This window comes from Streptomyces sp. NPDC051183, from assembly GCF_040682455.1.
Taxonomy (GTDB): domain Bacteria; phylum Actinomycetota; class Actinomycetes; order Streptomycetales; family Streptomycetaceae; genus Streptomyces.
Genome location: NZ_JBFBBA010000002.1, coordinates 57,672 through 113,889, shown reverse-complemented (window position 1 = coordinate 113,889; position 56,218 = coordinate 57,672). Strand labels below are relative to the sequence as shown.

The following is a 56,218-nucleotide window of genomic DNA, read 5'->3' as shown; positions in this document are numbered from 1 at the left end:
GGCCGAGGTAGTGCACGTCGAGCGTCCAGCCGTCGGGGGAGACGAGGGTGGGGTCGGCGACGCCGGTCTCGTACTGGAAGCGGGTGCCCTCCTCGGTGAAGAGGCCGCGGACCTGCTCCTCGTTGCCGGGCACCTCGCGCCGCAGGGCGGTGAACTCGCGGGCGACGTCGGACAGTCCCTCCTCGTACGCGTTGCCGTTCTGCACGATCAGGCCCGTCACCCGCCCGGGCCGCCGCTCGGCGAGGCGCAGGCCGACGGGGGCGCCGAAGTCGAAGACGTACAGCGCGAAGCGGTCCAGGCCGAGGGCGTCCGTGAACCCCTCCACGATGTCCGCGAGCCGGTCGAAGGTGTACGTGAACCCCTCGGGGGCGCGGGTCCGGCCGAAGCCGGGGTAGTCGGGGGCGATCAGTCGGTACGGGGTGCCGCCGAGGGTGTCCATCAGGCGGGCGAACTGGTGCGAGGACGTCGGGAAGCCGTGCAGGAGGAGCAGGACCGGGGCGTCGGCCGGGCCGCTCTCGCGGTAGGCGACGCTGACGCCGGCCACGTCGACGGTGCGGTGGCGGACGGCGGTGGGGGTGAGGGTGCGCGGAGCGGTCATCACATGCCTCCAGTGGCTTCGTTGGCATTAGTCTTGCGGTGGATCGCTAACGGGTCAAGTGGTGGATGTAGCATTAGTGTCGTGACTGTGATCGAATTTCCGCTCACCGGTGAGCACCTGGCCCTGGACCTGCTGAACACCCGTCCCGCGGGCTGGGACCTCATCTCCGACCCGGCGGGGCTCGGCGCGTGGGTCGCCGTGCAGGCGGGGCGGGTGACCCCGGTCGCGGAGGTGGGCGGGGCGGAGGTGGCCGCCGTGCATGCCGTACGGGATGCCGCGGGGCCGGCGCTCGAAGCCGCACGGAGCGGCGAGCGGCCGCCGGCGGGTGCGCTGCGGGTGCTGAACGACGCGCTCCGCGCGGGGCCGTCGCACCGCGAGCTGACCTGGACCGCCGATGGCCGCCTGTCGGTCGCGGCGCGGCGGGAGTGCGCCCCCGCGCGGCGGCTCGCGGCGGAGCTCGCCGAGGCGGTGGCGGAGCTGCTGACGGACCCCCGGGTGGGGGAGGTCCGCCGGTGCGAGGGGGTGGAGTGCGTGATGCTCTTCCTCCCGGCGAACCCCAGGCGCCGGTGGTGTGTGGCGTCCCTCTGCGGCAACCGGGCCCGCGTGGCCCGCTACTACGCCCGCCACAAGCCGGACCCGGCCTGACCCGGTGACTCGCCCGGCCCGGCCCGGCCCAGCTCGCCCGCTCGCCGCCCGGCCCGCTCGCCCTGCGCGGCCCGGCCCGCCCGGTCGGTGTTGCTGCCGGGGCGGCGGTCAGGTCTGGGTCGTCGGCTGCTGGGCGGGGACGGGGGTGGGTGTGTGGTCCGGGAGGGGGTAGGGGTCGCTGCGGAGGCCGCGGGTGGTGACCGATACCGCGAGCGGTGGGGCGGCGGCGCCGAGCGGGGCCGTCAGTGTGCCCGTGGCCGCGTGGAACGCCGTCGGCAGGGGCGTGCCGTCGGCCTCGACGCGCGCCGCCTCGCCGAAGCCGCCGCCCTCGACGGTCAGGGCCCCGCCCACCAGCGTGACCCGCGTGATCACCGGGTTCGCCCGGGTGGCCATTTTGTTCACCAGGTACGCCCCCGCCGGAGCACCCGTCAGCGCCCAGATCTCGGCGGGCAGCCTCGGCAGCCCGCCTCCCACGTCGGCCAGGAAGAACGCGACCACGTACAGCATCGTGACCGCGCTCAGGGCCACGTACTGGAGGTCCACCAGGTCGGTCCGTCCGCCGTCGTTGGCGATCAGCTCCCGCAGCGGCCGCCGTCCCGACCGCGTCGGTTTCGGGGCCGGCTTGGCCATGGAGCCGTGCTCCAGCCGCAGGCCCACGACCGCCTTCGCGCCGATCAGGGCCACGTACGGGCCTCCGAGCAGCGGCAGGTAGACGCTCGTCAGGGAAGACAGCGGGCTGTGGCCCCCGTCCTCCCCGCCCCGGAACCAGTCGACGCCGCCGCCCGCGGTGAGCCCGTAGCCCAGGATCGCGAGCAGCAGCCAGACCAGGATCAGCGTCCACGCCAGGGCCAGGGCGGTCGAGGTGGAGAGCCGGCCGTCGCGGCCGGTGATGAAGGCGGGGTGGCGGCGCAGCCGCCATCCGAGCGGGCCGGCCAGGGCGGCCAGTAACGCCAGTGCGCAGAGTGCTGAAGCCATGTCGTCCCCCCGGAGAATGTGCCTCCGCAGAGACTTACCCACTCGGTACGGGCATGACAACTCCCCACGTCCCGCTCAGTCTTCCGGCAGCACCGGGAACCTCCGTGGCGCCAGCAACAGCAGCACCAGCACGGCCGCCACCGCGGCCACCGTCGCGCAGACGAAGACATGGTCCACGGCGGCGTCCACCGCCCGCCGCAGGTACTCGGCGGCCCCCGGCGCGAGCTGCGCCGGCCGGTCCAGCGCTCCGGCCACGTCGTTCACGTGCCGCGGCAGCCCCGCCGCCGGGGCGTCCGCCAGCCGCCCGGCCAGCGTCGCGTTGGCGACGGCCCCCATCAGTGCGGCCCCGACGCTCATGCCGACCTGGCGGCAGAACAGCACCGAGGCGGTCGTGGTCCCCCGCTCCTGCCACACGACCGTGGACTGGACCGCCATGATCAGCGGGAGCTGGAAGAGGCCGAGGGCCGCGCCCAGCAGCAGCATGATCAGGGCGGGCTGCCACGGCGCGGCCGGGTACGGGAGCAGGGTGAAGGCGCACAGGATCACGGCGGCGATCCCGACCCCGATGACCGCGCTGTCGCGGAAGCCGACGCGCCGGTAGACGTGCTGGACGTACATCGCGCTGATCGGCCAGGTCAGCGTCATCGCGGAGGTGATCAGGCCGGCCTCGACGGCGCTCAGGCGCAGCACGGTCTGGGCGTACATCGGCATGAACACCATCGGGGCGACCATCAGCAGGCCGAGCGCACCCATGGCGAGGTTGACGGCGGCGATGGGGCGCCGGCGCCACACCCAGCCCGGCAGGATCGGTTCCGCGGCCCGGCGCTCCACCCGGACGACCAGCAGGCCCAGCGCCGCCGTCGCGCCCAGCAGCGTCACCGAGGGCGCGGACAGCCAGGGCCAGGCGACCCCGCCCTGGACGAGGGCGAAGAGCAGCAGCCCGCCGCAGGCGAAGATGCCGAGGGCTCCGGCCCAGTCGATCCGGCCCCGGCGCCCCGGGGCCCGTACCGGCTCGACCAGATGGCGGCCGATGATCCACAGGGCGGCCAGGGCCAGCGGCAGGTTGATGAGGAAGATCCAGCGCCAGTCCGCGTACGAGGCGATCAGCCCGCCGAGCGCTGGCCCGGCCAGCGCCGAGCCGGCCCAGACCACGGACATCCGCGCCTGGATCCGGGGCCGTTCCCTCAGCGGGTACAGATCGGCGGCCAGCGTCTGGACCGTGCCCTGCAGTGCGCCGCCGCCCAGGCCCTGGAGGATCCGGAAGGCGACCAGGGCCGCCATGTTCCAGGCGGCCGCGCACAGCAGCGAGCCGAGCAGGAACACGCTGATGCCGAGGAGCAGTACGGGCTTGCGGCCCAGGGTGTCGGACAGCTTCCCGTAGACGGGCAGGGTGACGGTGCTCGCCAGCATGTAGCCGGAGAAGATCCAGGAGAAGACGGAGAAGCCGCCGACGTCGCCGACGATCTGCGGGACCGCGGTGGAGACGATGGCTCCGTCGAGGGCGACGAGGCCCATGGTCAGCATCAGCGCGGCGACGACGGCCCGCCGCGGCCGGCCCGGTGGCCGGACCTCGCCACTGCCGGACTCCGGGCCGTCGTCGCCGCTGTCCGTGCGGCCTGCGTCACGGGTGTTTCCGGTGGTGCCGGAATCGGCGCAAACGCGCCTGTCGGACGGCCCGCGGTGCCCACCCGGCTCGCCCGGTATGCCGTCCTGTTCGCCGACGTCCCCTGAGCTCATGTCCACCCCTCCGATGCCGCGCCCACCTTCTCATTCGGTCGGACATCCCCGAGGAAGTGTCCACCGGAGGGTGGAGAACCCCTAGGGGTTCGTCCTCACAAAGGGCCAGGGGTCTTTCGTCCCGCCGTAGGAGGTACAAGGTCCCGCCCTGTCCTTAACTGGTTCCTACGGACAGGGGCAGGGACCGGGGGTGGGGATAACCCCCGGCCGGATACGGCGACGGGCACCAGCGCGCCGGAGGCCACTGGCCGGAAGACTTCCACAGGTCGGAACCAACGAGGGGAAACACCGTGACAACGGCTATGACCGAAACCAGGCACGGGGGTACTGGAGGGCATGAAGCCGTCGCGGCGCGGGCGCGCCAGGTCGTCAAGGCCTACGGCTCCGGGGAGACGCGCGTCGTCGCCCTCGACTCGGTCGACGTGGACATCAGGCGGGGCCAGTTCACCGCGATCATGGGTCCTTCGGGTTCCGGCAAGTCCACGCTGATGCACTGCCTCGCCGGTCTGGACACGGTGACCAGCGGTCAGATCCACCTGGACGACGTCGAGATCACCGGCCTCAAGGACAAGAAGCTCACGCAGCTGCGCCGCGACCGGATCGGCTTCATCTTCCAGGCGTTCAACCTGCTGCCGACGCTCAACGCCCTGGAGAACATCACGCTCCCCATGGACATAGCCGGCCGCAAGCCCGACGCGGAGTGGCTGAACCGGGTCGTGGAGACGGTGGGCCTCGCGGGCCGCCTCAAGCACCGCCCGACCGAGCTCTCCGGCGGTCAGCAGCAGCGCGTGGCCGTGGCCCGCGCCCTCGCGGCCCGCCCCCAGATCATCTTCGGCGACGAGCCGACCGGAAACCTCGACTCCCGGGCCGGCGCCGAGGTCCTCGGCTTCCTGCGCCGCTCGGTGGACGAGCTCGGCCAGACCATCGTCATGGTCACCCACGACCCGGTCGCAGCGTCCTACGCGGACCGCGTCATCTTCCTCGCCGACGGCCGGATCGTGGACGAGATGTACGGGCCCAGTGCGGACCAGGTCCTGGACCGGATGAAGGACTTCGACGCGCGCGGGCGGACGTCATGAGCACCGTCCTGAAGACCTCGCGGCGCAACTTCGTCGCGCACAAGGGCAGGATGGCGCTGTCCGCCATCGCGGTCCTGCTCTCCGTCGCCTTCGTCTGCGGCACGCTGGTGTTCACCGACACGATGAACACCACCTTCGAGAAGCTCTTCGCGACCACCGGCGCGGACGTCACCGTCTCCGCCAAGGCGACGCCCGGGGCCGACGACGACGTGGAGAACCCGCGCAACGGCCGCCCGGCGACCATCCCCGGCGACGCGGTCCAGAAGGTGTCCGCGGCGCAGGGCGTCCAGAGCGCCCAGGGCAGCGTCATCTCGTTGTCCGTCACGATCGTCAACGCCGAGAACAAGAACGTCGGCCCCACCTCCGGCGCCCCGACGATCGCCGCGAGCTGGAACGACAACGAGCTCAAGTCGATGGCGGTCACCTCCGGCCACGAGCCGCGCGGACCCACCGAGGTCCTCGTCGACGCCGACACGGCGAAGAAGCACAAGCTGAAGATCGGCGACGAGCTGCGCACCATCGCCGTCACCGGCGACTTCCGCGCGAAGATCTCCGGCATCGCCACCTTCAAGGTGACCAACCCGGGCGCCACCGTCGTCTACTTCGACACGGACACCGCGCAGCGCGAACTGCTGGGCGGACCCGGCCTGTTCACCAACATCAACGTCACCGCCAAGGACGGCGTCAGTGACGATCAGCTCAAGCAGAGCATCGCCACCGCCGTCGGCGCCGACACGTACAAGCTCCAGACCGCCAAGGAATCCGCGGACCAGGGCCGCAAGGACGTCGGCGCGTTCCTCGACGTCATGAAGTACGTGATGCTCGGCTTCGCCTTCATCGCGTTCCTCGTCGGCATCTTCCTGATCTTCAACACCTTCTCGATGCTGGTCGCCCAGCGGACCCGCGAAATCGGTCTGATGCGCGCCATCGGCGCCGACAGCGGCCAGGTCCTGCGGTCCGTCGTCGTCGAGGCCTTCCTCCTCGGCCTCGTCGGCTCGATCCTCGGCGTCGGCGCGGGTGTGGGGCTGGCCGTCGGACTCATGAAGATCATGGGCTCGATGGGCATGCACCTGTCCACCGACGACCTGACGGTCGCCTGGACCACCCCGGTCATCGGCATCTTCCTCGGCATCGTCGTCACCATCGTCTCCGCCTTCATCCCGGCCCGCCGGGCCGGCAAGGTCTCCCCGATGGCGGCCCTGCGCGAGTCGGGTTCGCCCGGCGACAAGAAGGCGGGCCGGATCCGCGCCGCCCTCGGCCTGGTCCTCACCGGCCTCGGCGCCGCGGCCCTGTACCTCTCCGCGGCCGCCGAGAAGGCCGCCCCCGGATCCCTGTGGCTGGGCCTGGGCGTGGTGCTCACGCTCATCGGCTTCATCGTGATCGGCCCGCTCCTCGCGGGGGTCGTGGTCCGGGTGCTCTCCGGCGCGGTCCTGCGGCCCTTCGGGTCCGTCGGCCGGCTCGCCGAGCGCAACGCGCTGCGCAACCCGCGCCGTACCGGTGCCACCGCCGCCGCGCTGATGATCGGCCTGGCGCTGGTCGCCTGCCTGTCGGTGGTCGGCTCCTCGATGGTGGCCTCCGCCACCGACGAGCTCGACAAGTCGGTCGGCGCCGACTACATCGTCCAGTCCCAGACCGGGCAGCCGGTCATGCCGCAGGCCGAGCAGAAGCTGCGGGCCACCGAGGACCTGGACCACGTCACCGCGTACCGGGAGATCAAGGCCAAGATCACCGCCCCCGACGGGACCACCGAAGAGGACGGGCTCGGCGCCCAGGACCCCACGTATGCCAAGGACATCCGCCGCAAGATGACCGCCGGCGAGCACGCGGCGGCGTACGGGGCGAACTCGATGTCGGTCGGCTCGCTCTACGCCACCAAGCACAACATCAAGCTCGGTGACGAGATGACGGTCGCCTTCGCCGGCGGCAACACCGTCAAGCTCAAGGTCGCGGCGATCACCAGTGACGAGGGCAACCTCGACAAGGGCATGAAGTACACGAGCACCGCCGTCGCCGAGGCGAACGTGCCGGCCGACAAGCTGCCGCGGCCGTTCATGCTGCTGGCCACCGCCAAGGACGGCCAGGAGGACTCCGCGTACACCGCGGTCAAGGCGGCGCTGGCCGAGTACCCGCAGTACAAGGTGCTCAACCAGACCGACTACAAGCAGGCGCTGAAGGACCAGGTCGGCCAGCTGCTGAACATGGTCTACGGGCTCCTCGGCCTCGCGATCATCGTCGCGGTCCTGGGTGTCGTGAACACCCTCGCCCTCTCGGTGGTCGAGCGGACCCGCGAGATCGGCCTGATGCGCGCCATCGGCCTCTCGCGCCGCCAGCTGCGCCGCATGATCCGCCTGGAGTCGGTGGTCATCGCGCTCTTCGGCGCCCTGCTCGGCCTCGGCCTGGGCATGGGCTGGGGAGCCACCGCCCAGCAGCTCCTCGCCCTCCAGGGCCTGAAGGTGCTGGAGATCCCGTGGCCGACGATCATCGGCGTCTTCGCCGGGTCGGCCCTGGTGGGCCTGTTCGCCGCGCTGGTCCCGGCCTTCCGGGCGGGGCGGATGAACGTACTGAACGCGATCGCCAGCGACTAGCCCGGCGGTCGTCACGGGGGAAGCACTGGCCCCGGCCGAGCCCGCAAGGGCCGGCCGGGGCCGGTGTCGTTTCAGACCGCCAGTACGGGAACGTCGTAGAGCGGGATGGACTTGTCGCGCGTGACGAGGGTCAGCCCTTCGCTCTGCGCCTGGGCGATCAGTATCCGGTCGAAGGGGTCCCGGTGGTGGAGGGGGAGCTGTCCGGCCCGGATGCCGTGCAGCGCGGTGACGGGCAGCGGCCGGAGCTGGCAGTCCCTCGCGCGTTCCGGCAGGTCCTCCGGGCCGTCCAGCTTGCCTAGCGCCTGCTTCACGGCGAGTTCCCAGGGCGTGACGGCGCTGACGTATGCGAGCCGCTCCGTGTCGAGCAGGTCTTTGACCTCGTCGGACAGCTGAGGCGAGTCGGTGAGCCACCACACGACGACGTGGGTGTCGGCCAGGAGCTTCACCCGTTCGCCTCCGGGTGGGGCAGCAGGCCGAAGGCTTCCGCGAAACCGGGGTCGTCGGACATGTCGTCGAAGTCCTCGCGGAAGATCACGGGCTCCCGGAGGGAGCCGCGGGAGGTCCGCAGGACCTTGCCGGAAAGCGGGATCACTTTCGCGACCGGCTCGCCGGCCTTGCTGATGATCACCTCCTCGCCGGTGGCGACCGCCTCCAGGATCTTGGAGAAGTTGGTCTTCGCCTCGTGGACGTTGTACTGCCGGGCCGCTTCCATCGCGCACTCCAGGGCATGGGGTGGACTAACCGCCGGACCAAGCGTAATCAGATCGGCCCAGTGCACGCCAGCTCCGTCACTCCCGCGGGTGACCCGAATCCCGCGCGCGGGGGGCAGGGCGGCGTCGTAGGGTGGGAACCCCCGGCCCGTGCGACGTGTCGGGTCCTTCGCGTTGCCCCCTCACCGGACGGAATGCCGCCTTCATGAGCCTGCACGGACTGCTCGACGCCGTCACCCGGGACCCCGCCCTCGCCGAGGCGGTCACCGCGGCCGGGGACGGCAACCGCATGTACGTGGACCTCGTCGGCCCGGCCGCCGCGCGGCCCTTCGCCATCGCCGCGCTGGCCGCGCGGACCGGGCGGACCGTGCTCGCGGTCACCGCCACCGGGCGGGAGGCCGAGGACCTGGCCGCCGCGCTGCGCTCGATGATGCCGCCAGGCCGTCAGGACGAGGTGGTGGACTACCCGTCCTGGGAGACGCTGCCGCACGAGCGGCTCAGCCCGCGCAGCGACACCGTCGGCCGGCGGATCGCCGTACTGCGCCGGCTCGCGCACCCGAGCAAGGACGACGCGGCCGCGGGACCCGTCAGCGTGGTCGTCGCCCCCATCCGCTCCGTGCTCCAGCCGCAGGTCAAGGGGCTCGGGGACCTCGTACCCGTGAGCCTGCGCCAGGGGCAGGGCGCCGACCTCGGGGAGATCGTCGAGGCGCTCGCCGCAGCCGCGTACGCGCGCGTCGAACTCGTCGAGAAGCGCGGTGAGTTCGCCGTCCGCGGCGGCATCCTCGACGTGTTCCCGCCCACCGAGGAACACCCGCTGCGCGTCGAGTTCTGGGGCGACGACGTCGAGGAGATCCGCTACTTCAAGGTCGCCGACCAGCGGTCCCTGGAGATCGCCGAGCACGGCCTGTGGGCGCCGCCCTGCCGCGAGCTGCTGCTGACCGACGAGGTACGGGAGCGGGCCGCGGCCCTCGCCGAGGCCCACCCCGAGCTCGGCGAGCTGCTGAACAAGATCGCCGAGGGGATCGCCGTCGAGGGCATGGAGTCTCTCGCGCCGGTCCTGGTCGACGACATGGAAATGCTGATCGACGTCCTGCCCGCCGGCGCCATGGCCGTGGTCTGCGACCCGGAGCGGGTGCGCACCCGGGCCGCCGACCTCGTGGCGACCTCGCAGGAGTTCCTCATGGCCTCCTGGGCCGCCACCGCCGGCGGCGGCGAGGCCCCCATCGACGTCGGCGCCGCCTCCCTGCGGGGCATCGCCGACGTCCGCGACCACGCCCGCGAGCTCGGGATGATGTGGTGGTCGGTCTCCCCCTTCGCGGCCGACGCGGAATCCGGCGGCGACACCCTCACGCTCGGCATGCACGCCCCCGAGGCCTACCGCGGCGACACCGCCCGCGCGCTCGCCGACACCAAGGGCTGGATCGCCGACGGCTGGCACACCGTCTACCTCACCGAGGGCCACGGACCCGCCGCCCGCACCGTCGAGGTCCTCGGCGGCGAGGGCATCCCGGCCCGCCTGGAGGCCGACCTGGGGACCCTGGAGCCCAGCCTCGTCCACGTGTCCTGCGGCTCCCTCGACAACGGCTTCGTCGACCCGGCCCTCAAGCTCGCCGTCCTCACCGAGACCGACCTGACCGGGCAGCGCACCGCGACGAAGGACCTCGGCCGGATGCCGACCCGGCGCCGCAAGACCATCGACCCCCTCACCCTGGAGGTCGGCGACTACATCGTCCACGAGCAGCACGGCGTCGGCCGCTACATCGAGATGGTGCAGCGCACCGTCCAGGGCGCCACCCGCGAGTACCTGCTCGTCGAGTACGCGCCCGCCAAGCGCGGCCAGCCCGGCGACCGGCTGTACATCCCCACCGACCAGCTGGAGCAGGTCACCAAGTACGTCGGCGGCGAGGCCCCGACCCTGCACCGGCTCGGCGGCGCCGACTGGACCAAGACCAAGGCGCGGGCGAAGAAGGCGGTCAAGGAGATCGCCGCCGACCTGATCAAGCTGTACAGCGCGCGCATGGCCGCCCCCGGACACACCTTCGGCCCCGACACCCCCTGGCAGCGCGAGCTGGAGGACGCCTTCCCGTACGCGGAGACGCCCGACCAGCTCACCACCATCGCCGAGGTCAAGGAGGACATGGAGAAGTCGGTCCCCATGGACCGCCTGATCTGCGGCGACGTCGGCTACGGCAAGACCGAGATCGCCGTGCGCGCGGCCTTCAAGGCGGTCCAGGACGGCAAGCAGGTCGCCGTCCTGGTGCCGACCACCCTGCTCGTTCAGCAGCACTTCGGGACCTTCTCCGAGCGGTACGCGCAGTTCCCGGTCGTCACGAGGGCGCTGTCCCGCTTCCAGAGCGACTCGGAGTCCAAGGCCACCCTGGAGGGCCTGCGCGAGGGCTCCGTCGACATCGTCATCGGCACCCACCGGCTCTTCTCGCAGGAGACGAAGTTCAAGGACCTGGGCCTGGTCATCGTCGACGAGGAGCAGCGGTTCGGCGTCGAGCACAAGGAGCAGCTGAAGAAGCTGCGCGCCAACGTCGACGTGCTGACGATGTCCGCGACGCCGATCCCGCGCACCCTGGAGATGGCGGTGACCGGCATCCGCGAGATGTCGACGATCACCACCCCGCCCGAGGAGCGCCATCCGGTCCTCACCTTCGTCGGCCCGTACGAGGAGAAGCAGATCGGCGCGGCCGTCCGCCGCGAACTGCTGCGCGAGGGCCAGTGCTTCTACATCCACAACCGCGTCGAGTCCATCGACCGGGCGGCAGCCAAGCTGCGCGAGATCGTGCCCGAGGCGCGGATCGCGACCGCGCACGGCCAGATGTCGGAGCAGGCCCTGGAGCAGGTCGTCGTGGACTTCTGGGAGAAGAAGTTCGACGTCCTCGTCTCGACGACGATCGTCGAGTCCGGCATCGACATCTCCAACGCCAACACCCTCATCGTGGAGCGCGGCGACAACTTCGGCCTCTCCCAGCTGCACCAGCTGCGCGGCCGCGTGGGCCGCGGCCGCGAGCGCGGGTACGCGTACTTCCTCTACCCGCCGGAGAAGCCGCTGACCGAGACCGCGCACGAGCGGCTCGCGACGATCGCCCAGCACACCGAGATGGGCGCCGGCATGTACGTGGCGATGAAGGACCTGGAGATCCGCGGCGCGGGCAACCTGCTCGGCGGCGAGCAGTCCGGGCACATCGCGGGCGTCGGCTTCGACCTGTACATCCGCATGGTCGGCGAGGCGGTGGCGGACTACCGGGCGGCCGTGGAGGGCGGGGCGGAGGAGGAGCCGCCGCTGGAGGTCAAGATCGAGCTGCCGGTCGACGCGCACGTCCCGCACGACTACGCGCCGGGCGAGCGGCTGCGCCTGCAGGCGTACCGCTCGATCGCCTCGGCCAACTCCGAGGCCGACGTCAAGGCGGTGCGCGAGGAGCTCACCGACCGCTACGGCAAGCTGCCGGAGCCGGTGGAGAACCTGCTGCTGGTGGCCGGACTGCGGATGCTCGCCCGCGCCTGCGGGGTCGGCGACATCACCCTTCAGGGGACCAACATCCGCTTCGGGCCGGTGGAGTTGCGTGAATCGCAGGAGCTGCGGCTCAAGCGGCTCTACCCGGGGTCGGTGCTCAAGCCCGCCACCTCGCAGGTGCTGATCCCGCGCCCGAAGACCGCCCGGGTCGGCGGGAAGCCGCTGGTCGGCCGGGAACTGCTGGCCTGGACCGGGGAGTTCCTCGCCACCATCCTCGGGTCGTAGCGCCACGCCGGCACGGCGGCGGCGCAGCCGCACGGCGACGGCCGCGGCGGGGGGACCTTTCCGGTCTCCCGGCCGCGGCCGTTCGCGTTCCCGTGCGGCACCCGGCTACTTCTTGGGGTCGTCGTCGATGCCCAGTCGCTGTTCCATCTGCTGCTGGGCCTGGTCGACCTTGCCGGAGTACTTGCCGCCGGTCTTCTCGTTGACCTCTTCTTCGAGGTTGTCGGAGATGTCCTTGGCCTTGTCCTTCGCCTGGTCCTTGAACCTGTCGAAGATCCCCATCTCACGGGCTCCTTCCGGTATCCCGTTTGTGACGGTACGCCCGTTCGGGGTGATCCGCTCGCCGAGCGGGGCGGGTCAGACGGCCTCGCCCTTCTTCAGCTTCGCCAGGTCGAGCACGTCCCCGGTGGGGGAGGCGGTGTCGACGGGGACGTTGTACGCGGAGAGGTGAAGCTCTCCCTGCTCCTCCCCGGCGACGGTGGCCTTCAGGATGTACGGGGTGCCCTCGGTGGCCACCCAGTCGGTCTCCATGCCCGCCTTGACCGGTCCGGTGACCGCCACGACCTGCTTGCCGTCGACGGTGGTCGTCTCGCCCTTGCGGGCCAGCGGGCTGGCCTTGTCGAAGTCCGCGGTCAGCTCCTTCATGTCGCACATGTGGGCCATGTCCTTGGTCTCCTCGTCGGAGGAGGACGTCTTCACCCAGCGGTCGGCGAGCAGCGTGACCATGGCGTCCACCTGCTTCTTGGGGGTCTTCGTCCCCGCGACCGAGTTGCGCCAGAAGTCGGCGTCGGCCTTGAGGTGCAGGAGGTCGGCGGACCTGATGACGGCGACCGTGCCCATGCCCTCCTGGCGGATGGTGCCGTTGCAGTTGCCCTTCTTGTCCATGGACATGTCCAGGTGCACGGTCTTCCCGTCGACCGGCATCGTGGCGACGACGTGCATCGAATCGGCGCCTCGCGTCGCCTCGTAGCCCTTGTTCATGATCTCCTCGCCCGACAGGCCGTCGAGTACGCCGGCCGGCTTGGACGGGCTGGGAGAGGGCGCCGCCGAGGACGGGGCGGTGCTCGGCCTGTCGGTCGCGGCGGTCTTGCCGGACGGCGAGCACGCGGTGAGGGCGAGCAGGACGGTGGCGCCGAGCGCCGTGGCGGCGGTCGCGTGGTTTCGCATGTGGATTCCCCCCTGGAACAAATGGCGGTGTAGAGGGTAGCCGGGGAGCCGACGGCCGGTGTGCCGGTACGGCTGCAGCCGTACAACGGTTGCGTGCATCCCCTCACCCGCGGCTGGAAACGCTGTATACGCTCAGACCCGAAACTTCGTCCGCACCCAGCCGAACGGCTCGTCAGGAGCAAGCGATGCACGGCCCCGGCATCCCGCCGCAGCACGGTCACCAGCCCAGCACCGGGGGTGTGGTGGCGCTGCGCGTGCTGTTCACGCTGCTGCCCATCCTGAGCTGCGGCTTCCTGGCGTGGGGCTCGATGCTCCGGCTCGCGGTCCTCACCCGCAAGACCCGCGACTGGTGGCTGCTCGCGGCGTCGGCCGCGGCCGAGGTCGCCGCGGTGGGGCTGATCGGCGCCGACCCGACGCCCGACACCAGCGGCTGGCAGGGCAACGCCGGTGCGCTCGGGACCATCAGCACCGGGCTCGCGGTCTGCGTGTACTTCCTCGTCTCCGACATCCGGCACCACGAGCGGGCCGGGGCCCGGCCCGCGCCCTGGTACCCGGCGCAGGGCGCGCCGTACGCGCCGCCGCAGCAGACCCTGGGGGCGGCGGGGGCGGGCCACCAGACCCGGCCGTCGTACGGGTACCCGCCCGTGGCCCCGGAACAGCCGCAGCCCCACCTGCCGCACACGCCCCACCAGCCGCAGCCGCCGGTCCCCGGTCCGGCCGCGCCGCCGCGCATCGGGCAGGTCCGCGCCGAGCTCGACGAGCTGAGCGAACTCCTGCGCCGCGAGACCCCGCCCCGCAACGAGGGCCCGACCCAGTGACCGACCGGCTCATCGGCGACCGCTACCAGCTCGCCACCATCCTGGGCCAGGGCGGCATGGGCCAGGTCTGGACGGCCTACGACCGCCGCCTGGACCGCCGCGTCGCGGTCAAGCTGCTGCGCCCGGACAAGGTCGCGGGCCCCGGCAGCGTGGCCGAGGAGCTGCGCCGCCGCTTCGTGCGCGAATGCCGGGTCACCGCGCAGGTGGACCACCCGGGGCTGGTCACCGTCCACGACGCCGGCAGCGACGGCGACGAGCTGTACCTCGTCATGCAGCACGTCGAGGGCACCGACCTCGCCGACCACCTCGCGCGGCACGACCCGTACCCCTGGCCCTGGGCGGTCTCGGTGGTCGCGCAGCTGTGCTCGGTGCTCTCGGCCGTGCACGCGGTGCCGATCGTCCACCGGGACCTCAAGCCGCGCAACGTGATGGTCCGCCCGGACGGGACGCTCAGCGTCCTGGACCTCGGCGTCGCCTCGGTGATGGAAACCGACACCACCCGCCTCACCAGCACCGGTTCGCCGATCGGCAGCCCCGCCTACATGGCGCCCGAACAGGCCATGGGCGGTGCGGTCGGCCCGTACACCGACCTGTACGCACTCGGCGTGGTGCTGTACGAACTCCTCAGCGGCAACGTCCCCTTCGCCGGATCCACGGCGCTCGGGGTGCTCCACCGCCACCTGTACGAGCCCCCGGTCCCGGTACGCCGGCTGCGCCCCGAGGTCCCGCACCAGCTGGAAGCCGTACTCCTGCACCTCCTGGCGAAGGACCCGCAGGACCGCCCCGCCTCCGCCCAGGAGGTGTACGAGGCCCTCGCCCCGCTGCTGCCCAAGCACGGCACCCCCGCGGGCCCGCTCGACCCCACCCGCCCCTTCCTGCGCCCGCAGGCCCCCTGGCCCGACCGGGCACAGGTCGTCCCGCCGCAGCCGACCGCCCCGCCGGCGCCGGCCCGCCCGGACGTCCCGGCAGCGGTGGAGGAGGCCAAGAAGCTCCTCGACCAGGGCCTGCTCACCCAGGCCGTGGACATCCTCGGCGGGATCCTCCCGGCGGCCGCCGCGCAGCACGGCGAGCACTCCCCGGTGGTGCGCTCCCTGCGCAAGCAGTACGCGGCCACGCTGATGGACGACGGCCAGTACCGCCGGGCCCTGCCCGAACTGCGCCGTCTCGCCGACGAGTTCCCGGCCGGCGACCCCCAGTCCCTGCGTTTCCGCTACGACGCGGCGCAGTGCCTGGAGCAGCTCGACGCGCCGGGGGCCGCACTGGCCGAATACCGCTCACTGCTGCCGCTGTTCGAGAACCACTACGCCAACCCGGACCCCGGCCTCCCGCTGGAGGTCCGCCGCCGCATAGCGCACCTGCTGCTCTCGCTCGGCGACCGTCCGGCGGCCCACGACACCCTGGCCCGCCTCCTCTTCGACGCGGAGCGCCTGCACGGCCCGGCCCACCCGTTCCCGGCGGAGGTGCGCCGCACCCTCCAGTGGCTCGGTCAGGTGCGCTGACCCCGTAGGCGGCCCCGGCGGCCCCACCCGAGGACCCCGAGCAGGACCGCGAGCGCCACCCCCGCCACGGCCGCGCCCGCCCACAGCCCCGGGGGCCGGAACGCGCAGTCCAGGGTGGTGGTGCGGCCGTCCAGCGGGACCGCGACCAGGCCCAGGTACGCCGAGGCCGGGCGGTCGTTGCAGGTCCAGCCCGCGATGGCGGGGACGGAGAGGACCGCCGTGCCCGTGCTGCCCTCCGGGAGCGTCGCGCGCACCCCCGCGGAGGAGACCCGCAGGGAGGGCGCCGCCGTGGCGCGCAGCCGCGAGACCGCCGCCGCCAGCCGCTCGCGGTCCAGGCAGGCCAGGGTCCACTCGGGCGGCGCGGGCCGGTCGAAGACCAGCGCGGAGGCCGGGCCGTGGGAGGGCCCCATCGGCTGGAGCGCCGCCCTGTTGCGCGGGGGGTTCGCGTTCAGCCGGAAGGCCGGCCCGTCCGCGAGGCGGGCCGTCGCGTTGTACTCCGGGGCCCACAGATAGGCCTCCGTGCCCGCGCGGCAGACCCCGGGGGAGACCGGGTCCTCGTACACCTTCGCGCCGAGCAGCAGCTCCTGGTTCGCGAAGGGGGAGGGGCCGTACGCCGGGTCCGGGCCCGGCGGGCGGGTGGTGACGAGCGGCGGGACCTCGGCGCGTGCGACCGTGCCGTCGGGGCGCAGCCGGGCGCCGACCGCGAAGACGGCGTCCGTGACCGGGTTGTCGAGGCTCTGGACGTTGCGGCCCCGGGAGGTCCAGCCCGCGCCGAGGGCCACCATCGTGCGGGTGAAGACGTCCGGGGTGTGGCTGCTGTAGTACGAGCCGCCCTCGCCTCCCAGCAGCAGCGGGTCGTTGCCCGACAGCGCGGGCCGGCTCGGGTCGGTGCGGTACGCGGGCCAGCCCTCGGCGCCCGCCAGGGCCTCGGCGCGCGCCGTGTGGGCCGCGCCCCACGAGGGGTAGTCGTCCAGGCCGGCGAGCTTGCCGCGCTGGCCGTAGGCGGTCGTGGCCGCGGCCTGGGCCACCAGGACCAGGACCAGCAGGCCCGCCGCGGGCAGCAGCCCGCGGCGGTGGCGCAGCGCCCACCAGGCCGCGCCCGCGAGCGCGAGGCCGCCGAGGAAGAGCCCGTAGCCCCATCCGGTGGTCAGGGGGCTGCCGCTCGCCCACAGGGCGGCCGCCGCCAGCACGCCGGCCCCCGCGCCCAGTGCCCGCGGCCCGGGCAGGCCCGCGGCCAGGCCGGTCCAGGCGGCGATCACGAGGATCCCGGCCAGTACGAAGGTCTGCCGGTACGGGCTGCCGTTCGGGGTCGCGAAGACGTGCCAGGCCAGGTGCGTCGGCGTCCACTGGAAGGAGAGCAGCACGGCCACCGCCAGCCCCGCCCACCACAGCCGGGTGCGGGCCGCCACCCCCCGGTGGAACGGCAGCGCCGCCACCAGCAGCAGCGTCCCGGTCCCGACGAACAGCGCGGGTGAGGAGAAGGAGTACGTGGCGGGCAGCAGCCGCGCGAACAGGTCGGACCAGGGGACCGGCCGGAACGGCTTGAACCACCCCGGGTAGGCCTGCTTCGAGCTCAGGAACAGGGGCACGAGGACCGGCGCCGACAGGGCGATGCCCAGCAGCGTGGTCCCGGCCGCCCGGCCGAGCACCCGTACCCGCTCGCCCGCGCCCTCCCGCGTCAGCACGACCCGTACGAGCAGGACCAGCGCGGCGCCGAGCGTCGCCATGTAGGCGGTGTAGAAGTTCGCGGTCCAGCCGACGGCCACGATCGCCACCGCCGGAGCCAACCGCCGCTGCCGCAGTGCCCATTCGCCGGTCAGGCACAGCAGTGGGAAGGAGAGCAGCCCGTCCAGCCACATCGGGTTGTAGGAGGCCTCGATCACCGACCAGCCGCACAGCGCGTACGAGGCCCCGAGCAGCCCCGCCGCCCACCACGGTCCGCGCCGCTGGGTGCGCAGCAGCCAGGCCATCGCCGCCGCGGCGGCCGCCGTCTTCAGCACGGTGACGACGTACACGGCGAGGTCTATGTCCGCCCGCGGGAAGAGCCCCACCAGCACCGCGAAGGGGCTGGTCAGGTACGTTCCGAAGTCGGGCAGGAAGCTCGTGCCGTACCCGGACTGCCAGTTGAGCAGCAGCCCGCCCTCCGCACGCCCGTGCAGGAGGTCCCACAGATGGGCGTGGAAGGGCACGAACTGGTTGCCGAGGTCGTTGATGCTGCGGTGGCGCGGCCCGTACGGGAAGACCCGGGCGACGGCGTCCCCGGAGCACACGGCCACCGTCGTGATCAGGGCGGCGAGCGCCGAGCCGAGCAGGCTCCGGCGCCGGGGCGTGGATTGCGGAGTCGACATGGTGGGCCGACCCTGGCAGCGCCGGTGGACCGAAGGGTGGCCGCAGGGTGGCCCCGACACGAACAGCGCGCACCCCGACAGCCCGGGAATCGTTGGTCGAACCAGTGGCTCGGATCACCCTGCCTTGCATAACATCGATCACCGCACGGCCCTTGTGCACTGACGCACAATCTCCCGGCCCTGGAGGCTCCTTTGCACCGTCGCACTGCGCTCTCCGTCTCCGCCGCCCTGCTCGCGGCGGCCCCCCTGCTGTCCGCCTGCTCGGGCGAGACCCGCCCCGGCACCGCGGCCGTGGTCGGCGGCGAACGGATCACCACCTCCGCACTCCAGGCCCAGGTGAAGGACGTCCGCACCGCGCAGAACCGCTCCGAGAACGCCGCCGAGCTGATCCAGGCGACCCCCGGACTCGACCGCACCAAGCTCAACCGCATGATCCAGAGCGCCGTCCTGGAGCGCGCCGCCAAGTCCGCCGGGGTGAGCGTGAGCACCAAGGAGATCGAGGACTTCCGCAAGGCGCAGCTCCAGCAGGCGGGCACGCCCGCCGCGCTGGAGGCGGCGGCCCTCCAGCAGGCCCAGCTCGCGCCGGGCCAGATGGACGCGAACACCCGCTTCAACCTGCTGCGCGACAAGCTCTTCGACCACTACGGCAGCCAGGAGAAGGCCCTCACGGAGCTCTCCGCGGCCGCCAAGGCCCTGCACGTGGAGGTGAACCCGCGCTACGGGACCTGGGACGCCCAGCAGATCGTGCTCGGCGATTCGCAGACCCCGTGGATCACCCAGGTGACCCGGCCCGAGCAGCCCCCCGCCGGAGCCTGACGCCCGCGCCCGGAGGTAGGTTCGGAGGGTGACCGACCAAGCGCCCGCCGAGCCCACCGGCCGTATCGTCCTGCTGACCACCAGCCACCGCGTCGCTCCCGGCGTGCTGTCCTGGCCGGCGTGGCAGACCCTGCACGCCGCGGACCGGGTGCTGTGCGCCGACCCGGGCCACCCGCAGCTGCCGTACCTGCGCGAGGCCGGTGTCGGGGTGGAGTTCGGGACCCCGGACGCGCACGAGCTGGTCGAGGCCTGCGCCGGCGGCCGCACGGTCGTGGTCATCCCGGGCGGCGAGGGCGACCAGCGGCTCACCGACGGGCTCGCGCGCCTGGCCGGCTCGGGCCGCGTCAGCATGCCCGACCTGGAGCTGCTGCCCGGCTCGTACGACCTGCCGGGCGCGCGGCTGCTCGACCTGGTCCAGGTCATGGACCGGGTCCGCCGCGAATGCCCCTGGACCTCCCGCCAGACCCACCAGGGCCTGGTGAAGTACGCCATCGAGGAGGCGTACGAGCTGGTCGAGGCCATCGAGGACGGCGATCGCGAGGAACTGCGCGAGGAACTGGGTGACGTGCTGCTCCAGGTGGTCTTCCACGCGCGCATCGCGGAGGAGGATGGCGAGGAGCCGTTCTCCATCGACGACGTGGCCGGCGGCCTCGTCGAGAAGCTGATCCGGCGCCACCCGCACGTCTTCGGCGACGCGCAGGCCCACACCCCCGAGGACGTCAACGCGCACTGGCAGCGCACCAAGGCGGACGAGAAGCAGCGGGAGTCGGTGACCGACGGGATCCCGCTGGGACAGCCGGGTCTCGCGCTCGCGGCCAAGCTGGCGGGCCGCGCCCGTGCGGGGGCGGTGCCCGTGGAGCTGCCCCGCGGCGAGGGCATCGGGTACGAACTGCTGGAGCTGGCGGCACGCGCCGAGGCGGCGGGGATCGACCCCGAGACCGCGCTGCGCGCGGCGGCCCGCGTCTACCGGGACGCGATCCGTGCGGCCGAGGGCGTCGGCGAGTAGCCCCCAGCTGCGGTACGCGGGTCAGTACTCCCGGGGCGCGCGGCCCGAGGGGTTGTGCCAGTGCGGCGACGGGCGGTTCAGGAACCACTCGCCGAAGCCCAGCGGGCGGCCGCCGGGGCCGTGGCCCCGGCCGGCGGCGGGTGCGGAGTCGTAGAAGATCCGGCCGGGCCGGGCGCCGAGTTCTTCCAGGAGGTACGAGGTCTCGTCGACGAACAGCGGCGGACCGCTCAGGTAGACGTCCTGGTCGGGCCAGAGCCCGCGGTTGCTGAGCGCGGTCGCGAGCCGGTCGGTGGCCTGGTTGCGGTGCTGCCCCGGGGCCGGGGTGATGTAGGTGACGCCGAGCCAGCGGAAGGCCGCGGCGTACTCGTCGATGAGCGGGCGGTCGTAGAGGTGGGCGGCGTCCCGGGCCACCACGAAGAGCCGTACGTCCTGATCGGGAGGGTGCTGCGCGAGGTCCTCCAGCATGGCGCGGATCGGCGCCCAGCCGGTGCCGGCGGCTATGAGGCTGACCGGGCGGTCCGCGCGGCGGAAGGTCAGCTGCCCGCCGGCCGCGCCGAGCCGCAGCATCTCGCCGGGCTGCACGTCGCGGACCAGGGCGGGGCTGAGCCGCCCCTGCTCGATGCGGCTGACGTGCAGGTCGAGGGTGTGGTCGGCGCGGGGCGCGTTGCCGATGGAGTACGTGCGCCAGGTCGTCGGGACCCGGTCGCTGCTCACGCTGACGTACTGGCCGGGCAGATGGGGGAGCGGGGCGTGCGGCCGCAGGGTCAGCACGCCGATGTCCTGCCCGTACTGGAGGTGGCGTACGACCTCGGCGTCCCACCACGGCGGGTCCTCGCTCGCACCGGCGCCGGCCGTCATCGCGTCGGCCATCACCTGGTAGGCCTCGGACCAGGCCTTCTCCACCTGCGGGGTCCAGGCGCCCGCGGAGGCCTCGGCGAGCGCGGCCAGCAGGCTGGAGCCGACGGCGGCGTAGTGCTCGGGGCCGACCAGGAACTTGCGGTGGTCGCGGCCCAGGTCGCGCAGGTAGGGGAGAAGGCTCTCGTTCTCCAGATGGGCGATCACATGGGTGAGCGCGGCGAAGAGCCGGTCCCGCTGCCGTTCCATGTCCTCGAAGGAGACGGGGAAGAGCGCACGGATCCCGGGGTTGTGCCAGAACAGGTGGGAGTAGAAGAACTTGACCGCGTGCTCGGCCCGTCTCTCCACCACCGCGAAGCTGCTTTTCAAGATCCTCACATCCACAGGACCGAAAGTAGGAATGCCGGACATGGCCAGGTCAAGCGATGGCGGATCTGCGGACAGCCGCGACGAACCACCCATATGGGGTGCGGGTCTACCCAGGGGATACCGTCGACGGGTGCATCAGCAGACCCCCGCAGACCCCGCCGACGCTCCCTCCGCCCAGGGCCCGACCCTGTTCGACTGGGAGTTCGCGACCGACCCGTACCCCGCCTACGCCTGGCTGCGCGAGCACTCGCCCGTGCACCGCACCAAGCTCCCCAGCGGGGTCGAGGCCTGGCTGGTGACCCGGTACGCAGATGCCCGCCAGGCCCTCGCCGACCAGCGGCTCAGCAAGAATCCGGCGCACCACGCGGAGCCCGCGCACGCCAAGGGCAAGACGGGCATCCCGGGCGAGCGCAAGGCGGAGCTGATGACGCACCTGCTCAACATCGACCCGCCGGACCACACCCGGCTGCGGCGGCTGGTGTCGAAGGCGTTCACCCCGCGCCGCGTCGCCGAGTTCACCCCGCGGGTGCAGGAGCTGACCGACCACCTCATCGACCGGTTCGCGAGCAAGGGGGAAGCGGACCTCATCCACGAGTTCGCCTTCCCGCTCCCCATCTACGCCATCTGCGAGATGCTCGGCGTACCGCGCGAGGACCAGGACGACTTCCGCGACTGGGCCGGGATGATGATCCGGCACGGCGGCGGCCCGCGGGGCGGGGTCGCCCGCTCGGTCAAGCAGATGCGGACCTACCTCGGTGAACTCATCCACCGCAAAAGGGATGATCTGGGCAATGACCTGATCTCCGACCTGATCCGGGCCAGTGACCACGGCGACCACCTGACGGAGGCCGAGGCCACGGCCATGGCCTTCATCCTGCTCTTCGCCGGCTTCGAGACGACCGTGAACCTCATCGGCAACGGAGTCCACTCCCTCTTCATGAATCCGGACCAGCGCGAGCGCCTCCAGGCCTCCCTCGCGGCCGGCGAGACCGGCCTGCTGGAGACGGGCGTGGAGGAGCTGCTGCGCTACGACGGCCCCGTGGAGCTGGCCACCTGGCGGTTCGCCACCGAGGCGCTGACCCTCGGCGGCCGGGACATCGCGGCGGGCGATCCGGTGCTGGTGGTCCTGGCGGCCGCCGACCGGGACCCCGAGCGGTTCGCCGAACCGGACACGCTCGACCTCTCCCGGACGGACAACCAGCACCTCGGATACGGGCACGGGATCCACTACTGCCTGGGCGCACCGCTGGCCCGGCTCGAAGGGCAGACGGCGCTTGCGACTTTGCTGACGCGTCTGCCGGATCTGGAACTTGCCGCTCCGCCCGAGGACCTGCGCTGGCGCGGCGGACTGATCATGCGTGGCCTGCGCACCCTTCCCGTCCGCTTCACACCCCGCAACGAGTGAAGGCACACTGACCCGCAGTCAGTTTCCGTCGAAACTTGTGACAAGCGTTCGATGGCCGCTAGGTTCTGCCGTTACCCCGCCGTTATGCGAAAGGTGCACCCTCATGCGTTCCGGGAACGGCCGCCACAGACGCCCCCGCCAGGTCCCCGCGATTGTCGTCACCGCAGGAGTCACAGGCTCCGCGCTGGCCCTGCCGCTGCTCGCCGCCACGGGCGCGAGCGCGGCCGAGACCTCCACGTGGGACAAGGTCGCCGAATGCGAGAGCGGCGGCACCTGGAGCGCCAACTTCGGCAGCGGTGCGTACGGCGGGCTCCAGTTCACCGAGGATCAGTGGAAGGGTGCCGGCGGGCTCGACTTCGCGCCCCGCGCCGACCTGGCCAGCCGTTCGCAGCAGATCGCCGTCGCCGAACGCGTGCTGGCGGCCCAGGGGCCCCAGGCGTGGCCGATGTGCGCGGCGTCGGCCGGTCTGACCCAGCAGGCGCCGGCCGCGGACGTGGACCCGGGCACGCCCGGCAGCCGCGCCTCCGTCGCCCCGTCCCCGTCCCGCCCGGACGACTCCGTACCGGTCGGCGGGTCCGGCGACCGGGCCACGGACTTCGGGGCTCCCACGCAGACCTCCCCGAGCCCGTCGGGCACGCCGTCCTTCCTGCTGCCCGACGTCCCGCTCGGGCCGCCCAGCGGACTGCCCGTCATGCCGGACCCGGTCCCGGACCTGCCGACGACGGCCCCGACGACCCCGGTCGCCCCGGTCGACCCGGCGGCGCCCTCCACGGGCCCCTCGGCGCCCACGACGGCTCCCGTGGCCCCCACGACGCCGGCCGCCCCGGGCGCGCCCTCCGCGGACCCGAGCGCCCCTGCGACCCCCGGAGCCCCGGGCACCCCCGGCGCTCCGGCCGAGGGCGGCGGCAAGCACCGCGGGGAGCCCGCGGTCGAGGCTCCCGTCGCATCTGATGCCGCGTCGGAACCGAAATACACCGTGAAGGAGGGCGACAGCCTGGCCGCCATCGCGGACGCCAACGACCTCAAGGGCGGCTGGAACGCGCTCTATGCGGCCAATGAGCAGGTCATCGGCGAGGACGCCAACTTGATCAAGCCCGGCCAGAATCTGGATCTAACCCAGAAATAGGGGCACTTAGGACACCCGAAAACAGCTGATTGTCTGTTTTGGGCAAGTGAGACATGTGTCTCTTCCGGTCAACTGGCGTGTCTGGTCCGGAGGCTTCCGCAAACCCCGTCCTCACCTGCGCAAACGCTGGTCCGGAGAGCGCAAGTAGGCCCCGTTTCTCCCCGATGGCGCTCGTTGAACATCGGGGAGAGACCTGCCTACCTTCTGAATCGCTCGCCACCGCGGGCTCCTTCGACCGCATCGCCGAATCCTGCCGGCGGACGGGGGGAACAGTCGTCGCGCAAGCGCCGAAGGCAGGAGCGGGGGAACCAAGGTAGGCGCCGGGAGCGGCCGTTGAGAGACGGTCACGCCACCGGCTAGGGGTTAAGCGGTGCGCTAGGTCGCACCGCCGGGCAACTCACTCGCCCGAACCCGACAGCTCACCTCGTAGGCGTCGGTGAGGAGAAACCTCATGCTGCTTTCCGGCAAGGGCAAGCACCGTCGCGGCTCCAAGGCCGTCCGCATCGCAACGCTCGCCGGTGTCGCCGGTGTCGCCGTCGCCGCCCCCCTGATGGCCGCGGGCACCGCCTCGGCCGCCACCGCCTCCCAGTGGGACAAGGTCGCGCAGTGCGAGGCCGGCGGCAACTGGGCCATCAACACGGGCAACGGCTACTACGGCGGCCTGCAGTTCTCGTCCTCCACCTGGGCCGCCTACGGCGGCAAGGCGTACGCCGCGCAGGCCAACCAGGCCACCAAGGCCCAGCAGATAGCCATCGCCGAGAAGGTCCTCAAGGGCCAGGGCAAGGGCGCATGGCCGTCCTGTGGCGTGGGCCTGACCAACGCCGCGTACAACGGCGGCGCGGCCGAGACCCCGGCCAAGCCCAAGGCCGAGCCCAAGAAGGAGCAGAAGGCCGCGCCGAAGAAGGAGACCAAGCGCTCCGAGACCCCGGCGCCGGCCAAGCCGAAGGCGGAGACCCCGGCCAAGCCGAAGACCGAGGCCCCGAAGACCGGCAACGGCTCGTACGAGGTCAAGTCCGGCGACACCCTGGGCACCATCGCCGACGCCAACGGCGTCAAGGGCGGCTGGGAGAAGCTCTACGAGCTCAACAAGGACATCGTCTCCGACGCCGACCTGATCTTCCCGGGCCAGAAGCTGAAGCTCAGCTGAATCCTGCGGTAACACCCCACCGCCCGGCGCGTCCCCCGATGCGCCGGGCGGTGGTGTGCGCCGGGCGTCCTGGCCGGTGAGAGCCCGATGATCAAGAGACCTATGTCCCGGAAGAGGGGTATTCGGACCCTTTTTCGTCCCAGGACCCGGGCGGTCGGCCGGCCGAGTGCCCGGAGCCGGTTAGGCTCTAGTCGGCAAAGGCCATCCCACGGCCTGACGCCACCGCACACCCAGCGTCACATCCCAGAAGGAGATGCTCGTGCCGTCCATCGACGTCGTCGTAGCCCGGGAAATCCTGGACTCCCGAGGCAACCCCACGGTCGAGGTCGAGGTGGGCCTCGACGATGGCAGCACCGGCCGTGCTGCAGTTCCGTCCGGCGCCTCCACCGGTGCCTTCGAGGCCATCGAGCTCCGTGACGGTGACCCCAACCGTTACATGGGCAAGGGCGTCGAGAAGGCCGTCCTGGCCGTCATCGAACAGATCGGCCCGGAGCTCGTCGGCTACGACGCCACCGAGCAGCGCCTGATCGACCAGGCCATGTTCGACCTGGACGCCACCGACAACAAGGGCTCGCTCGGCGCCAACGCCATCCTCGGCGTGTCCCTCGCCGTCGCGCACGCCGCGTCCGAGGCCTCGGACCTCCCGCTCTTCCGCTACCTCGGCGGTCCGAACGCGCACCTGCTGCCCGTTCCGATGATGAACATCCTCAACGGTGGGTCGCACGCCGACTCCAACGTCGACATCCAGGAGTTCATGATCGCCCCCATCGGCGCGGAGTCCTTCTCCGAGGCGCTGCGCTGGGGTGCCGAGGTCTACCACACCCTGAAGAAGGTCCTGCACACCAAGGGCCTCTCCACCGGTCTGGGCGACGAGGGCGGCTTCGCCCCGAACCTGGAGTCCAACCGCGCCGCGCTCGACCTCATCATCGAGGCCATCAAGCAGGCCGGCTACACCCCGGGCAAGGACATCGCGCTCGCGCTCGACGTCGCCGCGTCCGAGTTCTACAAGGACGGCAAGTACGAGTTCGAGGGCCAGTCCCGCTCGGCCGCCGAGATGACCGACTACTACGCCGAGCTCGTCGAGGCGTACCCGCTGGTCTCCATCGAGGACCCGCTGTTCGAGGACGACTGGGACGGCTGGAAGACCATCACCGACCGCCTCGGTGCCAAGGTCCAGATCGTCGGCGACGACCTGTTCGTCACCAACCCCGAGCGCCTGGCCCGCGGCATCGAGGAGGGCTCCGCGAACGCCCTGCTCGTGAAGGTGAACCAGATCGGTTCGCTGACCGAGACCCTGGACGCCGTCGAGATGGCCCAGCGCAACGGCTTCAAGTGCATGATGTCGCACCGCTCCGGCGAGACCGAGGACGTCACCATCGCCGACCTCGCCGTCGCCGTGAACTGCGGCCAGATCAAGACCGGCGCCCCGGCCCGCTCGGACCGCGTCGCCAAGTACAACCAGCTGCTGCGCATCGAGGAGATCCTCGACGACGCCGCGGTGTACGCGGGCCGCAGCGCCTTCCCGCGCTTCAAGGGCTGATCACCGCCCCACGGCGCTGGCTGGCCTCCGTACGTCCCCGCACTCGGTCCCGTACCGTGTGCGGGGACGTATTGCGTAGTGCGTATATAGGGGAGGCGGAAACATGGCCGGGAACCGGGATCGGTTCTCCACCTTCTCGACCGCGACCAGACTCAAGCAGCTCGGCGAGCGGACCGCCGCCCACGTCTACCGCTCGCAGTCGCGCCGGCAGGTCCGCCGCAGCCGGCTCACCGGCCGGGCCGCCCTGCTCGTGCTCGTCCTCTGTACGCTGGTCGTCGCCCTCGCGTATCCGATGCGCCAGTACGTCTCCCAGCGCTCGGAGATCACGAAGCAGCGGAAGGCGGCAGTCTCCGCGCGCGACCGGCTGGAACGGCTGCGCGACGAGAAGGCCCGCTGGCAGGACAACGCGTACGCGGAGCAACAGGCGCGCAAGCACCTGCACTTCGTGCGCCCGGGCGAGATCAGCTACATCATGACCGACCCGGGGGCCGCGGCCCCCGAGCACCGCCGCGACGGACAGTCCGCGACCGACCGCCCCTGGTACTCGAACGTCTGGGACGGCGTCGACAAGGCCGACCGCCCCGGCGACTGACCCACCCACACCCAGCACAACCGAACGAAGAGACTTCCTCCAGGCATGCAGACGCCCCCGCCCCAGACCGACCGGACCGAGCCGACCGACGCGGACATCGAGGCGTTCGAGCAGCAGCTCGGCCGCCCGCCGCGCGGGCTGCGCGCCATCGCGCACCGCTGCCCCTGCGGCCAGCCGGACGTGGTGGAGACCGCCCCGCGGCTCCCCGACGGCACCCCCTTCCCGACGCTGTACTACCTGACGTGCCCCCGCGCCGCCGGTGCCATCGGCACGCTGGAGGCCAACGGCGTGATGAAGGAGATGCAGGCCCGGCTCGCCGAGGACCCGGAGCTCGCCGCCGCCTACCGGGCCGCGCACGAGGACTACATCACCCGCCGCGACGCCATCGAGGTGCTCCAGGGCTTCCCGAGCGCCGGCGGGATGCCGGACCGGGTGAAGTGCCTGCACGTGCTGGTGGGCCACTCGCTGGCCGCCGGCCCCGGTGTGAACCCGTTCGGTGACGAGGCCCTGGCGATGCTGCCGGAGTGGTGGACCAAGGGTCCGTGCGTCACCCCGTGCGGTGAGAAGAAGGCCGAGGAGTCCCGGTGACCCGGGTCGCGGGCGTCGACTGCGGTACGAACTCCATCCGCCTGCTGGTCGCCGACTGCGACCCTGCCACGGGCGAGCTGGTCGAGCTGGACCGGCGGATGACGGTCGTCCGGCTCGGCCAGGGCGTGGACAAGACCGGCCGGCTCGCCCCCGAGGCGCTGGAGCGCACCTTCGCGGCCTGCCGCGAGTACGCGGCCGTCATCAAGGAGCTCGGGGCGCAGCGGGTCCGGTTCGTGGCCACCTCGGCCTCGCGGGACGCCGAGAACCGGGACGAGTTCGTCCGGGGCGTCCTGGACATCCTGGGCGTCGAGCCCGAGGTGATCTCCGGCGAGCAGGAGGCCGAGTTCTCCTTCACCGGCGCCACCATGGAGCTGACCGGCACCGACCACCTGGAGAAGCCGTTCCTGGTGGTGGACATCGGAGGCGGCTCGACGGAGTTCGTGGTCGGCGAGGAGCACGTGCGGGCCGCCCGGTCCGTGGACGTGGGCTGCGTACGGATGACCGAGCGCCACCTGGTCGTGGACGGCGTCGTCACCGACCCGCCGACCGAGGCGCAGATCGCCGCGATACGGGCCGACATCGAGGCGGCGCTGGACCTGGCCGAGCAGACCGTCCCGCTGTCGCAGGCGCGCACCCTGGTGGGTCTGGCCGGCTCGGTGACCACGGTCGCCGCCATCGCGCTGGGACTGCCGGAGTACGAGTCGGCGGCCATCCACCACTCCCGGATCCCGTACGAGAAGGTCCGCGAGATCAGCGAGCGGATGCTGACGGCGACGCACGCCGAACGCGCCGCGATCCCGGTGATGCACCCCGGCCGGGTGGACGTCATCGGCGCGGGCGCGCTGGTACTGCTGGCGATCATGGAGCGCACCGGCGCCTCGGAGGTCGTGGTCTCGGAGCACGACATCCTCGACGGAATCGCCTGGTCGGTGGCCTGAGCGGGCCTGAAAGGCGGTGTTCCGGCCGGCTGGCCGGAGCACCGCCGTCGTCGTGCCGGACTCAGACGTTGCGGTAGACGTCGCGCCGGTCGCCGACCTTGACGACGAGGATGACGAGCTCACCGTCCAGGACTTGATAGGCGATCCGGTAGCTGCCGACCCGGAGCCGGTAGAGGCCGGACGGTCCGGTGAGCTTCTTGACGTCGGCGTCCTCGCGGTACGGATCGTCTCCCAGCGCGGTCAGGGCGGCGAGGATGCGCATCGCGGCCGGCTTGTCGATCGCCCGGAGCTGCCGTTGCGCCGCGGTGGTGAACCGGAACGCGTACTTCACGCCGCTCCGTCCCCCCGCTCGCTGAACAGGTCGGCCAGCAGCTCGGCCATGGTCACGGTCGGACCGCCTTCGGCCAGCACGGCCTGCGCCTCGCGTGCGAGCAGTTCGTCGGCCGCCTCTTCGAGCGCGTTGAAGTCCGCGATGGGGACCAGGGCGGCCACCGGAGCGCCGTTCCGGGTGATTATGGTCGGCGAGCCCTGCTCCGCACGGTTGATGTGGTCCGCGAGATGGGCACGGGCTTCGCGCACGGTCACAGCGTTCTCACTCATGACGACAGTGTACGCGCGGATGTGTACACCGGCCCGTCCGGCGCCAAATCGGTCCGGGCCCACCGGAGATGCTCGATGGAATCGCCTGGTCCGTGGCCTGAGCGGGCCTTGACCGGGTCTGGACGGGACCTGGACGGAGCCTGGACGGGGGCCTTCGAGGGGTCCGTCGGGGGTCGAAAGTCCCGTGATCCACATGAACTTCGTGAAGTTCTTCACAAGGAAAAGGGGCCTGTTGGGCCACCGAGAGGGTCCTTTGAGGCGTTCCGGAGGCCCACGGGCCCCTTTTCGTGCGAGCGTTCGTGCGATTCGGGGCCGCGGTCGGGTGGTGGCCGTAGGTACCGACGAAGCCGGTGGTCTACTCCGGTTACAGGCCTGGAGCCCAGTTCAGGACGGGTAAACAACGACTCCCGTTACACCCTGGTTCCCCGTTTGCGCCATGACCTCGGTCACGTGGGCGGCGGAGTGTAGCAGAGGCCTTCCAGCACCTTGTGAAGGGGCTCACGAGCGTCCCCCTATCGGGTGCTGGATACTCGTTCCATGAGCACCACGGAGCGTCCCAGGATCCTCGTTGTAGGAGGTGGGTACGTAGGCCTGTACGCAGCCAAGCGCATCATGAAGAAGATGCGCTACGGCGAGGCGACCGTCACGGTCGTCGACCCGCGCTCGTACATGACCTACCAGCCCTTCCTCCCTGAAGTGGCCGCAGGCAGCATCTCGCCTCGGCACGTCGTCGTCCCGCTGCGACGCGTGCTGCCCAAGGCAGAGGTTCTTACCGGCCGGGTCACCAGCATCGACCAGGACCGCAAGGTCGCCGTCGTCACGCCGCTCGTCGGCGAGGCGTACGAGCTGCCCTTCGACTACCTGGTGATCGCGCTCGGCGCCATCTCCCGCACCTTCCCGATCCCCGGCCTCGCCGAACAGGGCATCGGCATGAAGGGCGTCGAAGAGGGCATCGGCCTGCGCAACCACGTCCTTGAGCAGCTCGACAAGGCCGAGTCCACGACGGACGAGAACGTCCGCCGCAAGGCCCTCACCTTCGTCTTCGTCGGCGGCGGCTTCGCCGGTGCGGAGACCATCGGCGAGGTCGAGGACATGGCCCGCGACGCCGCGAAGTACTACACCAACGTCAAGCGCGAGGACATGCGCTTCATCCTGGTGGACGCGGCCGACAAGATCCTTCCCGAGGTCGGGCCCAAGCTCGGCACCTGGGGCAAGGAGCACCTCGAGTCGCGCGGCATCGAGATCTACCTCAACACCTCCATGGACTCCTGCGTGGACGGCCACGTGGTGCTGAAGAACGGCCTCGAGGTCGACTCCAACACCCTCGTGTGGACCGCGGGCGTCAAGCCCAACCCGGTGCTGGCCCGCTACGGCCTGCCGCTGGGCCCGCGCGGCCACGTGGACACCGCCCCGACCCTCCAGGTCCAGGGCAGCGACTACATCTGGGCCGCGGGCGACAACGCCCAGGTCCCGGACGTCGCGGCCCGCAAGGCCGGCGTCGAGAACGCCTGGTGCCCGCCGAACGCCCAGCACGCGCTGCGCCAGGCCAAGGTCCTCGGCGACAACGTGATCTCCGGCATGCGGGGCTTCCCGCAGAAGGAGTACGCGCACTCCAACAAGGGTGCGGTGGCGGGCCTCGGCCTCCACAAGGGCGTCGCGATGATCGTCATGGGCAAGATGAAGATCAAGCTCAAGGGCCGGCTCGCCTGGTACATGCACCGTGGCTACCACGGTCTGGCCATGCCGACCTGGAACCGCAAGATCCGCGTCTTCGCCGACTGGACCCTCGGCATGTTCCTCAAGCGCGAGGTCGTCTCCCTCGGTGCGCTGGAGACCCCCCGCGAGGAGTTCTACGAGGCCGCCAAGCCGGCGCCGGCTCCGGCCGCCGCCGCGGCACCGGCCCAGAAGGCCAAGGCCTCCTGACCCGGCTCGCCCGGTAGGACCCAGCAGGACCGAACGACCCGAAGGGGCCGCCCGCCATCCGTGGTGCGGGGGGCCCCTTCGGCGTGCCCCGGTGCCTTCGGGGCGCCTCCGCGGTGCCTCCCCGCGCCTGCTTACGCGGACCGCGGTCGGGGTAGAGCCTTGTGGCGGAGCTCTTCTGGAGGTGCGCCATGAACGACGCCGCGCCGCGGCTGGCCGCTCTTGCCGAGACCCTGCTGGGCGCCCCCCTGCCCGTCCGCGTCCGCGCGTGGGACGGCACCGAGGCGGGCCCGCCGACCGGCCCCGTGCTCGTCATCCGGCACCGCCGCGCCCTGCGCCGGATGCTGTGGAAGCCGGGCGAACTGGGGCTGGCCCGGGCCTGGGTCGCCGGCGACCTGACGGTCGAGGGGGACCTGTTCGAACTGCTCGACCGGGTGGCCGGCCTCCTGTGGGAGCGGCCCCCACGGAGCGGCCCGCCGCCCGCCGCCGTGCCGGGGGCGGCCAGGCTGCTGCGCGATCCGGCGCACCGGGCCGCCGTGCGCGATCTGGTCGCGCTCGCCCGGCCGCTGCCGCCGCCCGCGCCCCCCGCCGAGGAAGCCGTCCGCCGCGGCGGCCCCCGCCACTCCAAGGGCCGCGACCGCGCCGCCATCGGCCACCACTACGACGTCGGCAACGAGTTCTACGGCCACGTCCTCGGCCCCACGATGGTGTACTCCTGCGCCTACTGGAGCCCCGGCGGGACCCTGGAGCAGGCCCAGCACGACAAGCTCGACCTCGTGTGCCGCAAGCTCGCCCTGCGGCCGGGGGACCGGCTCCTGGACGTCGGCTGCGGCTGGGGCTCCATGGCCCTGCACGCCGCCCGCGAGTACGGCGCCCGGGTCACCGGCATCACGCTCTCCGGCGAGCAGGCCGCGTACGCCCGCAAGCGCGTCGCGGAGGAGGGGCTGGCCGACCTGGTCGAGATCCGGGTCCAGGACTACCGGGACGTCAAGGACGGCCCGTACGAGGCGATTTCCTCCGTCGGCATGGCCGAGCACGTCGGCGCCGACCGGTACCGCGAGTACGCCCGCACCCTGCACAAGCTGCTGCGGCCCGGCGGACGGCTGCTGAACCACCAGATCGCCCGGCCCCCCCAGCCGGACGAGGAGACGTACCGGATCGACGAGTTCATCGACGCCTACGTCTTCCCCGACGGGGAGCTCTCCCCGCTCGGCACGACCGTCGGCGAGCTGGAGCGGGCCGGCTTCGAGGTCCGGGACGTGGAGGCCCTGCGCGAGCACTACGCGCTCACCCTGCGGGCCTGGGTGGCCCGGCTGGAGGAGCGCTGGGAGGAGGCGGTACGGCTGACGTCGCCCGGGCGCGCCAGGGTCTGGCTGCTGTACATGGCGGCCTCGGCGCTCGGCTTCGAGCACGGCAGGCTCGGGGTCAACCAGGTCCTCGCGGTCAAACCCGTACCGCGGGGCGAGGCGGGGCTGCCGCTGCGGCTGCGCACCTGGGGCGCGTAGCCCGCGCCCGGACCGCGCAGGGCGCCCGTACGAACGCGAAGGGCCCCGGGGCGTGTGCCCCGGGGCCCTTCGCGTCGTCCCTGCGCCGTTACTCGGTCTTGATGGCGGTGAGCATGTTCAGCCGGGCAGCGCTGCGGGCGGGCCACATGGCCGCCAGGACGCCGACCACACCGGCGAGCAGGAGGAAGATCCCGATCCGGTCGTACGGGAGCACCAGCTCGTAGTTCGGGATCGACTTGCTGAAGGTGGTGCCGACGGCCCAGGCGAGGAAGATGCCGACGCCGATGCCGAGGATCGCGCCGAAGAGCGAGATGACCACGGCCTCCAGGCGGATCATGTTCTTGACCCGGCTGCGGTCGAGACCGATCGCCCGCAGCATGCCGATCTCCTGCTTGCGCTCGAAGACGGACATCGCCAGCGTGTTGACCACGCCGAGCACCGAGATGATCAGCGCCATGCCGAGCAGGCCGTACATGATGTTCAGGGCGAGGTTGACGATGCCGCCCATCTCGTTGCGCATGTCCTGCTGGGTGGCGATGCCGATCGCCGGGTTGTTGCCGAGCGCGTCCAGGATGGCCTTCTCGCCGGCCTTGGAGCCGCCGCCGGTGTTGACGTACACCTCGGGGATGTACTGGTCCTCGGTGTGCGCGGCGAGGACCTTGTCGTCGATGACGTACGGGGAGAGCAGGCCCTCCAGCTCCTTGTAGACGGCGCCGACCTTGAGCGTGGCCCGCTGGCCGTCGTCGAACATGACGTCGAGGGTGGAGCCGACCGAGAGCTTGGCCTTGGCCGCGGTCTTGTCCGCGACGGCGACCTCGCCCTTGCCCAGGCTGCTCAGCGAACCGCTGACGACGTCGATGTTGAGCATCTCGCCGATGGCGGCCGGGTTGACGCCCGACGCCGACATGTACTCATCACCGATCTTGAACGAACCGGCCGTCTGCGGGGAGACCGCCTTGATGCCGGGGGCCTTCGCCAGGGCCTCGGCGACGGACTTGTCGAGGCTGCCGATGCCGCCGTTCATGGAGATCTTGTAGTCGGCCTTGATCTTGTCCGTGCTCATCCGGTCCACGGCCTTGCCCATGGTGATGCCGACGACCGAGAGCGCGGTGACCAGGGTCAGGCCGATGGCCAGCGAGGCGGCCGTGACGGCCGTACGGCGCGGGTTGCGCAGGGCGTTCTGCGCGGCCAGCTTGCCGGGGACCCCGAAGACCTTCTGCAGCGGCGGCCGCAGGGCCGAGATGACCGGCCGCGACAGCAGCGGCAGCAGCACGATCAGACCGAGGAGCAGGAAGAACGCTCCGCCGCCGATGACCATCCGGCCGTCGCTGCTGCCCATGGACACGCCGAGCATGACCAGGCCGACGCCGATCAGGCCGAGGACGCTGCCGATGACGTTGCGCAGGACCAGGGACTTAGCCGTGGCCGGCAGGTGGGCGCTGCCCATGGCCGCGACCGGGGCGATCCGGCCGGTGCGCCAGGCGGGCACCAGCGCGGCGAGCACGGTGACCAGGACGCCGATGACCAGGGCCGCGACGATCGTGGTCGGGGCGATCACGAGGTCGCCGGCCGGGATCTTGGCACCGAGGGAGTCCATCAGGGACCGCATGCCGACCGCGAGGCCGATACCGGTGGCGAGGCCGATCGCGGCGGAGATGACGCCGACGACCGTGGCCTCGGCGAGCACCGAGCGGACGACCTGGCCGCGGTTGGCGCCGACGGCGCGCAGCAGGGCCAGCTCCTTGGTGCGCTGGGTGACCAGCATGGTGAACGTGTTGTAGATCAGGAAGACGCCGACGAAGAGCGAGATGAAGGCGAACATCAGCAGCATGGTGTTCATGCCGCTCATGCCCTTCTCGATGCCCTTGGCCTGGTCGGCGGCCAGCTGGGCGCCGGTCTGGGCCTTGGTGTTGTCGCTGTCGAGCAGCGGCTTGATCTCGGAGAGCAGCTGGTCGGCGCTGGTGCCGGCCTTGGCGCTGACGGAGAGCTCCTGGAAGTAGCCGGGCTTCACGTACAGCTGCTGCGCGACGGCGGTGTCGAAGAGCACCAGGCTGCCGCCGGCGTTGACCGAGCCGTCCTCGGTGGTGAAGACGCCGGTGAGGGCGTACTCCTTGACCGGGCCGTTGGTGGCGACGCGGACCTTGTCGCCGACCTTGTACTTGCCCTTGGACGCGGTCTCCTTGTCGAGGGCGATCTGGTCGTCCTTGGCCGGGCCGGTGCCGTCGGTGAAGGTGTAGCGGGGGTCCTTGCCGTCCTTGACGGGGGCGAAGTTGGAGCCCTTGTTCGCCCAGCCCTGGCCGATCAGCTTGCCGTTCTCGTCGCCGACGCCGGCGAAGCCGGAGACCCGGCCGCTCACGAGGTCGACGCCCTTGACGGCCCGGACCTTGTCGAGGGTCTGCTGGCTGATGCCCGGCTCGCCCTGCTTCTGGCCGTTCTCGTCGCGGGTCTGGCCGTACGAGGTGACGGAGACGGCGACGCCTTCGTAGCTCTTCGCGGACTGGTTGCTGAGGGACTTGCCGAGGGTGTCGGTGAAGACGAGGGTGCCGGAGACGAAGGCGACGCCGAGGACGACGGCGAGCACCGTCATCAGCAGTCTGGCCTTGTGCGCGAGCACGTTGCGCAGGGCGGTACGGAACATGGTGGAGGAGTCCAGGATGTCGGGGGGTCAGCGGAGGACTGGCGGAGGGGCAGTCCCTCAGCTGGTGCGGCCCTTGGCGTCGAAGGCCTTCATGCGGTCGAGCACGCCGTCGGCGGTGGGGCTGAGCACCTCGTCGACGATGCGGCCGTCCGCGAGGAAGATGACGCGGTCCGCGTAGGACGCGGCGACCGGGTCGTGGGTGACCATCACGACGGTCTGGCCGAGCTCGCGGACGGAGTTGCGCAGGAAGCCGAGGACCTCGGCGCCGGAGCGGGAGTCGAGGTTTCCGGTGGGCTCGTCGCCGAAGATGATCTCGGGGCGGGAGGCCAGGGCGCGGGCCACGGCCACGCGCTGCTGCTGGCCGCCGGAGAGCTGGGTGGGACGGTGGGAGAGCCGGTCGGAGAGGCCGACCATGGCGATCACCTTGTCCAGCCACTGCTTGTCGGGCTTGCGGCCGGCGATGTCCATGGGGAGCGTGATGTTCTCCAGGGCCGTCAGCGTCGGCAGCAGGTTGAAGGCCTGGAAGATGAAGCCGATCTTGTCCCGGCGCAGCTGGGTCAGCTGCTTGTCCTTCAGCGTGCCGAGCTCGGTGTCGCCTATGCGCACGGAGCCCGCGGAGAAGGTGTCCAGGCCGGCGACGCAGTGCATCAGCGTGGACTTGCCGGAGCCCGAGGGGCCCATGATCGCGGTGAACTGGCCCTGGGCGAAGTCGACGGAGACGTTGTCGAGCGCGACCACCTGGGTCTCGCCCTGGCCGTACACCTTGGAGAGCTGCGTGGCGCGGGCGGCCACGGCCTGGGCGGTGTGCTGGGGGGCGTAGTTCATGGTGGTCACGGAGGGACTCCTGTCGAGCGGCTGCTGCGGTGGGGCGGTACCCCTCAATCCTCGCCGTGGCCACCCCCGCTCGGGATCAGCCGGTGTGCCCGTTCCACAGTCCACTGGAGTCTGACCGGAGGGGGTGCCCGTCTCCTCCTCTGGTATGACAGACCCTGATGCGGCTCGGGGTGCGCGGCCGGCGGGCGGAGCCGCCCGAGGGGTGTCCGGAGGTCACCGGGAGCCGTCCGGGGACCGTCCGCGGATCCTCCGGGGGGCCCGGGAATCGTCCGAGGTCGCCCCAGGTGCGCCGGGGTGGCGTGGAGGGTGGCGGGCGGGGTGGCGCGGGCCATCGAAATCCCGTCATTCCCACAGCGTCGATCATCGCCGTCCGGAGCGGTCCGACCGTGCGTTCTCGGCCCTGACGACCCATCAAGCGCCAATAAAATCAGACAACATCGGAATGCCGGCCGCCTGGCGATCAAGGCGTTCCGGATAGGCTCGGCACAGCGTTCAAGGCTTTTCTGCACGGGAGTCGCCAGCCTGCCCGGATGGTGGAATGGCAGACACGGCGAGCTTAAACCTCGCTGACCTTCGGGTCGTGCCGGTTCAAGTCCGGCTCCGGGCACTCTCGCGACTCTTGCGCGGCTTCGCAGGGGATCTCCTCATTCATCCTCTGCGCTTTGCCATGCCTTCTCCTAAGATCCTCCTCCAGCAGTAGGGTGCTTTCTTTGCGAACGCATTACTCTTGACGCTAAGGCCGCGCACCGTGGCCATGGAGGAGTGAGATGAGGAGCAGTAACCCGGTCTTCTCGCGACGGGGGTTCAGCCGCGACAACGGTGGCTACGCGGGCTTCGGTACGCAGCAGCACGAACAGGCCGGGACCGCCGCCAACCCGTACGCGACCAACCCTTATGCGACCGACCCCGCAACGGGTATGCCGCAGGCGCCGGCGCGCACCAACGCGATGACCATCGACGACGTCGTGAGCCGTACGGCCATGACGCTCGGCACCGTCGTCCTGACGGCCGTCATCTCCTGGATCGTGCTCCCGGTCGACCCGGGCAACGTCAACAAGTCGTACATGATCGCCGTCGGCGCGGCGCTCGTCGCGTTCGTCTTCGCGATGATCCAGTCCTTCAAGGCCAAGCCGGTTCCGGCGCTGATCCTGGCCTACGCGGCCTTCGAGGGCGTCTTCCTCGGCGTCATCAGTTCCGCGGTCAGCACCTACATCGGTGCGGGCGTGGTGGTCCAGGCCGTCCTGGGCACGATGTGCGTCTTCGCGGGCGTGCTCTTCGCCTACAAGATGCGCTGGATCCGCGTGACCCGCCGCTTCTACGGCTTCGTGATGGCCGCGGCCATGGGCTTCGTCCTGCTCATGGTCGTCAACATGCTGTTCTCGATCTTCGCGGGCGGCGACGGCCTCGGCTTCCGCAGCGGCGGCCTCGGCATCCTGTTCGGTGTCATCGGCATCATCCTCGGCGCCTGCTTCCTGGCCCTCGACTTCAAGCAGGTCGAGGACGGTCTGGCGTACGGCGCTCCGCGTGAGGAGTCCTGGCTGGCGGCCTTCGGCCTCACCATGACCCTGGTGTGGATCTACCTGGAGATGCTGCGCCTGCTGTCGATCCTCCGGGGCGACTAGCAGGAGGTGCCGCCCGGCACCGCATGACGTCAGCACGGCGAAGGCCCCGCGAGCGCACCGCTCGCGGGGCCTTCGCGTGTCTGAGTGGGGTACGGGGGTCGGGGGCTTCGGAAGGGGGCAGGGGCTCAGCCGAGTCTGCGGGCGGCCCTGCGCAGGTCGTACTCGTGGATGATCGCCTTGGCCTGGCCGTACGACAGCTCGTGCGCGCCGAGGAGCCAGCTGACCTTCTCCTCGAACCGGACGAGGGAGGGGCCGTCGTCCACGGCGCGGAGCCAGTCGGAGACCTCACGACCGGTCGACTGCGGGATTCTGTCGATCATGTTGCGGTGCGTCTGCTCGGAGAACTCTACGGACATGGGCGCCTCCGGAAGGTTTGCCGTGCTGTTCTCTTCACGCCACCGTGCCGGAGAGTTCGCCCGTTGGCAATGGCGCCCGCGCGGCGCGTAAGGTCGGCCGGGTGCTTGATACTTCGCCCCTGACCGCCGCCGTGGAACGTTTCTCCGACCGGCTGCGGGCCGCGCCCCAGAGCCGGCTCCAGCGCGGGGCCGCCGCCGAGGCGCTGGAGCTGGCCCGGGAGCTCGCCGTACGGGCACAGCGCCTGGAGGACCCCGCGGGGGCGGCTCCGGCGCGCCTGATGCCGGACGCCGGGGTGTTCGTCGTCGGGGACCAGCTGGCGGTGGCCGGGCAGGACCTCGCCGAGGCGCTGCGCGGCGCACGCGAAGGGGAAAGCGCGACGGCCCCGTCCGAGGTGCTGGACGAGGCCGTGCGGCTGGTGGAGCAGGCGGAAGTCAGAGCGATGCGATGACGCGGTCCGCGAGGATGTAGACGTTGCTGTCCGGGTCCTCGGCGTCGCCGCAGGAGAAGGTCAGGGCGTAGGCGCCCGAGATGCCCGAGCCGCCCAGCAGGACCGGCGCGGTGCCCGAGCGCAGGGCCTCGGCGAGGCGCTCCGCGGTCTCCCGGTGGCCGGGGGTCATGCAGAGCGTGGTGCCGTCCGTGAAGACGTACACGTCCAGGGTGCCCAGCGGACCCGGGCGGACGTCCGCGAGGGCCGTACGGGCCTGCGCGAGCTCCTCCAGGCGGCTGACCGTGCGCTCGTGGTCGGCGCCGGGGTGCGGGGCCTGCACGGGCACGAAGTCGGGGTGCGAGGGGTGGCGCCGGCGGGCGGCCGCCAGCTCGGCGGAGTCCTCCGGGTAGTCGTCGAGGTCGTCACCGAGCACGGGCTCCAGCCCGACCATGTCGGCCTGCCGGGGGAGGAAGACCGGGCCGTCCTCGCCGCCCAGGCCGGGCAGGCCGCCCAGCAGGGAGGGAGCGTCGGCGGCGTCGCGGGCCTCCTGGGCGGCCCAGAAGGCGCGCGCCTCGGCGAGCTCGCGCTCGCGCTCCTCGGCGAGGGCCTCGGCGACGGCGGCTCGTATCTCGGCGGCGGGGGATTCCACGGCGCTGCGGGCGTGCGGGACGGTCGTACCGCGGGGGTGGGCCGACACGACCAGCTCACTGCGCAGGGCCGTGACCTGCTTGCGCAGGCCGTGGACGGCGTGCAGCGCAGCAGCGCCCACGGCCGTGGCAGCGGCCGTGGTCAGCAGCAGGGCAAGAGACATGGCGCTCACTGACTAACTCCTGATTGATTCGATCCCCCGACTTCCTACATCAGCTTGTCCTGACCTGGGAATGGCGTGCAGTGCATTACGTCACGAATTGGACAGGGCTTTCGTCCCGGAGCCCCTCCCCGAACACGGCCTGACCTGGGTAAATGCCGATCCCCCAGGACATAGGTCACATCCTGGGGGAGATTCGGTCACAGGTCGGCCGCGACGGGGTTAGATTCCGCGTCAGCAGGGAGAGGCGGATCCCGCGGATCCCTTGGGGGGACTGGGGGGACCGGCCGGTCGAGCCGATTTCCCCCTCCTCCGGGCCGATCTTCGCCCTAGCGGTGGGTAGTTGCCGCCTCACGCGGCTGCGGGCAGGTGCCGTCCTCGTTCCTCGGACGACCCCTACCCTCCGCTCCGGCTCAGCGGACGACCCCTACCCTCCGCTCCGGCTCAGCTCAGACGCTCGATGACCATGGCCATGCCCTGGCCGCCGCCCACGCACATCGTCTCCAGGCCGAACTGCTTGTCGTGGAACTGCAGGCTGTTGATCAGCGTGCCGGTGATGCGCGCACCGGTCATCCCGAAGGGGTGACCGACGGCGATGGCCCCGCCGTTGACGTTCAGCTTGTCCAGCGGGATCTCCAGGTCCCGGTAGGACGGGATGACCTGGGCCGCGAAGGCCTCGTTGATCTCGAACAGGTCGATGTCGCCGACGGTCAGGCCCGCCCGCTTCAGCGCCTGCTTCGACGCCTCGACCGGGCCCAGGCCCATGATCTCGGGAGAGAGGCCGGTGACACCGGTGGAGACGATCCGGGCCAGCGGGGTCAGGCCCAGCTCCCGCGCCTTGGTGTCGCTCATGATGACGAGCGCGGCGGCGCCGTCGTTGAGCGGGCAGCAGTTGCCGGCCGTGACCAGGCCGTCGGGGCGGAAGACGGGCTTGAGGCCCGAGACGCCCTCCAGGGTGACCCCGGCGCGCGGGCCGTCGTCGGTGGAGACGACGGTGCCGTCCGGGGTCGTGACCGGGGTGATCTCGCGGGCCCAGAAGCCGTTCTTGATGGCTTCCTCGGCCAGGTTCTGGGAGCGGACGCCGAACTCGTCCATGTCCTGGCGGGTCACGCCCTTGAGGCGGGCCAGGTTCTCGGCGGTCTGGCCCATGGAGATGTAGGCGTCCGGGATCAGGCCGTCCTCGCGCGGGTCGTGCCAGGAGGAGCCGGTGCTCTGCGAGACGGCGGTCGTACGGGCCTCCGCGTCGGCGAAGAGCGGGTTGTGCGTGTCCGGCAGGCCGTCCGAGGAGCCCTTCATGAACCGGGAGACCGTCTCGACGCCCGCGGAGATGAAGACGTCGCCCTCGCCGGCCTTGATGGCGTGCAGCGCCATGCGGGAGGTCTGGAGCGAGGAGGAGCAGTAGCGGGTGATCGTGGTGCCCGGCAGGTAGTCCATGCCCATCTGCACGGCCACGATGCGGGCCAGGTTGTGGCCCTGCTCGCCGCCGGGGAGGCCGCAGCCGAGCATCAGGTCGTCGATCTGGCGCGGGTCCAGCTCGGGGACCTTGGCGAGGGCGGCCTGGATGATCGTCGCGGTCAGGTCGTCGGGGCGGACGTCCTTGAGGGACCCCTTGCCGGCGCGCCCGATCGGGGAGCGGGCGGCGGAAACGATGACTGCTTCGGGCATCGGGGCTCCAAGGGGGTGAGTTGCGGCTCGTTGCGGGACCGCATGCGAAGTTACCGGCCCGTACGGTCCAGGTCACGGCCCCTGTGATGTGATGCGGGCCGCACTCGTGGGCGGGCGCGGGGCCGGGGCCGCGGCCGGGCCCCGGCGGGGGCGGCGGACCGGGCTCGTGACCGGCCCGGGATCAGGACACCGGTGTCTCCGGCGCCCCGGCCCCGGCCCCGGCCTCGGCTCCGGCGTGGGCCGGGTCCGGGTCCGTGGCCGGTACCCGCCGGCGGCGGCGGTGCTTGAGCAGGACCCAGGGCCCGCGGGCCGCGGTGACCTCCGTGCCGGCCTGGCCCGCGGCGGCGGATGCGGCCTTGGCCACCGGGAGCATGTCCTCGTTGCGGGACACGTCCAGCCGGTCGGACTCCGGCCACAGCGCCAGGGCCGCGCAGAGGGTGGGCAGGACGGCCATCGCGGCGGTCGCGTAGCCCTCCGCCGAGGGGTGGTAGGAGTCCGGGCCGAACATCTCGCGCGGGTTGGCGGCGAACTCGGGGCCCAGCAGGTCCCCCATGGAGACCGTACGGGCGCCCAGCGCGACCACTCCTATGGTCTGGGCGGCGGCCAGCTGGCGCGAGACCCGGCGGGCCAGCCAGCGCAGCGGCTGGTACACCGGCTCGATGGTGCCCAGGTCCGGGCAGGTGCCGACCACGACCTCGGAGCCCGCGAGCCGCAGCCGGCGTACGGCCGAGGTCAGCAGCCGCACCGACTGGGTCGGCGGCATCCGGCGGGTCACGTCATTGGCGCCGATCATGATCACGCAGACGTCCGGGGGCGGCTCGTCCCCGTCGAGCAGCAGGCCCGTCTGGCGGTCCAGGTCGTCCGACATGGCACCGGACAGCGCGACGTTGCGCAGTTGCACCGGCCGCTCGGCCACGGCGGCCAGCCCCGAGGCCAGCAGGGCCCCCGGGGTCTGTCTCGCCCTGCGCACGCCGAGGCCCGCGGCCGTGGAGTCGCCCAGCATGCCCAGCCGCAGCGGGCCCGGGCTCAGCTCGGGTCCGCCGAACTCGCTCCCGTACAGCCCGTCCGCGCGCGGCGGATCGGGCAGGCCGGTGCCGACCGTCCGCTTGGCGAACTGCATCTCCGCCACCACCAGTCCGACCGCGGCGGCCCCGACCAGCCCGAGCCCGCCGCCGCCGTACGCCGCACCCGCCGCGATCCGGCGGGCCGTCCTCGCCCTGGACACCCTTCGAGCCACCTCGCTTTCGTGCCTGGCCCCGTTGACCTACCTGCCCCGTACTGCCGGTCGGCCAATCCCTTTACGCATACTCTGGCCGGACCTCCCGGAGAACCCGTGGAGTCCCCTCCTTGGAGAACATGGTGCAATTCCACGACTCGATGATCAGCCTCGTCGGCAACACCCCGCTGGTGAAGCTCAACCGTGTGACCGAAGGCCTCCAGGCCACCGTCCTTGCGAAGGTCGAGTACTTCAACCCGGGCGGGTCCGTGAAGGACCGGATCGCCGTCCGGATGATCGAGGCCGCCGAGCAGAGCGGAGCCCTCAAGCCCGGTGGCACCATCGTGGAGCCCACGAGCGGCAACACGGGTGTCGGACTCGCCATCGTGGCCCAGCAGAAGGGCTACAAGTGCATCTTCGTCTGCCCTGACAAGGTGTCCATGGACAAGATCAACGTGATGCGCGCGTACGGCGCCGAGGTCGTGGTCTGCCCGACCGCCGTCGACCCCGAGCACCCGGACTCGTACTACAACGTGTCCGACCGCCTCGCGCGCGAGCCCGGCGCCTGGAAGCCCGACCAGTACAGCAACCCGAACAACCCCCGTTCGCACTACGAGACCACCGGTCCCGAGCTGTGGGAGCAGACGGACGGGAAGATCACCCACTTCGTCGCGGGCGTCGGCACGGGCGGCACGATCTCCGGCACCGGCAACTACCTCAAGGAGGTCAGCGGCGGGAAGGTCAAGGTCATCGGCGCCGACCCCGAGGGCTCGGTCTACTCCGGCGGCACGGGCCGCCCGTACCTCGTCGAGGGCGTCGGCGAGGACTTCTGGCCGACCGCCTACGACCCGAACGTGACCGACGAGATCATCGCGGTGTCCGACAAGGACTCCTTCCAGATGACCCGCCGCCTCGCGAAGGAGGAGGGCCTGCTGGTCGGCGGCTCCTGCGGCATGGCGGTCGTCGCGGCGCTGCGGGCGGCCGAGGGCCTGGGCCCGGACGACGTGGTCGTCGTCCTGCTGCCGGACAGCGGCCGGGGCTACCTCAGCAAGATCTTCAGCGACGAGTGGATGGCCGGTCACGGCTTCCTGGAGGAGGCGGGCCCCGCCGCCCGCATCGGCGAGGTGCTGAACGACAAGGAGGGCGGCATTCCGTCCCTCGTCCACATGCACCCCGAGGAGACCGTCGGCGAGGCCATCGAGGTCCTGCGCGAGTACGGCGTCTCGCAGATGCCGATCGTCAAGCCGGGCGCCGGCCACCCCGACGTGATGGCCGCCGAGGTCATCGGCTCGGTCGTGGAGAAGGAACTGCTGGCTGCGCTGTTCGCCAAGCAGGCCTCGCTGAGCGACCCGCTGGAGAAGCACATGAGCGCGCCGCTGCCGCAGGTCGGCTCCGGCGAGCCGGTCTCCGAGCTGATGGCCGTGCTGGGCGAGGCGGACGCGGCGATCGTGCTGGTCGAGGGCAAGCCGACCGGTGTGGTGAGCCGTCAGGACCTGCTGGCGTTCCTCGCGAAGGGCAGCAAGTAGCCGTTACGGGAGCGGGTGCGTCCGTCGCGCAAACGGTACGGGCCCGTCACGCAACGGCAGCACCCGCTTAACAAGGCTCCGGCACAGTGGTGGTTGTCGGCAGGGAAGCCCGGGGAACCGGGAACCCGGCCGACACCACGAACGACGTCGGCGCGACTCCGGAGCGGCTCCCGGACGGCGCGGGCGTCACGGACGCGCGGACGGCCCTGACCCGGCCCGTGTCCTTCGCGGGGACCGCCGTCGTCCCGCCCCCGGGCAACCGGGGTGCGGCGGTCCCCGCGCTGTCCGTTTCCGGGCTTCCTAGTCCTGCGGTTCGCGGTCGCGGCGGCCCAGGCCCAGGGTCTTCCTGGCGTGGATGAAGTTCACGCCGAGGATCCCCGCCCAGGCCACCAGCAGGCCGTTCAGGTTCGCGTGGGCCGCGCCGATGGCGGACAGCGGGATCGCCAGGACCAGCGTGACGATGGCGAAGCCGAAGCGCTCGCCGAAGTTCCCCTCCGCCGGGTCGGGGCGGCCGGAGCCGCCGCGGGCGGCGAGCAGGCGGTCCTCCGCGAGCCGGCGCCGGACCTGGGTGTCGACCTTTTCGACGAAGGAGTCCACCAGCGCGGACTCGTACTCCGGGCCCAGTTCCCGCCGGGCCTCCAGCGTGGCGTCGAGTTCCTTCTTCAGCTCTTGAGGCTCCATCCCGCCAGCCTAGGAACCGGCGGGCGCACCGGCACTGGTGCTAGCCCCCGTCTCGGGGAGCGGTCCGCGGCTTGCCGTCCTGCATAACCGCATGCAGAGTGCTGGGTGACTGAATATTCACGGGACTGAGGGGGACGGGATGGGCGAGAACCCGGCCGCGCGGCTGCAGAAGCTGTTCGAGGGGCACCGGCTCACGCCGACCCAGCGGCGGATCGCGCACTGCATGGTGCGCGGGGCGGCGGAGGTGCCCTTCCTGTCGAGCGTGGAGCTCGCCGAGCTGGCCGGGGTGAGCCAGCCCTCGGTGACCCGCTTCGCGGTGGCGCTCGGCTTCGACGGATACCCGGCGCTGCGGCGCCACCTGCGGGAGGTGGCCCCCGCCGAGCGGGTCGCCACCGTGCAGGAGGACTCGTACAACGAGTACCAGCAGGCCGTGCAGGGGGAGATCGAGAACCTGCGGCAGCTCGCGGCCGTGCTCGCCGATCCCTCGCCCGTGCAGGAGGCCGGCCGGCTGCTCGCCGCGTCGGCGCCGCTGCCGGTGCTGGGTCTGCGGGCGGCGTCCTCGCAGGCGCGCGGGTTCGCGTACTTCGCCGCGAAGGTGCACCCGGACGTACGGCTGCTCGACGAGGGCGGCTCGATGCTCGTGGACCGGATCGATGCCGCCGTGGCGGCCGGGGCCTCGGCGCTGCTGTGCTTCGCGCTGCCCCGGCACCCCAAGGAGGTGTCGGAGGCCCTGGAGCACGCCCGGGCGGCCGGGCTGACCGTGGTGACGGTCGCCGACTCCGCCTTCGCCCCCGTGGCCGCGTACTCGGACCTGCTGATCCCGGCCCCGGTCGGGACCGGGCTGGCCTTCGACACGGCGTGCGCGCCGATGCTGCTGGGGCGGGTGCTGCTGGAGGCGATGGCGGACGCCCTGCCGGACGCGCAGGCGAGGCTGGAGGCGTTCGACGCGCGGGCCGCGGCGCGCGGGCTGTTCGTGGAGTGACCCCGGGGCGGTGGCCCGCCGCAAGCTGACCCGCGAAGGCACCCTGTTTCTGGACAGTGAGGGCTTGTCGAAGTTGCGTCCGCCGGGTCACCCTGACGCCCGGGCCACCGGATCGGCCGGCCCCGGTGCCACCACCGAGGCCCACACCGTCTTGCCGGGCACCCTCGGCGACACGCCCCAGTCGCGCGCCAGCGCCCGTACGACCGCCAGCCCGCGCCCGCCCTCCGCGACCCACGGCACGGCGGGCGCCGGCCCGTCCGGCGGCACCCTGTCCCCGCAGGTGTCGCTCACCATCACGCGCACCGTCCGCCGCCGGTCATACGCCAGCCGCACCTCGAAGTCCCGCCCGGGCACCCGGCCGTGCAGCACGGCGTTGGCCGCCAGTTCGGCGACGACGAGCGCGACGTCGTCGGAGAGCGGGCAGCCGTAGGGCACCCCCCAGAGGTCCAGCTGCGCCTGTGCGAGGCGCCGCGCGAGCCGGGCGCCCCGGGGCGTCGCACTGAACCGCTGCGTGAAGTCCAGTGCCATGTCACTCAATTCGGTCGTCACCTCACCGAGAGTGGTCGGGCCGCCGTACGCTTTCCAGTGACCCCGGCGTGACGCCCATCCGCCGTAGGGGTCTCGACGTGTGCGTGTACGGCTTGTACGGACGAGGGCGGTTCAGCGTATGAACGACCTGTCAGACCGCGAGGAACGACCGGAGCGCCCGGTCGAGGTGGACGGCACCGCCCACCTCTTCCACGCCCTGCGCAAACAGATCAAGGTCCTGCGGGAGGCTGCCGGACTCTCCCAGAAGGAACTGGCCGCCAAGCTCAACGTCAGCGAGGACCTGATCGGCGCGATCGAGCGGGGGGTGCGGCTTCCGCAACCGGATCTGCTGGAGCGGGCGGATGCGGTCCTGGGGGCGCGGGGTGTCCTGCTGGCGGCGGTTCCGGACGTCAAGGAGGCCCTGAAGAAGGCCCGGGTGCGGCATCCGGATTGGTTTCGGAGCTACGCCGAGGCGGAGGCCGTCACCCAAGCCCTGCACGAGTACGGGTACCAGGCTGTCCCGGGTCTGCTGCAGACGGAGCGTCACGCACGGGAGATCTTCGCTCAACGCCGCCCGCTGCTGGACGAGGCCACGATCGAGAAGCGGGTACAGGACCGATTGTCCCGCCAGCAGATCTTCGAGCGGTGGCCGTCACCCACCTTCAGTTTCATCCTCGATCAGAATCTGCTCGAACGGCGTGTAGGTGGGCTCGACATCCATCGCGAGCAGCTCCAACGGATTCTGCACATCGGTCGGTTGCGAACGGTGGAGCTCCAAGTGCTGCCTTATTCGCGGGGTGCGCATGCTGCGATGGACGGCGCATTCACCTTGCTCCATCCCAAGGGCCGCCAACAGATTGCGTACTACGAGGTGTACGGCCGCCCCCACCTGATCACCGACCCTGATCAAGTCCGCATCATGGCCGAGCGCTGTGGGATCATCCGGGCACAGGCGCTCGCGCCAGACGAGTCCCTCGCCCTGATCGAGAAGACGCTGGGAGAAACCAGATGAACACTACCGACCTGGCCTGGTTCAAGAGCAGCTACAGCACCGGCGAGGGCGGCAACTGCATCGAAGTCGCCTACGACTGGCGGAAGTCCAGCTACAGCAGCGGCGAAGGCGGCCAGTGCGTAGAGGTTGCCGCCTGCGCCCACTCCGTCCACGTCCGGGACTCCAAGGTGACCGGCGGCCCGGAGCTGGCGGTCGCTCCCGCCGCGTGGGCGGACTTCGTCACAGCAGCGCGCGCGTAAAGCCGCCGCCCGCCTCCGCCGCGATCTCCGTGAGGCTCTGCGCTGGGCGGGCCATGGCGAAGCGGACCTCGCCCGAGGCGGTCACGGTGAAGCCGTGGACCGCCGGGCGGGGGAGGCTGTTGTAGCCGTAGTGGGCCGTGAAGGCGTACGCGCCCGTGTCGGGGACGGCGATCAGGTCCCCGGGGGACAGGAGCGGCAGCTCCCGCGCCGACGCCAGCAGGTCGCCCGCGAAGCAGGCCGGGCCCGCGATGTCCTGGGCGACTGGCGCACCGGTCAGCGGGGCTCCCTTCGCGTCGTACGGCAGGATCCGCAGCGGCCATGCCGCCGGGGCGTAGACCGTACGTGTGGCCAGTTGGACCCCGGCGTGCGTGAGCGCGATGGGCCGCCCGCCGGTGACCTTCGTGTACTCGACCCGCGACAGCACCAGCCCGTGCTTGGCCAGCAGGGACCGGCCGAACTCGGTGACCAGCCCGTAAGCGCCCGAGAAGAGGGCGGGGACCGCCTCGCGCAGGGCCGCCACGTACTGCGCGTACGTCGGGGTCTCGGCGTCCGAGCCGAAGTTCACCGGCAGGCCGCCGCCGATGTCGAGGGTGTCGACCTGGCGGCGCCCGGCCGCCGCGTTGATCTCCTCGGCCAGGGCGTGCAGCTCCCGCACCCCCTCGGCGGCGAGGGCCGGCGGGACGCCCTGGGAGCCCGAGTGGACGTGCAGCCGGGTGAGCCACGGCCGGTCCAGGTAGGCCCGTACGAGCCACTCGCGCGCGCCCGGATCGCGCAGGGCGGTGCCGAACTTCGAGGTCGCCGTGGCGGTGGAGAGGGCGCCGATGGTGCCCGCGCCGGTCTGCGGGTTGATCCGTACGCCGATCGGGGAGCGGGTCGGCGCCGAGGCGACGAGCGCGTCGAGCCGCTCCAGCTCCTGGGGGTTGTCGGCGTTGACGGCGATGCCGAGGGCGAGGGCCTCGCGCAGTTCGGCGGGGGTCTTGGCGGGGGAGTCGAGGACGGTGTGCTCCGGCGCGACCCCGGCCGCCCGGGCCAGCGCCAGCTCGCCGGGGCTGGCCACCTCGCAGCCGAGCCCGGCGTCGGCGAGCAGCGCGAGCACCGGGACGAGCGGGGCGGCCTTGACCGCGAAGGCGTGCAGCACGGGCGTGCCGGGCGGGAGCGCGGCCGCGAAGGCCCCGGTCAGGGCTGCGGCCGAGGCGCGGATCCCGGCCACGTCCAGCAGGCAGACCAGGGGCTCGGAGCCGTCCGCCCCGCCCACGAGGCCCTGCTCGACGGCGGCTCGTACGGCCAGATCACGACGTGCGGCGGCGCGTTCCGTGTCCATGTCCGCCATCCCATCATCCGGCGGGGCCGCCCGCAGCTGTTGACTGAATCTATTCAGGGCGCCAGGATGTGAATGGAAATACCAACATCGGAGGAGGCACCGCCATGTCAGGACCCCGCCCCGTACGTGCAGCGCGAGGCACGGAGCTCAGCACCCTGGGATGGCAGCAGGAGGCCGCCCTGCGGATGCTGCAGAACAACCTCGACCCCGAGGTCGCCGAACACCCCGACAAGCTCGTCGTCTACGGCGGCACCGGCAAGGCCGCCCGTGACTGGCGCTCGTACGACGCGATGGTCCGCACCCTTCAGACCCTCAAGCAGGACGAGACGATGCTCGTCCAGTCCGGCCGTCCGGTCGGCGTCATGCAGACCCACGAGTGGGCGCCGCGCGTCCTGCTCGCGAACTCCAACCTGGTCGGCGACTGGGCCAACTGGGAGGAGTTCCGCCGCCTGGAGAACCTGGGCCTGACCATGTACGGCCAGATGACGGCCGGTTCGTGGATCTACATCGGCACCCAGGGCATCCTCCAGGGCACCTACGAGACCTTCGCCGCCGTCGCCGCGAAGAAGTTCGGCGGCACCCTGGCCGGCACCATCACCCTCACCGCCGGCCTCGGCGGCATGGGCGGCGCCCAGCCGCTGGCCGTGACCATGAACGACGGCGTCGCGATCTGCATCGACGTCGACCCGCGCGCCATCGAGCGCCGCATCGAGCACCGCTACCTGGACGTGAAGGCCGACAACCTCCGCCACGCGCTCCAGCTGGCCGTCGAGGCCCGCGACGCCCGCAAGCCGCTCTCCATCGGCCTGCTCGGCAACGCCGCCGAGCTGCTGCCGCAGATGCTCGCGGAAGGCGCGCCCATCGACATCGTGACCGACCAGACGAGCGCGCACGACCCGCTCGCCTACCTGCCCGTCGGCGTCGACTTCGACGACATGGCGACCTTCGCCGCCAAGGACCCGGCGGGCTTCACCACCCGCGCCCGCGAGTCCATGGCCAAGCACGTCGAGGCCATGGTCGGCTTCATGGACGCCGGCGCCGAGGTGTTCGACTACGGCAACTCCATCCGCGGCGAGGCCCAGCTGGCGGGCTACGACCGGGCGTTCGACTTCCCCGGCTTCGTCCCGGCCTACATCCGCCCGCTGTTCTGTGAGGGCAAGGGCCCCTTCCGGTGGGCCGCCCTGTCCGGCGAGGCCTCGGACATCCACAAGACCGACAAGGCGATGCTCGAACTCTTCCCGGAGAACGAGTCCCTGCACCGCTGGATCAAGATGGCCGGCGAGCGCGTCCACTTCCAGGGCCTGCCCGCGCGCATCTGCTGGCTCGGCTACGGCGAGCGCGACAAGGCCGGCGAGCGCTTCAACGACATGGTCGCCGACGGCACCCTCGCCGCCCCGCTGGCCATCGGCCGCGACCACCTCGACTGCGGCTCGGTGGCCTCCCCGTACCGCGAGACCGAGGCCATGCTCGACGGCTCCGACGCGATCGCCGACTGGCCGCTGCTCAACGCCATGGTCAACGTCGCCTCCGGCGCCTCCTGGGTCTCCATCCACCACGGCGGCGGCGTCGGCATGGGCCGCTCGATCCACGCGGGCCAGGTCACGGTCGCCGACGGCACCGCGCTGGCCGGCGAGAAGATCCGCCGCGTCCTCACCAACGACCCCGGCATGGGCGTCATCCGCCACGTCGACGCCGGCTACGACATCGCCGAGTCCGTGGCCGACGAGCGCGGGGTGCGGGTCCCGATGCGCGAGGGCGACTCCGCGTGAGCGAGCCAGACTTCCCGGCCCCCCGCGCCTCGGGCGACGGCGCGGGCGGCTCGTTCCACAGCATGTGGAACGAGCTCGCGCCCATCGGCCGCGACGCGGGCTCGGGCGGGTACCGCCGCTACGCCTGGACCGGGGCCGACGCCGACTGCCGGAACTGGTTCCAGGAGCAGGCGCAGGCGCGCGGGCTGACGTACGAGACCGACCGCAACGGCAACCAGTGGGCCTGGCTCGGCGACCCCCTCGCCGGGGACGCCGTGGTCACCGGCTCGCACCTGGACTCCGTACCCGACGGCGGGGCCTTCGACGGCCCCCTCGGGGTGGTGTCCTCCTTCGCGGCCCTCGACGAACTCCGCAGGAGGGGCGCGGAGTTCTCCAGGCCGCTCGCCATCACCAACTTCGGTGACGAGGAAGGGGCCCGCTTCGGCCTCGCCTGCGTCGGCTCCCGGCTCGCCGCCGGGCAGCTGACCCGGGAGAAGGCGTACGAGCTCCGCGACGCCGACGGCATCTCCCTGCCCCGGGCCATGGAGGCCGCCGGGTACGACCCCGAGGCCATCGGGGCCGACCCGGAGCGCCTGGCCCGCATCGGAGCCTTCGTCGAACTGCACGTGGAGCAGGGCCGGGCACTCGACCTGTCGGGGGACCGCGTCGGCATCGCCTCCGCGATCTGGCCGCACGGCCGCTGGCGGTTCGACTTCCGGGGCGAGGCCAACCACGCGGGCACCACCCGTCTGGTGGACCGCCGCGACCCGATGCTCACGTACGCGGCGACCGTGCTGGCCGCCCGCAGCGAGGCGGCCCTCGCCGGGGCCGTCGCCACCTTCGGCAAGATCGCGGTCGAGCCCAACGGGGTCAACGCCATCCCCTCGCTGGTGCGCGGCTGGCTCGACTCCCGCGCCGCCGACCAGGCCACCCTCGACACGGTGGTCACCGGCATCGAGAAGGCCGCCCGCGAGCGCGCCGAGCAGGACGGGATCGACCTGGACATCGTCCGGGAGTCCTTCACCCCGGTCGTCGAGTTCGAGCACGCCCTGCGCGACGAGATGAACCGGATCCTGGGCGGGGCCGTCCCCGTCCTCGGCACCGGGGCGGGACACGACGCCGGAATCCTCTCCGCCGCCGTCCCGACGGCGATGCTGTTCGTACGCAACCCCACCGGCGTCTCCCACTCCCCGCGGGAGTTCGCCGCCGAGGACGACTGCGTGGCCGGTGTCCTCGCCCTCGCCGACGTACTGGAAGGCCTGGCATGTCGCTGACGACGTACTGGCTGGAGCACGCCTGGCTCGGCACCCACGTCGAGCCGGGCGTCGCCCTGGACGTGTCCGCGGACGGCAGGATCGCCGCCGTACGCACCGGGGCCGAGACCCCGCCGCCCGGGGCGGAGGTGCTGCGCGGCCTCACCGTCCCGGGCCTGGCCAACGCCCACAGCCACGCCTTCCACCGGGCCCTGCGGGGCACGGTCCAGGTCGGCTCCGGCACCTTCTGGACCTGGCGCGACTTCATGTACAAGGTCGCCCAGAACCTCACCCCCGACTCGTACTTCGCGCTCGCCCGCGCGGTGTACGCCGAGATGGCGCTGGCCGGCATCACCAACGTCGGCGAGTTCCACTACGTCCACCACGCCCCCGGCGGTGCGCCCTACGCCGATCCGAACGCCATGGGCGAGGCCCTGATCGAGGCCGCCGCCGCAGCCGGCATCCGGATCACCCTGCTGGACACCGCGTACCTGTCGGCGGGCTTCGGGCAGGCCCCGAACGAGCACCAGCTGCGCTTCTCCGACGGCACCGCCGAGGCATGGGCCGAGCGGGTCTCCGCCCTCAAGCCCCGCGAGCACGCCCTGATCGGAGCCGCGGTCCACTCGGTGCGCGCCGTGCCCGCCGACCAGCTCTCCACCGTGGCGGGCTGGGCCGAGGAGCGCGAGGCGCCGCTGCACGTCCACCTCTCCGAGCAGACCGCCGAGAACGACGCGTGCCAGGCCGCGCACGGGCGCACCCCGACCCAGCTCCTCGCCGACCACGGCGTGCTGGGCCCGCGCACCACCGGCGTGCACAACACCCACCTCACCGACGCGGACATCGCCCTCCTGGGCGGCACCACGACCGGCACGTGCATGTGCCCCACCACCGAACGGGACCTCGCCGACGGCATCGGTCCGGCGGTGCGCCTCCAGCACGCGGGCAGCCCGCTCTCGCTGGGCAGCGACAGCCATGCCGTGATCGACCTGCTCGAAGAGGCCCGTGCGATGGAGCTCAACGAGCGCCTGCGGAGCCGGACGCGCGGGCACTGGACGGCGAACTCCCTGCTCACGGCGGCCACCGCCGATGGCCATGCGGCGCTCGGCCGACCCGACGCGGGCCGCCTGGAGGCGGGCGCGCTCGCGGACTTCACCACGATCGCCCTGGACTCCGTCCGCACGGCCGGACCGCTGCCGAGGCTCGGCGCCGAGACGGCGGTCTTCGCCGCGACGTCCGCGGATGTCCGCCACACGGTGGTCGGAGGCCGCCACGTGGTCCGCGACGGCCACCACATCCTGGTCGAGGACGTCCCGTCGGCCCTGACCGAAGCCATCGCCGCCCTGCGCGGCTGACCCCGGGGCTCGCCCCGGACCCCGCGCCTCAAACTCCCCCAGCTACCGCTGGGAGGTGCCCCCTGGCGAGGCTGGATTCTCGGCTGATGCCGCCCTGCCAGGTGCAGCACCCGCCAGGCGGCATCGGCGCAGATCCAGCCCCGCCGGCGTTTGAGGCGCGGGGTCTGGGGCCGAGCCCCAGGTACCACCGAGAGGAACCCCCGTGACCACCACCCTCGTCACCAACATCGGCAGCCTCGTCACCAACGACCCCGCACTGGGCGACGGCTCCCCCCTCGGCCTGATCACCGACGCGGCCCTCGTCATCGAAGACGGCAAGACGGCCTGGGTCGGCCCCGCCGGCAAGGCGCCGGCGGCGGACGAGACGTTCGACGCGACCGGCCGGGCCGTCATCCCCGGCTTCGTCGACTCCCACTCGCACCTCGTCTTCGCGGGCGACCGCACCGCCGAGTTCAACGCGCGGATGTCCGGCCGCAGCTACTCCGCCGGAGGCATCCGCACCACCGTCGCCGCCACCCGTGCCGCCACCGACGCCGAGCTCGAAGCCAACCTGCTGCGCCACCTCGACGAGGCCCGCCGCCAGGGCACGACCACCTTCGAGACCAAGTCCGGCTACGGCCTCACCGTCGCGGACGAGGCCCGCGCCCTGCGCATCGCCGCCGCGCACACCGAGGAGGTCACCTACCTCGGCGCGCACATCGTCTCCCCGGACTACGCCGAGGACCCCGCCGGCTACGTCGACCTCGTCACCGGCGAGATGCTCGCGGCCTGCGCCCCGTACGCCCGCTGGGTGGACGTCTTCTGCGAGAAGGGCGCCTTCGACGGCGACCAGGCCCGCGCGATCCTCACCGCCGGCGCCGCCGCCGGGCTGATCCCGCGCGTCCACGCCAACCAGCTCTCCTACGGCCCGGGCGTCCAGCTCGCCGTCGAGCTCGAAGCCGCCTCCGCCGACCACTGCACCCACCTCACCGACGCCGACGTCGACGCCCTCGCGCAGGCGGCCGCGACCACGGTCGCCACCCTGCTGCCCGGCGCCGAGTTCTCCACCCGCGCCCAGTGGCCCGACGCCCGCCGCCTGATCGACGCGGGCGCCACCGTCGCGCTGTCCACGGACTGCAACCCCGGTTCCTCCTACACGAGTTCCATGCCGTTCTGCATCGCGCTCGCCGTACGGGACATGCGCATGACCCCCGACGAGGCCCTGTGGTCCGCGACCGCGGGCGGCGCCCGCGCCCTGCGCCGTACCGACATCGGCACCCTCGCCCCCGGCTCGCGCGCGGACCTGGCCCTGCTCGACGCCCCCAGCCACGTCCACCTCGCCTACCGCCCCGGTGTCCCGCTGGTCTCCGCCGTCTGGCAGAAGGGCGTCCGCGTGGCCTGATTCCGCCCGGCCTGCGGGCCGTTGATCCGGGGCTGTCCTTTGTCTTCCCTCCGTAAGGTCCCGGGCGTACCTTGAGCCACCAATCTGAGGTGCCGTCAGTAACTTGTGGCTTGAGGGGAAGACGAAGGTGTCCGACCGGAAACGCTCCACCGCTCTCGCACTGGCCTCCGTGCTGGCCGGATCGGCCGTACTGCTGGCCGCCCCCGCAGCCCACGCCGCCGTCGTCGACGTCAAGTACGACTGCAAGACCCCGATCGGGGACAAGTCGGCGGTCTCGCCCATCGACATCAAGGCGGTCAAGGAGGGCGACGGCTACAAGCTGACGATGTCCTTCCAGAAGGGCGTCTCCTCCAGCCCCATCGAGCTCGGCAAGGGCGCGATGAGCCCCAGCGCGGTCATCCTCGTCGACGGCGCCGAGAAGGTGTCCGTCCCCGTCTCGGGCCCGCCCAACCCCGAGGCAGTGCCCGCAGAGACACCCATCAGGATCACCGACCTCTCGGGCACCTACACGCCCAAGGAGAGCGGCAAGGTCACCTTCACCGCCGGCGTCCTCACCATCAAGGCCATGGGCACGACGACCACCTGCACCCCCGGCAACGGCCCCAAGCCCTCCCTGGAGCTGGAGGTGACGGCCCCCGCCGGCGCGGGCAAGGACACCGCCCCGCAGTCCGGGAGTTCCGCCGGGAACACCCTCCCGCAGACCGGCCCCGCCGACTCCGCCATCGCCCTCGGCACCCTCGGCGCCACCGTGCTGCTCTCCGGCGCCGCCGGAGTGCTCTGGCTGACCCGGCGCGGCCGGCGGGCCACGTCCTGAACGGAGCACCCCAGGCCATGCCCGTGCTCCACGTCCCCGCCCCGAGCCCCCGCCGGGTCCTCCCCGTCCGCCGCCTGTGCCTCGCCGCCCTCGTGCCGCTCCTCGCCGCCGCCGCGCTGTACGGCGCCCCCGCGCGCGCCGACGAGCCGGGCTGGACCGCCGAGCCCGCCGCCGGGCGCACCGCCGCCCGGCCGTACTTCTACCTCGCGGGCACCCCCGGCACCGTGCTGGAGGACCGGCTCGCCCTCGCCAACACCACCGACCAGGAGCGCACCGTCACCCTGCGCGGGGCCGACGCCTACAACACCGCCGACGGCGCCTTCGCGGTGCGCCCCGCCCGGCCCGCGGCCGGAGACGGCCCGACGGGGGCGGCGGCCGGCGCGGGCTCCTGGATCAGCTTCGGCGCCTCCGCCACGGTGAAGATCCCGCCCCGCACCCGCGCGGTGGTCCCCTTCACCGTCACCGTGCCGCCCGCCTCCCCGCCCGGCGACCACCCGGCCGCCGTGGTCGCCACCGAGGGCGGCCGCGAAGTGGGTGTACGGGTCCACCTGCGCGTCAGCGGCCCGACGCTGGCCGCCCTCACCGTCGAGGACGTCGCGGTACGGGGCAGGGGCGCGGCCGCGGAGGTCGCCTACACCCTGGTCAACCGGGGCAACGTCGCCCTCGCCCCCGAGCTGTCCATCAGCGCCCGCGGCCGCTTCGGCGAGGTACCGGGCCGCAGCGCCCACCCCGTCCCCGTGGAGCTGCTGCCCGGCCAGCGCGTCGAGCTGACCGAACCCTGGCCCGGCGCCCCGGTCTTCGACCACGCCTCCCTCACCCTGACCGTCACCGCCCCCGGCGGCGCCCGGGCCACGGGGCACGCCTCGGCCTGGTTCGTGCCCTGGGGCATCGCCGCGTGGACCGGAGCCGGGCTGCTCGGCCTCGGCGCGACCACCTCGGTCGCGCTGCTCCTCGTACGCAGGCGGCGGACCCGGCGGGACGATCCGCCCGCCCTGGTCGGCGTACCAGAACAAGAACCGGTAGCGGAACACGAGTTGACGGGAGCACCCAGGTGAGCGCCAAGGTCGGCGGGACGGTCGGCGGCCGGTCCCGCACTCGGATACGGGCCCGCGCTCGGGTACGGGCCCTCGTCGCGGCCGTGTTGGCGGTGTTCCTGGCGGTCCCCGCGCTCCTGCTGCTCCCGGCGGCCGGGGCCGCCGCGGCCGACGGCAAGCCCGCCGTGGGGCTCTCCCTCCAGGAGGCCGCCAAGGGGACGGAGATCACCGTCACCGGTACCGGCTGGCGGCCCAAGACCCTGGTGATGCTGCTGCTCTGCGGACAGAACATGATCGGCGGGACCAACAGCTGCGCCAACGCCGACGGGGTCGCGGTCTCGGTCGCCGACGACGGCCGCTTCGGCGCCCAGCTCCCCGTCGTGGCGCCGCCCAAGCCGTGCCCCTGCATCGTCAACGTCACCTCCGTCAACGGTGACCAGTCCACCGTCGCCGCCGCGCTGAAGATCACC

50 protein-coding genes, 1 tRNA gene and 1 riboswitch (2 of these 52 only partly in view) are annotated in these 56,218 nt (G+C 72.1%); of the genes, 31 read left to right on the top strand and 20 right to left on the bottom strand.

Annotated elements, in window-relative coordinates; genetic code table 11:
* Positions 1-598: the 5' portion of an alpha/beta hydrolase gene (locus AB0M99_RS02465; RefSeq protein ID WP_365916708.1), read on the bottom strand. 284 nt of this gene lie to the left of the window's left edge; 598 of the gene's 882 nt are visible here — the first part of the coding sequence; its start codon is at positions 596-598; the stop codon falls past the left edge of the window.
* A gap of 81 nt (positions 599-679) precedes the next feature.
* Here AB0M99_RS02465 and AB0M99_RS02460 point away from each other — a divergent pair, with 81 nt between their 5' ends.
* Entirely contained in the window at positions 680-1,243 is a 564-nt protein-coding gene (locus tag AB0M99_RS02460) for an ABATE domain-containing protein (RefSeq protein WP_365916706.1), read from the top strand.
* Positions 1,244-1,351: 108 nt separating this feature from the next.
* Here AB0M99_RS02460 and AB0M99_RS02455 read toward each other — a convergent pair whose 3' ends face one another.
* Positions 1,352-2,218, bottom strand: a complete 867-nt coding sequence (locus AB0M99_RS02455) for a hypothetical protein (RefSeq protein WP_365916704.1) — start codon at positions 2,216-2,218, stop codon at positions 1,352-1,354.
* A gap of 75 nt (positions 2,219-2,293) precedes the next feature.
* Positions 2,294-3,955: an MFS transporter gene (locus tag AB0M99_RS02450; protein WP_365916702.1), complete on the bottom strand. Its 1,662-nt coding sequence runs from the start codon at positions 3,953-3,955 to the stop codon at positions 2,294-2,296.
* A 290-nt stretch (positions 3,956-4,245) separates the two neighbouring features.
* Here AB0M99_RS02450 and AB0M99_RS02445 point away from each other — a divergent pair, with 290 nt between their 5' ends.
* Both AB0M99_RS02445 and AB0M99_RS02440 read left to right on the top strand, forming a co-directional pair.
* On the top strand, positions 4,246-5,034 hold the full coding sequence (locus AB0M99_RS02445; RefSeq protein WP_365916700.1) for an ABC transporter ATP-binding protein: 789 nt from the start codon (positions 4,246-4,248) through the stop codon (positions 5,032-5,034).
* Positions 5,031-7,619 carry an FtsX-like permease family protein gene (locus tag AB0M99_RS02440; protein WP_365916698.1) on the top strand — a complete coding sequence of 863 codons (2,589 nt, stop codon included), beginning with the start codon at positions 5,031-5,033 and terminating at the stop codon, positions 7,617-7,619. Before AB0M99_RS02445 ends, AB0M99_RS02440 begins: the two co-directional genes overlap by 4 nt.
* Before the next feature lie 71 nt (positions 7,620-7,690).
* Here the strand turns inward: AB0M99_RS02440 and AB0M99_RS02435 are convergent, their stop codons facing one another.
* Together AB0M99_RS02435 and AB0M99_RS02430 are read right to left on the bottom strand one after the other, a co-directional pair.
* Complete coding sequence (locus tag AB0M99_RS02435; RefSeq protein ID WP_365916696.1) at positions 7,691-8,065, bottom strand: type II toxin-antitoxin system VapC family toxin; 375 nt, start codon at positions 8,063-8,065, stop codon at positions 7,691-7,693.
* Complete coding sequence (locus AB0M99_RS02430) at positions 8,062-8,331, bottom strand: type II toxin-antitoxin system prevent-host-death family antitoxin (protein ID WP_365916694.1); 270 nt, start codon at positions 8,329-8,331, stop codon at positions 8,062-8,064. The genes AB0M99_RS02435 and AB0M99_RS02430 overlap by 4 nt, the downstream gene beginning before the upstream one ends.
* A 203-nt stretch (positions 8,332-8,534) precedes the next feature.
* Here AB0M99_RS02430 and mfd point away from each other — a divergent pair, with 203 nt between their 5' ends.
* Positions 8,535-12,074, top strand: a complete 3,540-nt coding sequence (mfd, locus tag AB0M99_RS02425; RefSeq protein ID WP_365916692.1) for a transcription-repair coupling factor — start codon at positions 8,535-8,537, stop codon at positions 12,072-12,074.
* Between the two features lie 105 nt (positions 12,075-12,179).
* Here mfd and AB0M99_RS02420 read toward each other — a convergent pair whose 3' ends face one another.
* Positions 12,180-12,353 carry an antitoxin gene (locus tag AB0M99_RS02420; RefSeq protein WP_365916690.1) on the bottom strand — a complete coding sequence of 58 codons (174 nt, stop codon included), beginning with the start codon at positions 12,351-12,353 and terminating at the stop codon, positions 12,180-12,182.
* A 75-nt stretch (positions 12,354-12,428) separates the two neighbouring features.
* Positions 12,429-13,238, bottom strand: a complete 810-nt coding sequence (locus AB0M99_RS02415) for a hypothetical protein (RefSeq protein WP_365916688.1) — start codon at positions 13,236-13,238, stop codon at positions 12,429-12,431.
* Between the two features lie 185 nt (positions 13,239-13,423).
* Between AB0M99_RS02415 and AB0M99_RS02410 the strand changes: the two genes are divergently transcribed.
* Complete coding sequence (locus AB0M99_RS02410) at positions 13,424-14,056, top strand: hypothetical protein (RefSeq protein ID WP_365916686.1); 633 nt, start codon at positions 13,424-13,426, stop codon at positions 14,054-14,056.
* Positions 14,053-15,555 carry a serine/threonine-protein kinase gene (locus AB0M99_RS02405; protein WP_365916684.1) on the top strand — a complete coding sequence of 501 codons (1,503 nt, stop codon included), beginning with the start codon at positions 14,053-14,055 and terminating at the stop codon, positions 15,553-15,555. The genes AB0M99_RS02410 and AB0M99_RS02405 overlap by 4 nt, the downstream gene beginning before the upstream one ends.
* Here AB0M99_RS02405 and AB0M99_RS02400 read toward each other — a convergent pair.
* On the bottom strand, positions 15,543-17,903 hold the full coding sequence (locus AB0M99_RS02400) for a YfhO family protein (protein WP_365916682.1): 2,361 nt from the start codon (positions 17,901-17,903) through the stop codon (positions 15,543-15,545). The two genes, AB0M99_RS02405 and AB0M99_RS02400, sit on opposite strands and share 13 nt — an antisense overlap.
* 192 nt (positions 17,904-18,095) lie before the next feature.
* On the opposite strand from AB0M99_RS02400, the gene AB0M99_RS02395 reads away from it, so the two are divergent.
* Positions 18,096-18,719 (top strand): SurA N-terminal domain-containing protein, encoded by a 624-nt coding sequence (locus AB0M99_RS02395; protein WP_365916680.1) that lies wholly within the window; start codon positions 18,096-18,098, stop codon positions 18,717-18,719.
* A 28-nt stretch (positions 18,720-18,747) separates the two neighbouring features.
* Positions 18,748-19,725, top strand: a complete 978-nt coding sequence (locus tag AB0M99_RS02390) for a nucleoside triphosphate pyrophosphohydrolase (RefSeq protein ID WP_365916678.1) — start codon at positions 18,748-18,750, stop codon at positions 19,723-19,725.
* 21 nt (positions 19,726-19,746) lie between these two features.
* Here AB0M99_RS02390 and AB0M99_RS02385 read toward each other — a convergent pair whose 3' ends face one another.
* Positions 19,747-20,958 carry a globin domain-containing protein gene (locus AB0M99_RS02385; protein WP_365916676.1) on the bottom strand — a complete coding sequence of 404 codons (1,212 nt, stop codon included), beginning with the start codon at positions 20,956-20,958 and terminating at the stop codon, positions 19,747-19,749.
* 121 nt (positions 20,959-21,079) lie between these two features.
* On the opposite strand from AB0M99_RS02385, the gene AB0M99_RS02380 reads away from it, so the two are divergent.
* The 7 genes from AB0M99_RS02380 (at position 21,080) to AB0M99_RS02350 (ending at position 28,285) form a co-directional block, all read left to right on the top strand.
* Positions 21,080-22,354 (top strand): cytochrome P450, encoded by a 1,275-nt coding sequence (locus AB0M99_RS02380; protein WP_365916674.1) that lies wholly within the window; start codon positions 21,080-21,082, stop codon positions 22,352-22,354.
* A 103-nt stretch (positions 22,355-22,457) separates the two neighbouring features.
* Positions 22,458-23,480, top strand: coding sequence for a transglycosylase family protein (locus tag AB0M99_RS02375; RefSeq protein ID WP_365916672.1), 1,023 nt, complete (start codon positions 22,458-22,460; stop codon positions 23,478-23,480).
* A gap of 275 nt (positions 23,481-23,755) precedes the next feature.
* Positions 23,756-23,928, top strand: a riboswitch (cyclic di-AMP (ydaO/yuaA leader).
* Positions 23,929-23,931: 3 nt separating this feature from the next.
* Positions 23,932-24,627 carry a transglycosylase family protein gene (locus tag AB0M99_RS02370; protein ID WP_365916670.1) on the top strand — a complete coding sequence of 232 codons (696 nt, stop codon included), beginning with the start codon at positions 23,932-23,934 and terminating at the stop codon, positions 24,625-24,627.
* 253 nt (positions 24,628-24,880) lie between these two features.
* Positions 24,881-26,167 carry a phosphopyruvate hydratase gene (gene eno / locus AB0M99_RS02365; RefSeq protein WP_365916668.1) on the top strand — a complete coding sequence of 429 codons (1,287 nt, stop codon included), beginning with the start codon at positions 24,881-24,883 and terminating at the stop codon, positions 26,165-26,167.
* 103 nt (positions 26,168-26,270) lie between these two features.
* A complete protein-coding gene (locus AB0M99_RS02360) occupies positions 26,271-26,759 on the top strand; it encodes a septum formation initiator family protein (protein ID WP_365916666.1) in 489 nt (162 codons plus the stop codon).
* Between the two features lie 45 nt (positions 26,760-26,804).
* On the top strand, positions 26,805-27,347 hold the full coding sequence (locus tag AB0M99_RS02355; RefSeq protein WP_365916664.1) for a DUF501 domain-containing protein: 543 nt from the start codon (positions 26,805-26,807) through the stop codon (positions 27,345-27,347).
* Positions 27,344-28,285: a Ppx/GppA phosphatase family protein gene (locus tag AB0M99_RS02350; RefSeq protein ID WP_365916661.1), complete on the top strand. Its 942-nt coding sequence runs from the start codon at positions 27,344-27,346 to the stop codon at positions 28,283-28,285. The genes AB0M99_RS02355 and AB0M99_RS02350 overlap by 4 nt, the downstream gene beginning before the upstream one ends.
* A 61-nt stretch (positions 28,286-28,346) precedes the next feature.
* On the opposite strand, the gene AB0M99_RS02345 is transcribed toward AB0M99_RS02350, so the two are convergent.
* Positions 28,347-28,616 carry a type II toxin-antitoxin system RelE/ParE family toxin gene (locus AB0M99_RS02345; RefSeq protein WP_365916659.1) on the bottom strand — a complete coding sequence of 90 codons (270 nt, stop codon included), beginning with the start codon at positions 28,614-28,616 and terminating at the stop codon, positions 28,347-28,349.
* The gene (locus tag AB0M99_RS02340; protein ID WP_365916657.1) at positions 28,613-28,885 is read right to left on the bottom strand and encodes a type II toxin-antitoxin system Phd/YefM family antitoxin; all 273 of its coding nucleotides are present in this window, start codon (positions 28,883-28,885) and stop codon (positions 28,613-28,615) included. The genes AB0M99_RS02345 and AB0M99_RS02340 overlap by 4 nt, the downstream gene beginning before the upstream one ends.
* Before the next feature lie 537 nt (positions 28,886-29,422).
* Here AB0M99_RS02340 and AB0M99_RS02335 point away from each other — a divergent pair.
* Positions 29,423-30,808: an NAD(P)/FAD-dependent oxidoreductase gene (locus AB0M99_RS02335; RefSeq protein ID WP_365916655.1), complete on the top strand. Its 1,386-nt coding sequence runs from the start codon at positions 29,423-29,425 to the stop codon at positions 30,806-30,808.
* A 188-nt stretch (positions 30,809-30,996) separates the two neighbouring features.
* Positions 30,997-32,310: a cyclopropane-fatty-acyl-phospholipid synthase family protein gene (locus AB0M99_RS02330; RefSeq protein WP_365916652.1), complete on the top strand. Its 1,314-nt coding sequence runs from the start codon at positions 30,997-30,999 to the stop codon at positions 32,308-32,310.
* An 88-nt stretch (positions 32,311-32,398) separates the two neighbouring features.
* On the opposite strand, the gene AB0M99_RS02325 is transcribed toward AB0M99_RS02330, so the two are convergent.
* Together AB0M99_RS02325 and AB0M99_RS02320 are read right to left on the bottom strand one after the other, a co-directional pair.
* A complete protein-coding gene (locus tag AB0M99_RS02325; protein WP_365916650.1) occupies positions 32,399-34,948 on the bottom strand; it encodes an FtsX-like permease family protein in 2,550 nt (849 codons plus the stop codon).
* Between the two features lie 57 nt (positions 34,949-35,005).
* A complete protein-coding gene (locus AB0M99_RS02320; RefSeq protein WP_365916904.1) occupies positions 35,006-35,773 on the bottom strand; it encodes an ABC transporter ATP-binding protein in 768 nt (255 codons plus the stop codon).
* 533 nt (positions 35,774-36,306) lie between these two features.
* Between AB0M99_RS02320 and AB0M99_RS02315 the strand changes: the two genes are divergently transcribed.
* Positions 36,307-36,389: transfer RNA gene (locus AB0M99_RS02315), tRNA-Leu, on the top strand.
* A 160-nt stretch (positions 36,390-36,549) separates the two neighbouring features.
* Positions 36,550-37,404 (top strand): Bax inhibitor-1/YccA family protein, encoded by an 855-nt coding sequence (locus tag AB0M99_RS02310; protein WP_365916648.1) that lies wholly within the window; start codon positions 36,550-36,552, stop codon positions 37,402-37,404.
* A gap of 125 nt (positions 37,405-37,529) precedes the next feature.
* On the opposite strand, the gene AB0M99_RS02305 is transcribed toward AB0M99_RS02310, so the two are convergent.
* Positions 37,530-37,760 carry a DUF4287 domain-containing protein gene (locus AB0M99_RS02305; RefSeq protein WP_365916646.1) on the bottom strand — a complete coding sequence of 77 codons (231 nt, stop codon included), beginning with the start codon at positions 37,758-37,760 and terminating at the stop codon, positions 37,530-37,532.
* Positions 37,761-37,861: 101 nt separating this feature from the next.
* Here AB0M99_RS02305 and AB0M99_RS02300 point away from each other — a divergent pair, with 101 nt between their 5' ends.
* Positions 37,862-38,209, top strand: a complete 348-nt coding sequence (locus AB0M99_RS02300) for a hypothetical protein (protein ID WP_365916644.1) — start codon at positions 37,862-37,864, stop codon at positions 38,207-38,209.
* Here AB0M99_RS02300 and AB0M99_RS02295 read toward each other — a convergent pair.
* The 3 genes from AB0M99_RS02295 to AB0M99_RS02285 all read right to left on the bottom strand — a co-directional run bounded on the left by AB0M99_RS02295 (position 38,193) and on the right by AB0M99_RS02285 (position 41,886).
* On the bottom strand, positions 38,193-38,999 hold the full coding sequence (locus AB0M99_RS02295) for a hypothetical protein (RefSeq protein ID WP_365916903.1): 807 nt from the start codon (positions 38,997-38,999) through the stop codon (positions 38,193-38,195). The genes AB0M99_RS02300 and AB0M99_RS02295 overlap by 17 nt on opposite strands.
* A gap of 441 nt (positions 39,000-39,440) precedes the next feature.
* The gene (locus AB0M99_RS02290) at positions 39,441-40,661 is read right to left on the bottom strand and encodes an acetyl-CoA C-acetyltransferase (RefSeq protein ID WP_365916642.1); all 1,221 of its coding nucleotides are present in this window, start codon (positions 40,659-40,661) and stop codon (positions 39,441-39,443) included.
* Between the two features lie 181 nt (positions 40,662-40,842).
* Positions 40,843-41,886 carry an SGNH/GDSL hydrolase family protein gene (locus AB0M99_RS02285; protein WP_365916640.1) on the bottom strand — a complete coding sequence of 348 codons (1,044 nt, stop codon included), beginning with the start codon at positions 41,884-41,886 and terminating at the stop codon, positions 40,843-40,845.
* Positions 41,887-42,020: 134 nt separating this feature from the next.
* Here AB0M99_RS02285 and AB0M99_RS02280 point away from each other — a divergent pair, with 134 nt between their 5' ends.
* Positions 42,021-43,403, top strand: a complete 1,383-nt coding sequence (locus AB0M99_RS02280; protein WP_365916902.1) for a cystathionine beta-synthase — start codon at positions 42,021-42,023, stop codon at positions 43,401-43,403.
* Positions 43,404-43,703: 300 nt separating this feature from the next.
* Here the strand turns inward: AB0M99_RS02280 and AB0M99_RS02275 are convergent, their stop codons facing one another.
* Positions 43,704-44,084: a hypothetical protein gene (locus AB0M99_RS02275; protein ID WP_365916638.1), complete on the bottom strand. Its 381-nt coding sequence runs from the start codon at positions 44,082-44,084 to the stop codon at positions 43,704-43,706.
* Between the two features lie 139 nt (positions 44,085-44,223).
* On the opposite strand from AB0M99_RS02275, the gene AB0M99_RS02270 reads away from it, so the two are divergent.
* Positions 44,224-45,066, top strand: a complete 843-nt coding sequence (locus AB0M99_RS02270; RefSeq protein ID WP_365916636.1) for a MurR/RpiR family transcriptional regulator — start codon at positions 44,224-44,226, stop codon at positions 45,064-45,066.
* Positions 45,067-45,153: 87 nt separating this feature from the next.
* Here AB0M99_RS02270 and AB0M99_RS02265 read toward each other — a convergent pair whose 3' ends face one another.
* Positions 45,154-45,594, bottom strand: a complete 441-nt coding sequence (locus AB0M99_RS02265) for an ATP-binding protein (RefSeq protein ID WP_365916901.1) — start codon at positions 45,592-45,594, stop codon at positions 45,154-45,156.
* 139 nt (positions 45,595-45,733) lie between these two features.
* Here AB0M99_RS02265 and AB0M99_RS02260 point away from each other — a divergent pair, with 139 nt between their 5' ends.
* On the top strand, positions 45,734-46,606 hold the full coding sequence (locus tag AB0M99_RS02260) for a helix-turn-helix transcriptional regulator (RefSeq protein WP_365916634.1): 873 nt from the start codon (positions 45,734-45,736) through the stop codon (positions 46,604-46,606).
* Entirely contained in the window at positions 46,603-46,845 is a 243-nt protein-coding gene (locus tag AB0M99_RS02255; protein ID WP_365916632.1) for a DUF397 domain-containing protein, read from the top strand. Before AB0M99_RS02260 ends, AB0M99_RS02255 begins: the two co-directional genes overlap by 4 nt.
* Here AB0M99_RS02255 and AB0M99_RS02250 read toward each other — a convergent pair.
* Positions 46,826-48,175, bottom strand: a complete 1,350-nt coding sequence (locus AB0M99_RS02250) for a diaminopimelate decarboxylase (RefSeq protein WP_365916630.1) — start codon at positions 48,173-48,175, stop codon at positions 46,826-46,828. The genes AB0M99_RS02255 and AB0M99_RS02250 overlap by 20 nt on opposite strands.
* A gap of 95 nt (positions 48,176-48,270) precedes the next feature.
* Here AB0M99_RS02250 and hutU point away from each other — a divergent pair, with 95 nt between their 5' ends.
* The 7 genes from hutU to AB0M99_RS02215 all read left to right on the top strand — a co-directional run.
* On the top strand, positions 48,271-49,935 hold the full coding sequence (gene hutU, locus AB0M99_RS02245; protein WP_365916628.1) for a urocanate hydratase: 1,665 nt from the start codon (positions 48,271-48,273) through the stop codon (positions 49,933-49,935).
* A gap of 62 nt (positions 49,936-49,997) precedes the next feature.
* Positions 49,998-51,188, top strand: coding sequence for an allantoate amidohydrolase (locus AB0M99_RS02240; protein WP_365916900.1), 1,191 nt, complete (start codon positions 49,998-50,000; stop codon positions 51,186-51,188).
* Positions 51,179-52,519, top strand: a complete 1,341-nt coding sequence (locus tag AB0M99_RS02235) for a formimidoylglutamate deiminase (RefSeq protein ID WP_365916626.1) — start codon at positions 51,179-51,181, stop codon at positions 52,517-52,519. Before AB0M99_RS02240 ends, AB0M99_RS02235 begins: the two co-directional genes overlap by 10 nt.
* 202 nt (positions 52,520-52,721) lie before the next feature.
* Complete coding sequence (hutI, locus tag AB0M99_RS02230; RefSeq protein ID WP_365916624.1) at positions 52,722-53,900, top strand: imidazolonepropionase; 1,179 nt, start codon at positions 52,722-52,724, stop codon at positions 53,898-53,900.
* A gap of 127 nt (positions 53,901-54,027) precedes the next feature.
* Positions 54,028-54,714, top strand: a complete 687-nt coding sequence (locus AB0M99_RS02225; protein ID WP_365916622.1) for an LPXTG cell wall anchor domain-containing protein — start codon at positions 54,028-54,030, stop codon at positions 54,712-54,714.
* A 17-nt stretch (positions 54,715-54,731) separates the two neighbouring features.
* Positions 54,732-55,769, top strand: a complete 1,038-nt coding sequence (locus AB0M99_RS02220; protein ID WP_365916620.1) for a hypothetical protein — start codon at positions 54,732-54,734, stop codon at positions 55,767-55,769.
* A gap of 98 nt (positions 55,770-55,867) precedes the next feature.
* Positions 55,868-56,218, top strand: the start of a protein-coding gene (locus AB0M99_RS02215) for a hypothetical protein (RefSeq protein WP_365916899.1). The gene runs 729 nt beyond the window's last position; only the first 351 of its 1,080 coding nucleotides appear in the window; its start codon is at positions 55,868-55,870; its stop codon lies beyond the right edge, outside the window.

What these genes read in the sequence shown, in the direction of transcription:
- AB0M99_RS02455 (WP_365916704.1), bottom strand. Translation starts at nt 2,218, where the DNA reads ATGGCTTCAGCACTCTGCGCACTGGCGTTACTGGCCGCCCTGGCCGGC.
- AB0M99_RS02450 (WP_365916702.1), bottom strand. Translation starts at nt 3,955, where the DNA reads ATGAGCTCAGGGGACGTCGGCGAACAGGACGGCATACCGGGCGAGCCG.
- AB0M99_RS02440 (WP_365916698.1), top strand. Translation starts at nt 5,031, where the DNA reads ATGAGCACCGTCCTGAAGACCTCGCGGCGCAACTTCGTCGCGCACAAG.
- AB0M99_RS02430 (WP_365916694.1), bottom strand. Translation starts at nt 8,331, where the DNA reads ATGGAAGCGGCCCGGCAGTACAACGTCCACGAGGCGAAGACCAACTTC.
- mfd (WP_365916692.1), top strand. Translation starts at nt 8,535, where the DNA reads ATGAGCCTGCACGGACTGCTCGACGCCGTCACCCGGGACCCCGCCCTC.
- AB0M99_RS02420 (WP_365916690.1), bottom strand. Translation starts at nt 12,353, where the DNA reads ATGGGGATCTTCGACAGGTTCAAGGACCAGGCGAAGGACAAGGCCAAG.
- AB0M99_RS02415 (WP_365916688.1), bottom strand. Translation starts at nt 13,238, where the DNA reads ATGCGAAACCACGCGACCGCCGCCACGGCGCTCGGCGCCACCGTCCTG.
- AB0M99_RS02410 (WP_365916686.1), top strand. Translation starts at nt 13,424, where the DNA reads ATGCACGGCCCCGGCATCCCGCCGCAGCACGGTCACCAGCCCAGCACC.
- AB0M99_RS02400 (WP_365916682.1), bottom strand. Translation starts at nt 17,903, where the DNA reads ATGTCGACTCCGCAATCCACGCCCCGGCGCCGGAGCCTGCTCGGCTCG.
- AB0M99_RS02375 (WP_365916672.1), top strand. Translation starts at nt 22,458, where the DNA reads ATGCGTTCCGGGAACGGCCGCCACAGACGCCCCCGCCAGGTCCCCGCG.
- AB0M99_RS02370 (WP_365916670.1), top strand. Translation starts at nt 23,932, where the DNA reads ATGCTGCTTTCCGGCAAGGGCAAGCACCGTCGCGGCTCCAAGGCCGTC.
- eno (WP_365916668.1), top strand. Translation starts at nt 24,881, where the DNA reads ATGCTCGTGCCGTCCATCGACGTCGTCGTAGCCCGGGAAATCCTGGAC.
- AB0M99_RS02360 (WP_365916666.1), top strand. Translation starts at nt 26,271, where the DNA reads ATGGCCGGGAACCGGGATCGGTTCTCCACCTTCTCGACCGCGACCAGA.
- AB0M99_RS02355 (WP_365916664.1), top strand. Translation starts at nt 26,805, where the DNA reads ATGCAGACGCCCCCGCCCCAGACCGACCGGACCGAGCCGACCGACGCG.
- AB0M99_RS02340 (WP_365916657.1), bottom strand. Translation starts at nt 28,885, where the DNA reads ATGAGTGAGAACGCTGTGACCGTGCGCGAAGCCCGTGCCCATCTCGCG.
- AB0M99_RS02335 (WP_365916655.1), top strand. Translation starts at nt 29,423, where the DNA reads ATGAGCACCACGGAGCGTCCCAGGATCCTCGTTGTAGGAGGTGGGTAC.
- AB0M99_RS02330 (WP_365916652.1), top strand. Translation starts at nt 30,997, where the DNA reads ATGAACGACGCCGCGCCGCGGCTGGCCGCTCTTGCCGAGACCCTGCTG.
- AB0M99_RS02325 (WP_365916650.1), bottom strand. Translation starts at nt 34,948, where the DNA reads ATGTTCCGTACCGCCCTGCGCAACGTGCTCGCGCACAAGGCCAGACTG.
- AB0M99_RS02320 (WP_365916904.1), bottom strand. Translation starts at nt 35,773, where the DNA reads ATGAACTACGCCCCCCAGCACACCGCCCAGGCCGTGGCCGCCCGCGCC.
- AB0M99_RS02310 (WP_365916648.1), top strand. Translation starts at nt 36,550, where the DNA reads ATGAGGAGCAGTAACCCGGTCTTCTCGCGACGGGGGTTCAGCCGCGAC.
- AB0M99_RS02305 (WP_365916646.1), bottom strand. Translation starts at nt 37,760, where the DNA reads ATGTCCGTAGAGTTCTCCGAGCAGACGCACCGCAACATGATCGACAGA.
- AB0M99_RS02295 (WP_365916903.1), bottom strand. Translation starts at nt 38,999, where the DNA reads ATGTCTCTTGCCCTGCTGCTGACCACGGCCGCTGCCACGGCCGTGGGC.
- AB0M99_RS02290 (WP_365916642.1), bottom strand. Translation starts at nt 40,661, where the DNA reads ATGCCCGAAGCAGTCATCGTTTCCGCCGCCCGCTCCCCGATCGGGCGC.
- AB0M99_RS02275 (WP_365916638.1), bottom strand. Translation starts at nt 44,084, where the DNA reads ATGGAGCCTCAAGAGCTGAAGAAGGAACTCGACGCCACGCTGGAGGCC.
- AB0M99_RS02270 (WP_365916636.1), top strand. Translation starts at nt 44,224, where the DNA reads ATGGGCGAGAACCCGGCCGCGCGGCTGCAGAAGCTGTTCGAGGGGCAC.
- AB0M99_RS02265 (WP_365916901.1), bottom strand. Translation starts at nt 45,594, where the DNA reads ATGGCACTGGACTTCACGCAGCGGTTCAGTGCGACGCCCCGGGGCGCC.
- AB0M99_RS02260 (WP_365916634.1), top strand. Translation starts at nt 45,734, where the DNA reads ATGAACGACCTGTCAGACCGCGAGGAACGACCGGAGCGCCCGGTCGAG.
- AB0M99_RS02255 (WP_365916632.1), top strand. Translation starts at nt 46,603, where the DNA reads ATGAACACTACCGACCTGGCCTGGTTCAAGAGCAGCTACAGCACCGGC.
- AB0M99_RS02250 (WP_365916630.1), bottom strand. Translation starts at nt 48,175, where the DNA reads ATGGCGGACATGGACACGGAACGCGCCGCCGCACGTCGTGATCTGGCC.
- hutU (WP_365916628.1), top strand. Translation starts at nt 48,271, where the DNA reads ATGTCAGGACCCCGCCCCGTACGTGCAGCGCGAGGCACGGAGCTCAGC.
- AB0M99_RS02240 (WP_365916900.1), top strand. Translation starts at nt 49,998, where the DNA reads ATGTGGAACGAGCTCGCGCCCATCGGCCGCGACGCGGGCTCGGGCGGG.
- AB0M99_RS02235 (WP_365916626.1), top strand. Translation starts at nt 51,179, where the DNA reads ATGTCGCTGACGACGTACTGGCTGGAGCACGCCTGGCTCGGCACCCAC.
- AB0M99_RS02220 (WP_365916620.1), top strand. Translation starts at nt 54,732, where the DNA reads ATGCCCGTGCTCCACGTCCCCGCCCCGAGCCCCCGCCGGGTCCTCCCC.